This window comes from Bradyrhizobium sp. USDA 4506, assembly GCF_054058795.1.
In genome coordinates this window covers 346,029-403,699 of sequence record NZ_JBSSBM010000002.1, presented here as the reverse complement: position 1 = coordinate 403,699, position 57,671 = coordinate 346,029, and the positions used below count along the sequence as shown (strand labels likewise).

Annotated in this window: 48 protein-coding genes and 2 pseudogenes (2 of these 50 cut by a window edge); 28 read left to right on the top strand and 22 right to left on the bottom strand. The window is 58.7% G+C overall.

The features are described 5' to 3' along the window. Together cysD and noeE are read right to left on the bottom strand one after the other, a co-directional pair. A protein-coding gene (cysD, locus tag ACVIHF_RS04300; RefSeq protein ID WP_456794069.1) for a sulfate adenylyltransferase subunit CysD crosses the window boundary here: on the bottom strand, window positions 1–144 show its 5' end (the start). It extends 756 nt beyond the left edge of the window; the window shows 144 of its 900 coding nt (coding positions 1–144); it begins with the start codon at window positions 142–144; its stop codon lies off the left edge, out of view. A 260-nt stretch (window positions 145–404) separates the two neighbouring features. Beyond that, a complete protein-coding gene (gene noeE, locus ACVIHF_RS04295) occupies window positions 405–1,604 on the bottom strand; it encodes a nodulation protein NoeE (RefSeq protein WP_456791746.1) in 1,200 nt (399 codons plus the stop codon). Window positions 1,605–2,473: 869 nt separating this feature from the next. Here noeE and ACVIHF_RS04290 point away from each other — a divergent pair. Next, window positions 2,474–2,851 (top strand): MarR family winged helix-turn-helix transcriptional regulator, encoded by a 378-nt coding sequence (locus tag ACVIHF_RS04290; RefSeq protein WP_310885081.1) that lies wholly within the window; start codon window positions 2,474–2,476, stop codon window positions 2,849–2,851. Window positions 2,852–3,971: 1,120 nt separating this feature from the next. On the opposite strand, the gene ACVIHF_RS04285 is transcribed toward ACVIHF_RS04290, so the two are convergent. From ACVIHF_RS04285 to ACVIHF_RS04235, 11 genes are all read right to left on the bottom strand, one after another. Beyond that, window positions 3,972–4,157, bottom strand: a complete 186-nt coding sequence (locus ACVIHF_RS04285; protein ID WP_080667195.1) for a hypothetical protein — start codon at window positions 4,155–4,157, stop codon at window positions 3,972–3,974. A gap of 915 nt (window positions 4,158–5,072) precedes the next feature. Continuing rightward, window positions 5,073–5,300: a cbb3-type cytochrome oxidase assembly protein CcoS gene (gene ccoS / locus ACVIHF_RS04280; RefSeq protein ID WP_456791745.1), complete on the bottom strand. Its 228-nt coding sequence runs from the start codon at window positions 5,298–5,300 to the stop codon at window positions 5,073–5,075. Continuing rightward, the gene (locus ACVIHF_RS04275; protein ID WP_456791744.1) at window positions 5,300–7,486 is read right to left on the bottom strand and encodes a heavy metal translocating P-type ATPase; all 2,187 of its coding nucleotides are present in this window, start codon (window positions 7,484–7,486) and stop codon (window positions 5,300–5,302) included. Before ACVIHF_RS04275 ends, ccoS begins: the two co-directional genes overlap by 1 nt. A 12-nt stretch (window positions 7,487–7,498) precedes the next feature. After that, window positions 7,499–7,999: a FixH family protein gene (locus tag ACVIHF_RS04270; protein WP_456791743.1), complete on the bottom strand. Its 501-nt coding sequence runs from the start codon at window positions 7,997–7,999 to the stop codon at window positions 7,499–7,501. 22 nt (window positions 8,000–8,021) lie between these two features. Continuing rightward, window positions 8,022–9,491 (bottom strand): cytochrome c oxidase accessory protein CcoG, encoded by a 1,470-nt coding sequence (gene ccoG / locus ACVIHF_RS04265; RefSeq protein WP_456791742.1) that lies wholly within the window; start codon window positions 9,489–9,491, stop codon window positions 8,022–8,024. A gap of 77 nt (window positions 9,492–9,568) precedes the next feature. Beyond that, the gene (ccoP, locus tag ACVIHF_RS04260) at window positions 9,569–10,441 is read right to left on the bottom strand and encodes a cytochrome-c oxidase, cbb3-type subunit III (RefSeq protein ID WP_456791741.1); all 873 of its coding nucleotides are present in this window, start codon (window positions 10,439–10,441) and stop codon (window positions 9,569–9,571) included. A gap of 6 nt (window positions 10,442–10,447) precedes the next feature. Further along, window positions 10,448–10,612, bottom strand: coding sequence for a cbb3-type cytochrome c oxidase subunit 3 (locus ACVIHF_RS04255; RefSeq protein ID WP_310881340.1), 165 nt, complete (start codon window positions 10,610–10,612; stop codon window positions 10,448–10,450). A gap of 9 nt (window positions 10,613–10,621) precedes the next feature. Continuing rightward, window positions 10,622–11,356, bottom strand: coding sequence for a cytochrome-c oxidase, cbb3-type subunit II (ccoO, locus tag ACVIHF_RS04250; RefSeq protein ID WP_456791740.1), 735 nt, complete (start codon window positions 11,354–11,356; stop codon window positions 10,622–10,624). Between the two features lie 8 nt (window positions 11,357–11,364). After that, window positions 11,365–13,017 (bottom strand): cytochrome-c oxidase, cbb3-type subunit I, encoded by a 1,653-nt coding sequence (gene ccoN / locus ACVIHF_RS04245; RefSeq protein WP_456781501.1) that lies wholly within the window; start codon window positions 13,015–13,017, stop codon window positions 11,365–11,367. 36 nt (window positions 13,018–13,053) lie between these two features. Beyond that, window positions 13,054–13,416: a hypothetical protein gene (locus ACVIHF_RS04240; protein ID WP_310881337.1), complete on the bottom strand. Its 363-nt coding sequence runs from the start codon at window positions 13,414–13,416 to the stop codon at window positions 13,054–13,056. 422 nt (window positions 13,417–13,838) lie between these two features. Further along, a complete protein-coding gene (locus tag ACVIHF_RS04235) occupies window positions 13,839–14,144 on the bottom strand; it encodes a hypothetical protein (RefSeq protein ID WP_456791739.1) in 306 nt (101 codons plus the stop codon). Between the two features lie 927 nt (window positions 14,145–15,071). Here ACVIHF_RS04235 and ACVIHF_RS04230 point away from each other — a divergent pair. From ACVIHF_RS04230 to hemN, 8 genes are all read left to right on the top strand, one after another. Then, window positions 15,072–15,332 (top strand): hypothetical protein, encoded by a 261-nt coding sequence (locus ACVIHF_RS04230; protein ID WP_456781502.1) that lies wholly within the window; start codon window positions 15,072–15,074, stop codon window positions 15,330–15,332. A gap of 111 nt (window positions 15,333–15,443) precedes the next feature. Beyond that, window positions 15,444–16,874, top strand: a complete 1,431-nt coding sequence (locus ACVIHF_RS04225) for a PAS domain S-box protein (protein WP_456791738.1) — start codon at window positions 15,444–15,446, stop codon at window positions 16,872–16,874. Further along, window positions 16,871–17,476, top strand: coding sequence for a response regulator FixJ (fixJ, locus tag ACVIHF_RS04220; RefSeq protein ID WP_456781504.1), 606 nt, complete (start codon window positions 16,871–16,873; stop codon window positions 17,474–17,476). Before ACVIHF_RS04225 ends, fixJ begins: the two co-directional genes overlap by 4 nt. A 65-nt stretch (window positions 17,477–17,541) precedes the next feature. Continuing rightward, on the top strand, window positions 17,542–17,922 hold the full coding sequence (locus tag ACVIHF_RS04215) for a hypothetical protein (RefSeq protein WP_456791737.1): 381 nt from the start codon (window positions 17,542–17,544) through the stop codon (window positions 17,920–17,922). 176 nt (window positions 17,923–18,098) lie between these two features. Next, a complete protein-coding gene (locus ACVIHF_RS04210; RefSeq protein WP_456791736.1) occupies window positions 18,099–18,932 on the top strand; it encodes a universal stress protein in 834 nt (277 codons plus the stop codon). 555 nt (window positions 18,933–19,487) lie between these two features. Next, entirely contained in the window at window positions 19,488–20,081 is a 594-nt protein-coding gene (locus ACVIHF_RS04205; RefSeq protein WP_310881330.1) for a helix-turn-helix domain-containing protein, read from the top strand. Window positions 20,082–20,230: 149 nt separating this feature from the next. Beyond that, window positions 20,231–20,857: a hemerythrin domain-containing protein gene (locus ACVIHF_RS04200; protein WP_456781508.1), complete on the top strand. Its 627-nt coding sequence runs from the start codon at window positions 20,231–20,233 to the stop codon at window positions 20,855–20,857. 599 nt (window positions 20,858–21,456) lie between these two features. Further along, window positions 21,457–22,809: an oxygen-independent coproporphyrinogen III oxidase gene (gene hemN, locus ACVIHF_RS04195; RefSeq protein ID WP_456791735.1), complete on the top strand. Its 1,353-nt coding sequence runs from the start codon at window positions 21,457–21,459 to the stop codon at window positions 22,807–22,809. A gap of 684 nt (window positions 22,810–23,493) precedes the next feature. Here hemN and ACVIHF_RS04190 read toward each other — a convergent pair. Next, a pseudogene (locus tag ACVIHF_RS04190) lies at window positions 23,494–23,667 on the bottom strand (hypothetical protein); the annotation flags it as partial. A gap of 488 nt (window positions 23,668–24,155) precedes the next feature. Between ACVIHF_RS04190 and ACVIHF_RS04185 the strand changes: the two are divergent. The 3 genes from ACVIHF_RS04185 to ACVIHF_RS04175 all read left to right on the top strand — a co-directional run bounded on the left by ACVIHF_RS04185 (window position 24,156) and on the right by ACVIHF_RS04175 (window position 26,771). Then, window positions 24,156–24,302, top strand: a complete 147-nt coding sequence (locus tag ACVIHF_RS04185; protein ID WP_160321790.1) for a hypothetical protein — start codon at window positions 24,156–24,158, stop codon at window positions 24,300–24,302. Between the two features lie 743 nt (window positions 24,303–25,045). After that, entirely contained in the window at window positions 25,046–25,900 is an 855-nt protein-coding gene (locus ACVIHF_RS04180) for a nodulate formation efficiency C protein (protein WP_456791734.1), read from the top strand. A gap of 166 nt (window positions 25,901–26,066) precedes the next feature. Then, window positions 26,067–26,771, top strand: coding sequence for a hypothetical protein (locus tag ACVIHF_RS04175; protein ID WP_456791733.1), 705 nt, complete (start codon window positions 26,067–26,069; stop codon window positions 26,769–26,771). A 34-nt stretch (window positions 26,772–26,805) separates the two neighbouring features. Here the strand turns inward: ACVIHF_RS04175 and ACVIHF_RS04170 are convergent, their stop codons facing one another. Both ACVIHF_RS04170 and ACVIHF_RS04165 read right to left on the bottom strand, forming a co-directional pair. Next, window positions 26,806–28,716: a UvrD-helicase domain-containing protein gene (locus tag ACVIHF_RS04170; protein ID WP_456791732.1), complete on the bottom strand. Its 1,911-nt coding sequence runs from the start codon at window positions 28,714–28,716 to the stop codon at window positions 26,806–26,808. 82 nt (window positions 28,717–28,798) lie between these two features. Continuing rightward, window positions 28,799–31,099, bottom strand: coding sequence for an AAA family ATPase (locus ACVIHF_RS04165; protein ID WP_456791731.1), 2,301 nt, complete (start codon window positions 31,097–31,099; stop codon window positions 28,799–28,801). A gap of 409 nt (window positions 31,100–31,508) precedes the next feature. Between ACVIHF_RS04165 and ACVIHF_RS04160 the strand changes: the two genes are divergently transcribed. The 6 genes from ACVIHF_RS04160 (at window position 31,509) to ACVIHF_RS04135 (ending at window position 37,723) form a co-directional block, all read left to right on the top strand. Next, on the top strand, window positions 31,509–32,627 hold the full coding sequence (locus ACVIHF_RS04160) for a Fic family protein (RefSeq protein ID WP_310885087.1): 1,119 nt from the start codon (window positions 31,509–31,511) through the stop codon (window positions 32,625–32,627). A 6-nt stretch (window positions 32,628–32,633) separates the two neighbouring features. Further along, entirely contained in the window at window positions 32,634–33,362 is a 729-nt protein-coding gene (locus ACVIHF_RS04155) for a restriction endonuclease (protein WP_456791730.1), read from the top strand. A gap of 162 nt (window positions 33,363–33,524) precedes the next feature. Then, entirely contained in the window at window positions 33,525–33,926 is a 402-nt protein-coding gene (locus tag ACVIHF_RS04150) for a hypothetical protein (protein WP_310881321.1), read from the top strand. A gap of 169 nt (window positions 33,927–34,095) precedes the next feature. Then, window positions 34,096–35,307 carry an ABC-three component system protein gene (locus tag ACVIHF_RS04145; protein ID WP_456791729.1) on the top strand — a complete coding sequence of 404 codons (1,212 nt, stop codon included), beginning with the start codon at window positions 34,096–34,098 and terminating at the stop codon, window positions 35,305–35,307. Continuing rightward, window positions 35,304–35,789: a three component ABC system middle component gene (locus ACVIHF_RS04140; RefSeq protein ID WP_456791728.1), complete on the top strand. Its 486-nt coding sequence runs from the start codon at window positions 35,304–35,306 to the stop codon at window positions 35,787–35,789. The genes ACVIHF_RS04145 and ACVIHF_RS04140 overlap by 4 nt, the downstream gene beginning before the upstream one ends. After that, window positions 35,786–37,723 (top strand): DUF3732 domain-containing protein, encoded by a 1,938-nt coding sequence (locus tag ACVIHF_RS04135; protein WP_456791727.1) that lies wholly within the window; start codon window positions 35,786–35,788, stop codon window positions 37,721–37,723. Before ACVIHF_RS04140 ends, ACVIHF_RS04135 begins: the two co-directional genes overlap by 4 nt. A gap of 228 nt (window positions 37,724–37,951) precedes the next feature. Here the strand turns inward: ACVIHF_RS04135 and ACVIHF_RS04130 are convergent, their stop codons facing one another. The 3 genes from ACVIHF_RS04130 to ACVIHF_RS04120 form a co-directional block, all read right to left on the bottom strand. Beyond that, window positions 37,952–38,098 carry a hypothetical protein gene (locus ACVIHF_RS04130; protein WP_310883030.1) on the bottom strand — a complete coding sequence of 49 codons (147 nt, stop codon included), beginning with the start codon at window positions 38,096–38,098 and terminating at the stop codon, window positions 37,952–37,954. A gap of 485 nt (window positions 38,099–38,583) precedes the next feature. Beyond that, window positions 38,584–38,868, bottom strand: a complete 285-nt coding sequence (locus ACVIHF_RS04125; RefSeq protein ID WP_456791726.1) for a GNAT family N-acetyltransferase — start codon at window positions 38,866–38,868, stop codon at window positions 38,584–38,586. Between the two features lie 876 nt (window positions 38,869–39,744). Then, a complete protein-coding gene (locus ACVIHF_RS04120; RefSeq protein WP_456791725.1) occupies window positions 39,745–40,554 on the bottom strand; it encodes a prephenate dehydratase in 810 nt (269 codons plus the stop codon). A gap of 824 nt (window positions 40,555–41,378) precedes the next feature. On the opposite strand from ACVIHF_RS04120, the gene ACVIHF_RS04115 reads away from it, so the two are divergent. Both ACVIHF_RS04115 and ACVIHF_RS04110 read left to right on the top strand, forming a co-directional pair. Then, window positions 41,379–42,104 (top strand): thermonuclease family protein, encoded by a 726-nt coding sequence (locus tag ACVIHF_RS04115; RefSeq protein ID WP_456791724.1) that lies wholly within the window; start codon window positions 41,379–41,381, stop codon window positions 42,102–42,104. 11 nt (window positions 42,105–42,115) lie between these two features. After that, window positions 42,116–42,835 (top strand): carbonic anhydrase, encoded by a 720-nt coding sequence (locus ACVIHF_RS04110; RefSeq protein WP_310883036.1) that lies wholly within the window; start codon window positions 42,116–42,118, stop codon window positions 42,833–42,835. 875 nt (window positions 42,836–43,710) lie between these two features. Here ACVIHF_RS04110 and ACVIHF_RS04105 read toward each other — a convergent pair. Continuing rightward, window positions 43,711–43,932 (bottom strand): annotated as a pseudogene (locus tag ACVIHF_RS04105) (8-amino-7-oxononanoate synthase); the annotation flags it as partial. A 1,484-nt stretch (window positions 43,933–45,416) separates the two neighbouring features. Between ACVIHF_RS04105 and ACVIHF_RS04100 the strand changes: the two are divergent. Both ACVIHF_RS04100 and ACVIHF_RS04095 read left to right on the top strand, forming a co-directional pair. Continuing rightward, window positions 45,417–45,659, top strand: coding sequence for a hypothetical protein (locus tag ACVIHF_RS04100; protein WP_456791723.1), 243 nt, complete (start codon window positions 45,417–45,419; stop codon window positions 45,657–45,659). A 393-nt stretch (window positions 45,660–46,052) separates the two neighbouring features. After that, entirely contained in the window at window positions 46,053–46,268 is a 216-nt protein-coding gene (locus ACVIHF_RS04095) for a hypothetical protein (protein ID WP_456791722.1), read from the top strand. A gap of 218 nt (window positions 46,269–46,486) precedes the next feature. Here ACVIHF_RS04095 and ACVIHF_RS04090 read toward each other — a convergent pair whose 3' ends face one another. Then, the gene (locus ACVIHF_RS04090; protein ID WP_456791721.1) at window positions 46,487–47,068 is read right to left on the bottom strand and encodes a LabA-like NYN domain-containing protein; all 582 of its coding nucleotides are present in this window, start codon (window positions 47,066–47,068) and stop codon (window positions 46,487–46,489) included. Between the two features lie 968 nt (window positions 47,069–48,036). Between ACVIHF_RS04090 and ACVIHF_RS04085 the strand changes: the two genes are divergently transcribed. The 4 genes from ACVIHF_RS04085 to ACVIHF_RS04070 all read left to right on the top strand — a co-directional run bounded on the left by ACVIHF_RS04085 (window position 48,037) and on the right by ACVIHF_RS04070 (window position 53,978). Further along, window positions 48,037–48,342: a hypothetical protein gene (locus ACVIHF_RS04085; protein ID WP_456791720.1), complete on the top strand. Its 306-nt coding sequence runs from the start codon at window positions 48,037–48,039 to the stop codon at window positions 48,340–48,342. Between the two features lie 1,289 nt (window positions 48,343–49,631). Next, window positions 49,632–51,344, top strand: coding sequence for an MFS transporter (locus tag ACVIHF_RS04080; protein ID WP_456791719.1), 1,713 nt, complete (start codon window positions 49,632–49,634; stop codon window positions 51,342–51,344). A gap of 1,226 nt (window positions 51,345–52,570) precedes the next feature. Beyond that, window positions 52,571–53,689: a branched-chain amino acid ABC transporter substrate-binding protein gene (locus ACVIHF_RS04075; RefSeq protein ID WP_310885097.1), complete on the top strand. Its 1,119-nt coding sequence runs from the start codon at window positions 52,571–52,573 to the stop codon at window positions 53,687–53,689. Window positions 53,690–53,741: 52 nt separating this feature from the next. After that, window positions 53,742–53,978: a hypothetical protein gene (locus tag ACVIHF_RS04070; protein WP_456791718.1), complete on the top strand. Its 237-nt coding sequence runs from the start codon at window positions 53,742–53,744 to the stop codon at window positions 53,976–53,978. A 375-nt stretch (window positions 53,979–54,353) separates the two neighbouring features. Here ACVIHF_RS04070 and ACVIHF_RS04065 read toward each other — a convergent pair whose 3' ends face one another. Beyond that, on the bottom strand, window positions 54,354–54,530 hold the full coding sequence (locus ACVIHF_RS04065; RefSeq protein ID WP_310883045.1) for a hypothetical protein: 177 nt from the start codon (window positions 54,528–54,530) through the stop codon (window positions 54,354–54,356). Window positions 54,531–55,309: 779 nt separating this feature from the next. Here ACVIHF_RS04065 and ACVIHF_RS04060 point away from each other — a divergent pair. Together ACVIHF_RS04060 and ACVIHF_RS04055 are read left to right on the top strand one after the other, a co-directional pair. Continuing rightward, the gene (locus tag ACVIHF_RS04060) at window positions 55,310–55,747 is read left to right on the top strand and encodes a Crp/Fnr family transcriptional regulator (protein WP_456791717.1); all 438 of its coding nucleotides are present in this window, start codon (window positions 55,310–55,312) and stop codon (window positions 55,745–55,747) included. Between the two features lie 1,632 nt (window positions 55,748–57,379). After that, on the top strand, window positions 57,380–57,671 hold the 5' portion of the coding sequence (locus ACVIHF_RS04055; RefSeq protein ID WP_456791715.1) for an FAD-dependent oxidoreductase. 1,223 nt of this gene lie beyond the right edge of the window; the window shows 292 of its 1,515 coding nt (coding positions 1–292); its start codon is at window positions 57,380–57,382; its stop codon lies beyond the right edge, outside the window.

Sequence of the window (57,671 nt, the reverse complement as noted above, 5' to 3'; positions counted from 1 at the left end):
GAAGGCCTTGATCGCAATGTGCAGCATCACACTCGAGTCTTTTCCGATCGAATAAAGCATGACCGGCTTTTTGAACTCGGCCACCACGTCACGCATGATTTCGATCGATTCAGCCTCGAGACGGCGCAGATGTTTAGGCAGCATGTGTTCTTTTCGATGCAAGATCTTTGTTCTTCGCCGGTCGACGGCTGCAGCCCCGATAAGAGGTACCGGGGGCGAACAACTGCTCGCCATGACGCGCGGCTCGCCGCAAAGCTTATGTGCAACCTGGATCCGCAGATCGGAGCGCATTCAACCGCTGGTGCGGCCGCCTGCGCCAGTCATCCGGCGCGTAGACAACTCGTTGCGGGCTAACTATTGGCTAAATCAGCCAGCGTGTTTTGATCGCAAGCATCCAGATCACCCTATTGCATATTGAGGGCCCGCTCAAGCCGCTCGACCTCGCCGCGCAAAATCTCGATGGCCGCGTCGCGATTTTGAATGGCATCCAGCACCGCAGCGCGCTCAGCTTCCGAGGCCAACAGCACGTGTTGCAACTGAGCCGCGATGGAGCTGTCGGATGCTGAACGAACGCTCTTGGAAACCTCGGGACCGGTGCCGACTGACTCACCGGTTTGAGATTGGCCGGACAATGCTCCTGCCTTGCTACTGCGCAAATCCCACCAGGATCGGAATATCCGACGATAGAGTTCGGTTAGCTCCCCTCCCCTATCCACCACTCCGGCTTGTCGTGCATGCAGCAGGTCCTGCTCATACCCAAGTTCGATCAAGAGGTCAGCGCCGACCAGATCGGTCACCGTTTGCATCTCGTCAGCGCTCAATTGGGATTGCCACGCTTTGACAGAGCTTTCATCGACCGCGCTTCGCTCCAGGATTTTTCGGTCTCCGAAGCTGCTGGATCGAAGATAATCTGCTTGTTCCATCCCCGCGGACGCGGCGACCGCTGGATCACAGCCAAGCGCCGCCAGCAGGCGCCGGACTTCCTGATCCGGATGCGCCACGAGCAGTTCGTATTGTACCAGCTGCGTCCGCGGCCGAGTGCGGTGCGCGGCGAGCCTGGGAAGGCCCAGAACCAGATCGGCGAGTGACGATATTATGCCATCGGGCAGGCGGAGCATGAGATCAGCGAGAGCAGATACGCTGACCGGATAGGTGTTCTCTGCCCGGAGCGGGATGCCCCACGTCGATTTCAGTGAAGCGGCGATGGCATAGGGATTGCGCATCAGCAGGATGTGTGGCGCTTCTGGATAGACCGCTTCGAGAAAATCCAGCGCCGTCCAATAGCGCGGTGTCTTGTCTATGATGATGCGCTTGCCCGTTGCCGCCAGATACTGGCTGTACGCAGTGTCGGCAAAAGCCCGGCAGGCCAACGTGCGATCTATCCGTCCCAAAAATTCGGACGTAGCAGCCTCAATCAGCGAGGGTCCTGCCGGATGTCGCTGATCGACCCTGCCAAACGCCTCAAGTGCCAGCATCAACCAGGGTTCAGGCGGAGCCACAATGTAGGGATGGTGCTGGAGCAAGTGCGCCAGGAGCGTCGTCCCGGATCGCGGAAGGCCGAGAAGAAAGCAGACCGCAGGCGAACGGTCAAAACCACCACCCATAATTCAGATCCTCATGCCTGAAAAGCGAACTCCGAGCACTCGTTCGGTCGAGCGAATAGCGCCGGCCGTGGGATCACGTGAGGCGGCCGCTTGCGCAGCACGCATCAACCGAGAAGATTTTCGCTTGCAATTGATCTTTGAAAGCCGCTGAGTTCGACGGATTTGACGCGATCTCAGAAGCATTTCGCTGTCCCCGTTGCTCACACAATTAAGACAAAGTCAAAGGCCAGCTCAAGTCTACGAAGATTGGCTGCGGACATGGAAAAGTTGGAAAGAACTATACGGACGTTTACCGGATAAACGCCTTTCGCCGCAGGGCGTTGTTACGACGACGCGATGCCCCTGTGGGCCCTGAAACGTAAATGCGACATGCGCCTCCGTAAGGCTCGGCATGCGCCAGAGAAATTCGGCAGGAGAGCGGACAGGCCGGCGAGTGGGCAGGAAGCAGACCCTAATCGCGGATATCTCACCTGGCAGGCGCATCGATCCGACCGGCGTGCAGAATCGATCCGACGCAAGTTCCCCGTGAATGCCGCCGCTGATGAGCGAGGTCCCCCCGAACAGCTATGGCCCTTGCGCACGCTTCCCCATCCGTCCGGACCGTACCAAGGATTTGATTTGCTTGCTCTTACTGCGTTGTACCGACCTCCAATACGCGCTAAGGGAAGCTGGTGAAGGATGGAACCTGACCTACGATGCCGCCGGATTTGCCCGGTCCAGCTAGCGCGCTTGGCAGTGTCTCTACTGACGGACTGGAGATGATCCGGCCGTTCATGTGGGAGATCAGATCGATCAGTGCGTGTCTCGAAGAGCTTGCGAGGTTCCGAGCCAATGTCCTTGGCATCACTGGGCCACAGTGGATGATCCTGATGGCAGTGGCCTACTTGGGCAAGGAGAACGGTGTCCCCGTCAACTTGGTGTCAAAGTTGATGCACGTCGACCCTTCCTTTGTCACGACCCACTCAAAGCTGCTCGAGAAAAATGGACACCTACGGCGTAAGCACTGCGCAAGCGATGCTCGGGTCGTGCAGATGACCCTGACGGCCAAAACGCGCAAACGTCTATTAACTTTGGCGCCACAACAGCAAGCACTGGATGAACTCGCTTCTGAATTCGGGGCTAGCGGATCAAGCGAGTTCATCACCAAGCTGGCCGCAATCAGGCATCGTCTGGAGAAGGTCCGCCGTCAGAGCGGTTCTGGCCTTCCGAAGACCAAACGCACGACCGTCAGAAATGACGCTCGGTAGCCATGTCGACGCTTCCAGTCTTCGAGTTTTTCCTGAAACAGCGCGGACGAAGATGGCTGTGGTCCGTATATACCGCCGAAGGCACCCGGGTGATGACCGGTTCAGGACGCAGCCGCTCCGCCGCAAGATATCAAGCCAACCGAGCGCTGTTTCTATTGCTGCTGAGCGCACCGTATCGTTCGGAAGCTCGAGCTAACCAGCACGCCCGGCGGCGCACGCTTACGCCCAAATCTTAACCTCCGATCATCGTCGAGGAACGCGTTACTCGCAACGTTGTTCCCATCGGCTGCACTATGAGCCAGTGGCCCAGTGGCCCCATCCGCATTACAGAACTTTCTCTCAGGCCATAACGCGACTTTCTCCACTATGATCAGTCGAGGGGATCCGATCGCAGCAACAACGAGACAGCTGAATCTAGCACTTGGCCACGGTCGCTTGGGCGCAACCACCAAGCGCCTTCAAAAGCCTCAAAGATGCCGGGCGCTGGAGGCTGCTCAACAATCCCGAAGCTCCAGCCAGCACGTGAGTGAAAGGCTCATCTCTCCATCTGCAATCGATCATCGGTCCTGCGAAGCTACGAAGATCTTTGGACGCGCCGCCGATCACGGACACTCGTTCCGCCCTGCGCCGGCGACGCTCCTTGTCCCGGGCAACCGATCATGACGTCGTAATCGATAATCTCTTCTCCGACCAGCCAATTGAGGGCTCAGGGACCTCTTAAAGCTGATCGAGAACCAAGCGGCCAGGCCTCCGGCGGGCACGCCGAGAAGAAGACCATACGTTCGTCGTACCCAGAATGCAGGCTGTACTCACTGGGCTCGCAGGATTCGACATCTCGCACTATAGCGCTTCAACCATGCTACGTTCTCGGTATCAGCGGCAACAATCGCGACGATGAGATCGATGGGAAGTTAGCTGGGCTCGAAGTTGGTCCCGCAAGGGCTGGGCTGAGTCATGGAACCGGAAATCACTGCGCTCAAACAAATAGCCGTGCAGGACCAAGCAGAATTCGAGCCTGCAGACCGTTCGCGGAAATCCGCAAGGCGTGTTGCACACAAACCCAACAACCAATAAGGGCGGCCCGCGAGCCGCCCTACTGTACCAATCACCAGCGCATAAGCTAACGCTGATGTCCCAGCCCGATTCCCAGATGTAAGGCCTTCTGGCGTAGCGCACCGACAGAGCGTTTGGTCATTTTTGATATTTTTATGACCGGGGTCCGAGCCTTTGAATGGACCTTCAGCTCTTTGATATCTGCCTTGGTCCACTCACGCCGCTTAACGCGTTTCTTGGTTGCTTTTTTCACAATGAATGCTCCTTTTGAGAGGAGCGGCTTGTAACATAGTTTTTTCACAGCGACGACCGTAAAAAGAGGCAACATAGAACTCGCCAAAAGATGCAAGCTCGGTCATATGTTCAGAAGACAATAGCTCGGACATTAACGGCGGCTGCCTGTTGTAAATTTCGTGGAGGTTTTCGCGTTGAGAGACCGCCATGAATTTGGCGAATGCAGCCCTCCTAATCGACGCATCGCTGCTCGAAACCAAGCAAGTTATAACAAGTCTCTGAAAACCATGAGCAAGCGAATGGCGATTAGCCTGAGAACTGCGCAGGTTCGTGGTTTATATCAAGCTTAAAGGGAGATATGAACAGCTTTCACTTCTTTTGACGAGGGCGTGAGAGCGACAAACTATTATTTCGTTCGCGGTGACAGCCGCGACGGCCAACAATTTTAGCCTCAATCGCCGTATGTTCGTCCAGATTGGCCTCCTATGTCATGCATGCATATTTGCCGCGGGCGGGACGAAGCTGAAGCTTGATCGTTCAACTCGAAGCCGTTGCTTTCGATAGGTTGCCGCCGCATCGAGCCATGTTAACCCCCGCTATACTGGCGTTAGGTGCAGGGAGCAGCCATGTCCATCGAGCATTCTCGCTGGACCTTGCCGAATAATGCGACATCGCCAGCCCGGTTGATTGCCGATCGAAAATTGCGATGATCGATGAGGTTGCCCTGCCGGGTATCGTGCTCGAAGGCGACGGCTACTGAAGACGCGATACAACGATCGTGGTCCCAGACACCTGCTCGCCATCGGTAGCCGGACAGCCAACCGAGCAGCCGTTGCTGATCATGGCGCGCCTTGCCTCCGTCAACAAGCCGCTCGCTGTCCGACCTTGCGATCGCTTGCCCCCGCAGTAGCGGTGGACCGACTGGACGCGCGAGCTAGTACTCACCTGCACAGCGTTGACGACCGCTTCCGCAAATGCGCTGGTCCATTTGCACTATTTGGACCGGCACCGAGGGCTCGTCGGGCTCATCATCGGTGATTGCGCGCCAGGCCGCCCCATCGAGATCGTCATACTGGCCGCTCTTCAGCGACCACAGAAAGCCCAGCAGGCCGACGAAGCCGAGCGAAAGTGCGAGCGGAACCAGATAGACGAGGACTTCCATCAGGCTGCCTCGCTCCTACGTGCCCGCAGCGCATTAAGCATAACCAGTACCGACGAACCTGACATCGCCGCAGCGGCAATCAGCGGCGTCACCAGGCCGGCGATCGCAATGGGTACGGCCAGGACGTTATAGACGACAGCAAGCCAGAGATTCTGCCGCATCAGCCGCAGCGCCCTGCGCGAGCCTCTGACCGCGGTCATCACCGGCCCGAGACGCTGACCGAGGAAGACCGCATCAGCGACTGCCTGGCTCATATGGGTGGCAGTGACAGGCGACATCGAGGCATACGCCGCGGCGAGCGCGGGTGCGTCGTTCAAGCCGTCGCCGACCATCAACACCTTGTACCCCTGGCCGGTCAGATCCTCGATCCGAGCGACCTTGTCCATCGGCGAGACGTTGGCGCGCCACTTGATAATGCCGAGCGTCTCGGCCGCCCGCCGAACAGCGGGCTCACGATCCCCCGAAACGATCTCCACCATGATACCAAGGCGTGCGAGGCCCGCGACGACCTCGGCCGCGTCTGGCCGTATCCGTTGCCGGATGGCGAAGACATGCCTGGCGTCGCCATGGCTGAACGCGACGACAGAGGCCTCGGGATCACGGCACAGGATCTCGTCTGCGAGGCTGTCGGCACCGCAGAACGAGGGGTGGCCAAGCCGGATCGGCGCCCCTTCATAGCAACCGTGGACGCCCCGCCCGGGCTCCTCTTCGATATCGGCCAGCGGCTCGCTTGCGCCAGCAGCTCGCACGACGGCGGCGGCGATCGGATGGCGGCTCGACAGTGCCAACCGGCCCGCCAATTTGATGACATCGTCGGGAATGGCGGCGAGGTTGGCGACGTCGAGCTCGGGCAGCGTCAGCGTGCCGGTTTTGTCGAAGATCACTCGGTCGACCTCGGCAATACGCTCGATCGCATCCCCGGCATTGAGCAGCACGCCGGAACGGAATAGTGCGCCGGAGGCCACGGTCTGCACCGCAGGGATCGCCAGGCCCAGCGCGCAAGGGCAGGTGATGATCAAGACCGCAATCGCGGTGACGACCGAATCATGGAAGGTTGCGCCGAAGGCCAGCCAACCCAGCATCGTCAGGAAGGCCGTTGTGTGAACGATCGGTGCATAGAGCCGCGACGCGCGCTCGGCGAGGCGCAGATAGCGCGAGCGCGCTTGCAAGGCATGATCAAGGAGCCTGGAAATCTCGGCAAGCAGGGTGCCGTCCGAGGCCGTCGCCGCGCGGACGCGCAGGGTGCCGGATCGGACCAACGTGCCGGCGAACACCGCACTGCCAGGAGCCGCAATCGCCGGCAAGGTCTCGCCGGTAACGAGGCTTTGATCGACCTCGGAGGATCCCTCGATTACGTTGCCGTCGACGGTACAGCACTCGCCGGGTCGCACCAGCACGATATCTCCCGGTTTGATCGCCGCCACCGGAACGGTTCTGATCTCGGTCGGGCTTATGAACTTCGCCGCAGTCTCCGCCTTCAGTGCAGCAAGGTTGCTGGCGAAGGCGCGGGTGCGCCGCCTCATGTTCTGGTCGAGATAGCGGCCTGCGAGCAGGAAGGCGATCAACATGATCGCCGCATCGAAATAAGCGTGCTCGGCATGACCGATGGTCTCGATCACCGAAGTTACCAAGGCGAGCAGGATGCCGATGCTGATCGGCACGTCCATATTGGCTCCGCGCGCCCGGAGCGCAGCAAAAGCGGAAGAGAAGAACGGTTGCGCGCAATAAGCCGCGGCCGGCAGGACGATCAGCGCGGAAAGCCAATGAAAGAAGTCGCGCTGCTCCGGCAGCATGTCCGAGACATTTCCGGACCATACCGGGATCGACAGCATCATCACGTTCATCGCCGCAAAGGCGGCGACGCCCAGCCGCCGCAGCAAGCTCTGCGCCCTCTCCGCCTCCAGCGTCTCCGCATTGTCCCGCTGGAAGGGATATGCCCGATAGCCTAATTCGGCGAGCCGCTTGACAAATAGCGCTGGATCGAGCGCTCCTGCCTTCCACTCTAGCGCCAGCCGGTTTTCGGTGAGGTTCACGCGGGCCGAGGTCACATCCGGAATGCTCGACAGATTGCGCTCGATCTTGCCCATGCAGCCCGCGCAATTGATGCCCTCCACCGCGAGGTCGAGCTGAACGAGGCCCGCGCCTGCCCTCTTCAGAAAGTGAGAAAAATCGATGTCTGCCTGCATGGGTATGTACTCTCAGTTCAGGATGACGCGGTTTTTCGATACAAACATGCGGCGGCCATTGGCATCGCCCTCGATCACGAGATCCCACTGTCCGACAGCGACGCCCGAGGCACTTCCCCGGTAAGTTCCAACACTGGCCTGCGAAACATCAATCGCCCGATCGGCCCGGCGGTCGACCGGGCGCTCGAGCCGGGCCACGAAATTCATTCCGGCGACAGGCGCGCCTGAGCGGTCGCGCACCTCGATCGCAAGCACGGCTTCACCGTCTGGCTGCCGGTGGATATGCCCCTGCACCTGCCAGCTTCGCTCGTTCTGCTGCCGTGCCGCGATGATCTCACGCTCATAGGCGAGGCTCGCGCTATAGGCGCTGTCAACCCCCGCCCCCGGCAAGGTCGTGATGGCAAAGCGCATCATTACCAGATTGGCGCCAATCACGACCGAAAAGAACGTGAGAATGGCGATCAGGACGAAGCGTCCGGTGATGGGCCGCGCGACTGGAATTGATGCGGTCATGGTCAGATCCCGACAGTGATCGTTAGGGGAGGACGAAATGATCCATTGAGGAGGCGACTTCGCCGAGGCCAATGTCGGTGACCCGAAACTTCACCGGCATCGAGCGTTGCGACTTGTCGTCGACCGGCGCTGTCAGCAGCACGCGCAGTTCTGTCGTCGTATCGCGAGCCAAGACGATCATCGGTCGATCGACGGTCACCGAATCGGCGCCGACGACGTGGACGGACGTTTCGGGCGGCCCGTCGACGTCGATCGCGATCACGCGATCGAAGCCGCGCTTGTTGAGCAGGCGCACCGTATAGCCGTTGCGAACCGAACCGTCGCTGAGCCTGACCGCCACGGGATTACGGTCGTGTAGGACGCTGAGATCGAGCAGCGTTCTCGACAACAGCCCATAAAGCATCACGGCGCAGACGAGCGCGATCAAAAGAGCGTAGACGAGCGTGCGGGGCCGTACCGGCTTGAATAGCTCCGACCTGCCGTCCATCCGCCGCCGAATATTGATGTCGTTGTCGTAACCGATCAGGCCGGTTTTGCGCCCGATCTTCCTCATGACGGCATCGCAGGCGTCGATGCATAGCCCGCACTGGATACAGCCCAGTTGGGCGCCGTTGCGGATATCGATCCCGGTCGGGCACACCGCCGCGCATTGATTGCAATCGATGCAGTCTCCGGCCCTTTCGCCGCGCGCGCGCAGATCGAATGATTTCTTCAATGAGCAGCGCTGCTCGCCGCGGTCGTACTTGTAGGTGACATTGAGGGCCCATTCGTCGGTGAGCGCGGCCTGGATGCGCGGCCACGGGCACATATATACGCAAACCTGCTCGCGCATGTAGCCAGCCAGCAGATACGTCGAAGCGGTCAGGGCCCCAATCCAGATATAGGCGATTGCGGGCGCTTGGAACGTCGCCAGATCGCGCACCAAGGTCGGCGCGTCGGCGAAGTAGAGCACCCAGGCGCCGCCGGTCCACCAAGCGATCATCAACCAGATTGCGTGCTTCAGCACGCGCCTTGCCGTGCGCCCCGCTGTCATTGGGCGAGCGGCGGCCTTCAGCCGATCGCGACGGTCGCCCTCGACCCAGCGCTCGAGCGCATAGTACAGGTCGGTCCAGACCGTCTGCGGACAGAGATAGCCACACCAAATCCGCCCGCCCAGCGCGTTCATCAGGAACAGGGCCATCGCGGCAAGCACGAGCAAACCGGTGAAGTAATAGAGTTCTTGCGGCCACAACTCGATGAAGAAGAAGTAGAACCGCCGGTTCGGGAAATCGAGCAACACCGCCTGATCGGGAGCGCCGAGGCCACGTTGCCAACGCACGAAGGGCAGCAGGTAGTAGATGCCGAGACAGACCGCCATCAGCCGCCATTTGATCGTGCGGAAAGTACCGTGGACGCTCTGCGGATAGACCTTGCTTTGGGCTACATAGAGGGGTCCATCCTCGTCGATCCCCGGGCCATCGAGCGAAACGGTCTTGTTCACGGCGGGCTTCATGACCGACCTCACATCGGGCGCGGATGACTCACGTTGATCCGGGTCAACGGCGCCGCAGGTTTTGCGGCCCATCTCGCCTATTGCCCGCCGCCGAGCGAATGCACATAGACGGCAAGTGCCTTGACTGTGACGGGATCTAGCCGCCCGCTCCAAGCCGGCATAATGCCGGCACGGCCATAGCTGATGGTCTCGACCAGCGTGTCCTCGTCCGAGCCGTACAGCCAAATCCGGTCAGTCAGATTCGGCGCGCCGAGTGCCTGATTGCCCTTGGCGTTCTCGCCATGACAGACCGCGCAATTCTCGGCAAAGATCCTTGTGCCGGCAGCAGCATCGAAATTGGCTGCGGTGGTCAGGCCTGACAGCGACCGCACGTAATTCGCTACGGTAACAATCTCTGGTTTCGTGAGCATGCCGTCACGGCCGAAGGCCAGCATTTGTCCCTCATGCGCCTTCGCATGTCCGGAACGTGCGCCGAACTGGATGGTCTGCAGGATCTGGTCGAGCGATCCGCCCCACAACCAGTCATCGTCATTGAGATTAGGATACCCCTTGGCACCCGCACCGCCGCTCCCATGGCATGGCGCGCAATTGTCCGCGAACACCGTCTTGCCGCGCGCGCGGGCCAATCCCAGCAGGGTAGGATCCTTCTCGATCTCGGTAAGAGACGCTTTGTCCAGCACGACCATCTTCTCGCCGCGCAGCTTCTCAAGACCTGCAAGCTCGTCGACGACGGTGGCGCGCGTCGAATAATCAAACACGCCAGTCGTGTAGCTAGAGAAGAGCGGCCAGGCCGGATAAACGACCCAGTAGCCGATTGCCCAAAGGATCGTGGCGTAGAAGCTTAAGATCCACCAGCGCGGCAGCGGCGTGTTGAGCTCCTTTATACCATCCCATTCGTGCCCCGTCGTGGAGCGGCCGGAGATGTGATCGATTTCGTTGTGCTCGGTCATGATCTGTCAGTCCCGGCGCAGCGGCATGCGCGCCGCAGAATCAAAACGCCTCTTGTTGCGGGGCCAGAGCGCGTAAATGACGATGGCTACGAAGATGCCGACGAACAACGGGGTCCAGAGCGTCACGACGAAGCTTGATGCCAGGTTCTCGATGGAAAGAACGGCTTTCATGAGGATCCTTCAGCGCAGGTTGGCTTTTTCGTCGTAGAGCTTGAAATCGATCAGCGTGCCGAGCATCTGCAGGTAGGCGACGAGCGCATCGAGTTCGGTCGGATTACCGGCCCTGCCGTCGAAATTGCGCACAGCCGCCTTCGGATAGCGCTTCTGAAACGACTCGATGTTGGCGCTATCGGGATCGAGCTGCGTCTTCAGGTCGGCGACAGCGTTCTTGATCTGGTCCTCGGTATAAGGGACGCCGATTGCCCGATTGGTGCGCAGATGTGCGACCATGTCGGTCAGGTCGACCTCCGTGTTCGCCAGCGACGGATAGCCCGGCATCACCGATTGCGGCACGATGGCGCGCGGATTGATCAAATGCGTGACGTGCCATTCATCGGAATATTTCCCGCCAACACGTGCCAGGTCCGGGCCGGTCCGCTTCGAGCCCCATTGAAAAGGGTGGTCATACATGCTCTCAGCGGCCAGCGAGTAATGCCCGTAGCGCTCGACCTCGTCGCGCAACGGCCGGATCATCTGCGAGTGACAGAGGTAGCAGCCCTCACGTACGTAGATGTTGCGGCCGGCAAGCTCGAGCGGCGTATAAGGCCGCACACCGTCCACCGCCTCGATCGTGCTCTTGAGGTAAAACAACGGCGTGATCTCGACCAGGCCACCGACCGCTATCACGGCAAGGATGCCGGCGATCAAGATGATCGAGTTCTTCTCAAAGACCTTGTGTCGGTTCCAGAGCGACATGCGATGACCTATTCCGCGACCTGGAGCGCTCTAGCGTCCTGAATTTGATCGGCTTCCTGTGCGTTCACGGTCATCCAGAGGTTGGCGGCCATGATCAGCGCGCCGATCAGGAACAGTGCGCCACCTGCGGCACGGATGATGTAGAAGGGATGCATGGCCTCGACCGACTCGATGAACGAGTACTCGAGGAAACCAAGCGAGGTATAGGCGCGCCACATCAGCCCCTGCAGGATGCCGGACACCCACATCGCGGAGATGTAGAGCACGATTCCGATCGTGGCGATCCAGAAGTGCCAGTTGACGAGCTTGAGGCTATACAGCTGGCGATTCCAAAGCCAGGGAATCAGACAATACAGCGCGCCGAATGATACGAAGCCGACCCAGCCCAGCGCGCCTGAATGCACATGGCCGACCGTCCAGTCCGTGTAATGACTGAGCGAATTGACGACCTTGATCGCCATGGTGGGACCTTCGAACGTCGCCATGCCGTAAAAGGCAACCGAGACCACGAGCATGCGTAGCACCGGGTCGGTGCGCAGCTTGTCCCAGGCGCCCGAAAGCGTCATCAGGCCGTTGATCATGCCGCCCCATGAGGGCATCCACAGCATGATCGAGAACGTCATGCCCAGCGTCTGTGTCCAGTCCGGCAGCGCCGTGTAGTGTAGATGGTGCGGACCGGCCCAGATGTAGAGGAAGATCAGCGCCCAGAAGTGGATGATCGACAGACGGTAAGAATAGACCGGGCGTCCGGCTCTCTTCGGAATGAAGTAGTACATGATCGCCAGGAAACCTGCGGTCAGGAAGAAGCCGACCGCGTTGTGGCCGTACCACCACTGAAACATGGCATCCTGGACGCCGCCCCAGGCAATGTAGGATTTCGAACCGAACACCGAGACCGGCAATGCGGGATTGTTGCCAAGGTGGAGCACTGCAATGGTGACGATAAAGGCGAGATAGAACCAGTTGGCGACGAAGATATGCGGTTCTTTCCGTTTCAGCAATGTCGCCAGGAACACCATGAGATAGGTGATCCAGACGATGGTGAGCCAGAGATCGGCGTACCACTCCGGCTCGGCATATTCCTTCGACTGAGTGACACCGAACAGATAGCCGGTGCCCGCGATCACAATGAAGAAATTATAGCCAACGACCACAAACCATGGCGCAAGATCGCCGGCCAGGCGCGTACGGCATGTCTTCTGCACGACGTAGAACGAGGTCGCGATGAGCACGTTTCCGCCGAACGCAAAGATCACCGCCGATGTGTGCAGCGGGCGAAGCCGGCCGAAGCTCGTCCAGGGCAGGTCAAAATTCAGTGCAGGCCAGGCAAGTTGCGAGGCGATCAGCAGACCGATGGAAAAGCCCGCAATGCCCCAGAACATCGCCAGCACCGAGGCGAATTTGATCGGACCGAGATTGTAGTTCGGTCGGCCATTGATCTGCGCCGGCGGTAATTGCGCCGGCCGTTCATAGTAGCGATTGAGGATGACGCCTGCAGCAGCTAGGCTGGCGGCGGAAGCCAGCAATGCGTGGAAGGTAAACGCAGAATCGTGCCCCATCGCTCCGGCGAAAAAGAAAACGTAGGCAGAAACTGCGAATACCGACATCAGGCCTGCTTCACCCATGGTCGTGGATTTCGAGGCAGGGGATGGGCTTGTCATGGCTTGGCCTTCTTCGAAAGCGGGATGCTTGGGGGATTATTTTCGGAGAGCTGGGCGATTGGATTCATCAATCGCGAAGCGCTGCGGGAGGCCGTCATCGATCCTACGATCGAGCGCGCGCAGGGTGTGTTCGTTGGGGCAGTCTTTCAGCGGATTTCGATACTTCCCTGTTTGGAGGTCGGCGGCGCAACGGGCCTTCGCCTGACATAGGCCGCACACCCGCTGCAGATCGCGCAATACGTCACCATGGCAGGCGGCAAGCGCACCTTCGGAAAAACCAGCAAGCGCAAGGCGCTTGCTCAAGAGTTCGGGAGAGCCCGGACTTTGCGCCAGGGCTCGAAAAGCGGGTGTGGACAGATTAAGCTCACGCGCGATCGCATCGACGTCCTGCGGGCTCAAGTAAGCCAGCTCGGATGTCCGAGACAGGCTCGCTCGTAACCGGCTGAGCAAATTCCTCAACCGCCAAGGACCACCGATATGTGCAGGTTGGCTAACCATGTGTCATATCCCTCGAAGCAGCCATAGCTGCTGGAGGCGGAATTGTTTTTGACCTGCATCAAATAAGATCAACGTGGGAGCAATCGCCCTACCGGCAAGAGGCTTGGCGGAGCGCCGGAGCGAGCCGGCTGAACGAGCGGCCGGCAAGAGTGCCGCAAGGGCCCTTCGTGTCACGCACAACAAGACGCCTGCTGCATTTGGCGGCGACAGTATTCGCGAGCTCCTTCGAATCGACGCTCGAAGCGAAGTTTTACGAGATCGAGCCCGAACTCGCAGAATGACCACGCTATGAGAGTTCGCGGGACCTGCTAGCCGAAATCAGACTAGCCGCCCCATGCCGGCGGCAATGCAGGCGGCGTTCGAAGCTCCATCGCATCGGCGAAGATGGTCCAATCGCGAACACCTTTTTGCTTGCAGAAGTCGGTCTCCGCCTGCTGTGCAGCAGCACTCAGCGATGCGGCGTCGACCTTGAACGCTGCCTGACAGGCACGATGCTCGTGGCCGGTATCGTCGCAAACGGTCTTAATGAAGCGAACGTTAAATGAAGGCATGACTACCCTCCTTCGGTGGGTTTGCTCATCCTTGCCTATTCTGCCATTAGAACCAGGAGAGTATTTGATTTGTCTCAAGCAGCATCCCAAAGCAATTGGCCACTCACCGTGAAAGAGGCTCTTCTGACGAGTGCCGGCGGCCCAGCACTATCGTCGGCAGGACCGGCGCCCCCATGATCGTAAGCAAATGAGGCGAACCGTTCCTATCTCGCTTCTGACGGCCCACCCTGCCGCCGCAATGGCGAAGCCGATGATCAGGCTCGCCGCAGCCAAGGTTTCGATAAGGCCAAGGTTCAGGGCTTCCGCGCCAAAGCCTATGGCTGCGATCAGCGCCGGCAAGGCCACCGACAATGCGAAGCGAGCAATCAATCTAAGATCTCCTTCACGCCGCTCGCATCATTAATGACACCTGTTGTCATGTCCGATGTGCGTGCGGTGCGCTTCAACATTCGCATGATTGCGCGTCCTGCATTTTGATTTCCATCAACCCGGCTGCATCCAGGTTGTCGGAACTGAGGCGCGGCCCTAGCTAGTCACCTGAGCGGAACATGCTTGTCCACCCTGCCCACCCGGGGCGCAGCACGCGCCGTCGGTCGCGCTAGACGCGCACGGCGCGTTTTTGACCTGGATCAATACTTCAGCAGTCGCCGACCGATAGAAACGATCCTCCAGAAGGTCACACACATGGCACACAGAAAGACTTGGCGCCCGATCATCTTTTCGTGCCCAAGTACGGGCGACCGGGTTCAGGGACTGCTGCCGGACGACGCAGCCGAGCCAGGTGCCAATAACCTGCACCCGATAACCTGCGTCGCTTGTGATGGTGTCCACTTCATCGATCCGCGGACCGACTCGATGCCTCCGGGCCGAGCGCAGCTAGCCCGTCCGCCTTACGATTGACGCCGTGAAGGAAACGTCCCACCAATAAAGGATGCTCGATATGACAGGAGACCGCGCGAGCCGTGCGTGATATTTAGCTCAAGCTGTTCGCGCGGCGGACAAGTGATGTGGTTCGGAATGTCTGGAAGGTTGCTTGAATTGTCAGTCGGTGGCGATGAACACCGTCCAGGATCTAACGGCAACGCGACCTGGGAGCGGATCGAGACGGCGCCCTTTGATCGGGACCTGGAGATTGGCGTGATCGAGGGTAATGCGATTCATCGGCTGGTCTTTCCTTGCCGCCGGATCTTCGGCGGCTGGATCAAGGCGAAAAGCGGGGAACACGTTGCTGTGCAGCCCACGCACTGGCGCATTTGGTTCAAGTAGCGCTGGCTATCCTGCACAATCTATCGGCGTTGTTTGACACGCGTCTGCCTCCGGTGGTCTCCCGCGGCCAAACGATGTAGGTCGATTGAATGAGAAGGTCCACCGGCAAATATGTCCGACCACATCTGGTATCGCTATGGCGCTGCCGCGGCAGCCGCTGCGCTCGCCCTCGTGCTCCGCGCGGCGCTAAATCCGTATCTCGAGGACCGCCCATTTACGATCATATACCTTCCGGCGATCGTTTTTGCAGCTTTCGCCGGCGGCCGCGGGCCCGCGAGCCTCGCAACCCTGCTCTGCCTCGTCATCAGCGCGACATTTCTTGGGAAAGGCCTCATCACCGTTTCCGCAAACATGATCGATACTGCCGCATTTGCGGTAATTGGTCCCATGCTTGGCTTCATGGGCGACCGACTGCGGCAGGAATCGGAGCAGGCGCGGTATCGGCAAGCCCATCTGCAGTCGATTCTGGACACCGTGCCGGAAGCCATGATCGTGATTGACGACAAGGGTATCGTTCGCTCATTCAGCGCCGCGGCAGTGCGCTTGTTTGGCTGGTTGCCTGACGAAGTAGTTGGAAGGAATGTATCCAAGTTGATGCCGCAGCCCTACCGGGCCGAGCACGAGCGCTACATTGAACGTTATCTGACCACCGGCGAGCGGCGCATCATCGGCATCGGTCGCATCGTGGTCGGCGAGCGGAGCGATGGCTCGACATTTCCGATGGAGCTTGCCGTCGGCGAGGCCAACGTTCGCGGCGAACGCTTCTTCACCGGCTTCATCCGAGACCTAACCGAACGACGGGCGCAGGAACGGCGGCTGCAAGAGCTGCAGTCTGAGCTCGTTCACGTGTCACGGCTGACCGCCATGGGTGAGATGGCATCGTCCATCGCCCATGAAATCAACCAGCCGCTCTCCGCGATCACAAACTACATGCGCGGCGCAAAAGCTCTGCTGGCGTCGGACAAGCCGAACGCCAATCGCATCGGTGATGCACTGGAACACGCTGTCCAACAGGCTCTGCGCGCTGGCGATATCATCAAGCGGCTGCGGGAATTCGTTGCCAAAGGCGAGACGCAGCATTCTGTGGAAAATCCGCTCACGCTTCTTGAAGAGGCTGTGGCGCTGGCCCTGCTCGGCGCCAAGGAGCAAGGCGTGCGGGTGACGATGCACAGCGACCGCGATCTGCCGTCAATGATCGTAGACAAGATCCAGATCCAGCAAGTCGCGCTAAACCTGATACGCAACGCAATCGAGGCGATGGCCTCCTGTCCGCGCCGCGAATTGACCGTCGGAGTTAGCAAGGTCGATGGCCTCGCCACGTTTACCGTTGCCGACACGGGTTCCGGCATCAGTGCTGACGTCGCCGACCGCCTGTTCCAGCCCTTTGTCACGACGAAGGAGCACGGCATGGGTATTGGACTATCAATCTGCCGGACAATCGTCGAATCCCACGGCGGCCACATCGTCGCGCAAGCGAATCCGGGCGGGGGCACGATCTTCCAGTTTACGCTGCCATTTGCGGACCTCGGTGAAGAAGCATGACCGAGCGGCGCATTGTTGTGATCGACGATGACGCCGCGATGCGGGACTCTCTGGCGTTTCTGCTTGATATTAGTGGTTTCTGGGCAGCAACCTACGAGACCGCGGCCGAGTTTCTCAATGACATTGCGAGCGCTCCGCTCGACTGCGTTGTATCAGACATCCGCATGCCAGGCATGAGTGGCCTCGAACTGGTCCGCAAGCTGAAGGCCGATCGCATCATCTGTCCGGTCGTCCTGATAACCGGTCATGGCGACGTATCGCTGGCAGTTGAAGCGATGAAAGCGGGTGCGGTCGATTTCATCGAGAAGCCGTTTGAGGACGAGGTGCTGTTGCGTGCCATCAACGGTGCTTTGGAAGCGCGGTCGACGAATCTAGCCGATGACGCAGCGAAACTGCAGGCCGAAGCCCGCCTTGCGGATCTCTCGTCGCGCGAGCGTGACGTCCTGCGGGGACTATTAGCAGGCAAGATCAACAAGGTAATCGCCCATGATCTTGGCATCAGCCCCCGGACGGTCGAGGTTTACCGCGCCAACCTCATGGCCAAGACCAATGTACGCAGCATGTCCGAGCTGATGCGGATCGCCATCGCCGCCGGGCTCTAACAGGGTCGCGAGCGCGCGATACAGGGGACGAACAGTGGTTCGAAAAGATCTTGGACGGATCGCCCATGAATGATCTCAATCGCGTAGGCGGAGCGTCCTGGAAATGCGTTGCCCAGCGGAAGGCGAGCCCGGCGAACGGTGCACGCGCACGTCACCTGGCGCCCGCCCCCATCTGCGACGATATCCTCGCATGCCGCTGTTTGATTTTGCAGCAGCCGCTAGAGAAGTTGGAGCATTGGCGTATCGGGCTTAACCGCGGCGACCAGCCGCACATCACCCTCCATTACTGGCTGGCCGTTCCTCTCAGTGCAAACTGTTTCGACGACATGAATATCGAGCAGGCGATGGCAAGGAATGGACGGCATCCGCGATCTCCGGCCACCCCGATCCCCCTGATCTGTGCAACAGAGATCGCTGTGCACGAATCGTGCAGGATTCGCGGTTGACATGACCGATGCAATAGATGCCATGCTGGTTCTACTTGGCATCGGACCTGCGCGAACTGTCCGTGGCCGGTTTGATGCTGCCTAAACAAATCTACGAGCGCTAGAAGCAGATCAATTGCCCGGCTCCAGATTTGTGCTCCGATGGGCAGCAATCCTTTCATGCCCGGAGAACGGCAATGTTCGGGAACATATTGGTCCATCTTCCCACCGAGCTCCCGGTGCGGGCGACGGTGAACGGTTCGATTTCCTTCGCGCAGAGCACCGGCGCGCATCTTGACGTTTTGGCAATCGGTTACGAGAGAACCATTATTCCGCTCGCTGCACTCGGCGGGGCGGCCGTCACTTCGGTCTTTGAAATCGAGCAGGCCCGTGCGTTGGAGAGAGCCGAGGCGGCACTTCATGTCTTTGATCTGCAGGCAAGGGGTGCCGGCATTTCCTATGCGAGCCGCGCGCTCACTGCAGTTCCGGCGGAGGCGCGTCGAAGCATCTGCGCCAGCGCGCGAGTGCACGACATGACTATCGTCACACAGCCCCAGGGCGGCTACGGCAGCTACGACAACATTATTCCCAAGGAGATCCTGTTCCAGGCCGGCAAGCCAGTTCTGTATCTGCCAAGCGTCTTCCACGGCGCTTTTTCGGCCAGACGAATCGGGATTTGCTGGGACGGCGGCCGCTTTGCGGCCCGCGCATTGCACGACGCGATGCCGCTGCTGTGCGAAGCGGAAGCGCTGACCGTCATCGCGATCACTGCTGCGCACAAGGTCCCGGCGGAAAGTTCCGCCGACCATGTGGGACAGTATCTTGCAAGGTCAGGGCTTCCTGCAAAGATCGTGTCGCTCCCAGCGTCCCAATCAGCGCACCGCGCCCTTCTATCGCTTGTGGCGGACGAAAGCCTCGGCCTGCTGGTGACGGGCGGATACGGCCACTCTTGGCTGCGGGAAAGGCTTCTCGGTGGCATCGCGGGAGACCTGCTTCGTGCAAACATTATCCCGGTTTTGATGTCGCATTGAAGCACCAGATGCGGTCTGAACGCCGTCGATCGGCGCAGGCCGAGGCACCGGCCGTCCACCGAAGAAGAGCGCCGTCTGTCCTGGCTTTCGTGCGCCCGCCGTCGCTCCATCGACGAGGCGAGGCGGAAGCCGATCCGCCGCGGTTTTCGAAACATTGCACATACGCTACCGGTCTGGAAGCGCGGGACAATCTGGTCACCGCCCATCCGACGAAGTCCGAGCTTCCCTTCAAGCCGAACGACCGACAAGCCAGCATGCAGCTTGCTAATCCAAACGCGACCTGGTCGGCTTTGAGCCGTATTCGAGCAACCGAAGGTGCGCCGCACTCATTCGAGAATCGTCCTCACGGTCTTACGTATAAATACTTAGTGGGTTCTACTTAGGGGAAACATCCAAATTTTCCAGTTCGTTAGAAGCGGCCAATCTGCGCCCCGCCCCATCGACGTTCTGAAGATCGAGTCCGCCATGTACGCTCAGGCCGCAAGCATTCACGAGATTAGCCATCATTCGAGCAGTGTCTTGTGCAGACAACCTCGTACCCATGGACCGTTTGGTATGGTTGCGACCCCGATGCGGTTCGCTCGCAATGGCGAGATCTATGGCGAGGATGAGGCAGCCGAATACCTATATCAGGTGGTGTCGGGTGCTGCACGAACCTACAAGATTATGGAAGATGGACGTCGACAGATTGGTGCGTTTTATCTGCCCGGTGACATTTTCGGCTTCGAGGCCGGAGACAGCCATATCTCTTCGGCGGAGGCGGTCTGTGAGACGCATCTTTTGATGGTGAAGCGCAGCGCTCTCATTGCTCGCGCCAGCCACGAGAGCGAGCTCACACGGCAACTATGGGACGCGATGGCGCTTGAGCTCCGCCGCTTTCAGGAACATCTGATGCTCCTGATCAGCAGCGCTGAAGAGCGGGTCGTGGCATTCCTGCTCGATATGTCTCGCCGCGCTACGAAGAACGCTGCGATCGAACTGCCCATGTCACGTCAGGATGTGGCAGATTACCTTGGCTTGACCATCGAAACGGTCTCGCGCACCCTCACTCAACTCGAGCAGAATGGCGTGATCGCCCTGCCGTCCTTGCGCAGAATCGAGCTACGTAACGACAAATTGCCCAGCCGCGTTGCGCAGAACTTTGGCTAAGCTCAAGCATCGCTGTGAAATGCGCGACTTCTTTGCACCGAACAGCGCCGACAAATCCAGCGCGTCAAGGACATCGAACCTTTGCTTGGGCGACTCTCGCACGGGTGACAGGATCGCTAGCTTACATTGTTCCTCCGTGGAGCACCGCCATGATTATCGATCTTCTGCTTCGAGAGCATCGCAATATTGATCTGCTTCTGGTCGCCCTCCAACGTGAATTGGAGGTTTTTGAGCATGGGGACCGTCCAGACTATGAGGTAATTCGCGCGATTATCAGCTACTTCGAAGTTTACCCGGAGGTGTACCATCATCCTCAGGAAGACCAGATTTTCTCCAAGCTCAGAACTCGCGATCCGGACGCGGCTGCTATCGTCGGCGATCTCGCGCACGAACACCGCGAAGTCATCGACCGTCTGCACCAATTTGCTCGAGCTATCGATGGTATCCTCGCGGATCGTGAACTTCTTCGGGAAGACGTCGGCAACATCGTGCGCGACTTTATATTGCGGGAGCGGCGCCACATGATGTGGGAAGAACGAGATTTCTTCCCCGCCGCCATCAAGGCTCTATCGGCTGAGGATTGGACCGAAATCGCGTCCGCCCGTACTGATGACGGGGATCCGCTATTCAGCGAGGCAGCGGAAGCGACTTCCGATGCACTAAGAGCGCATATTCTAGAATTGGAGCAAGAAGCTGAAGCCGAACGGAGCTCGGTTGCGTTTTCGTCCGCAATGGCCGGCAAGCCGCCAGATGGCGCCAAAGCCGATGGACCGTAATTGATCGCTGGCGTTTGACGAGGGAAAGTGGACGTCATAGATCCTATTGAAATGAAGGAGATTCTTCCTGGCGCGCATGCGCTGCGCAGAGCCAGGACGAAATCCGTAATTGCTTTCCTTCAGTCCGCCGGTCGCAATCGGCATGCCGAACCCGCAGGTTCCATGACCTGAGCGTCGGCAAGGCAAGCGGCGGTGTTGCTCGGCTTTCCCCGACTGATATCGCGCCAAACGGCCCCCCCTACATCCACCGACCGATCGGGATAGACAGTTGCGGCCGCTGCGCGAACCCTCCGGGCCTGGCACAGGGCAACGCAGGACCTGACCTTCGACATCTACACCGATTGCGGTTTGGTTCGCCTCACTCAATCGGTGACTGGATTGGATCACCAACGATCTACGGACGCCCATGCGTATAGGATGCTGCTCATTGCGAGCGGGCGAGCGCTTCATCGCGTTTCGAAGTGCAATGCATGCGCTGCGGGTATGCCCTACCAATTTCGGCTTGAAGGCCACGATGGCCCGGCGCGGATATTTGAGCCAGCGCAAAGCTTATCCGCGGCGTGTCCGGTAATCGGCCGAAGAGAAAGAAAGGCATCCGAATGCGACCGGACTTGGCAAAATCCTACGGGCAGCACCGGCTGCCCCGCTACACCAGCTATCCGACGGCGCCCCATTTCTCAATGTTGGTTTGCGAATCCGACTACCAAACGTGGCTCAAGTCGTTGGGCGCCCAGCAATCCGCCTCGATCTACGTGCACGTGCCGTTCTGTCGAAGCATGTGCTGGTACTGTGGCTGCCACACATCTGTCACGAAACGCCAGGAACCGATCGCGATTTATGCAGCGGGACTGCGGACTGAAGCTTACCTCGTTGCAGAAACCGTTGGTCGACGGCAACCGATTTCTCATATCCACTTCGGGGGCGGCACCCCGACGATCATGACGCCTGAAACGTTTGCTGATCTGATCAGTTCGTTGCGCTATTGCTTCGCTGTCCTGCCCGATGCCGAGATCGCCGTCGAGATCGATCCACGCATGTTGAGCGAGCCGATGGCCGAGGCGCTGGGTTATTGCGGGGTCAGCCGGGCGAGCCTTGGTATCCAGAGCTTCGATCCTGTTGTTCAGCAGGGCATCAATCGTCTGCAGAGCTTCGGACAGACCGCGACTTCGGTCGACCGGTTACGCCGCGCCGGCGTCGAGCGGATCAATTTCGACCTCCTCTATGGCCTGCCCCTGCAGACGGTCGCCTCGTGCCTGGACACCGTCGCCAAATGCCTCGACCTTCATCCGAATCGGTTTTCGGTCTTTGGCTACGCGCACATTCCTTCGTTCAAGAAGCATCAACGCAAGATCGATGCGTCAGCCATGCCCGACAGCGTCACGCGCCACCACCAATCCGAAACCATCGCCAAGACTTTGGTTGATGCGGGATACGTACGCGTCGGCATCGATCACTTCGCCCTGCCGGACGACAATCTAGTCCTAGCGAGGCGGGAAGGCAGGTTAAGGCGCAACTTCCAGGGCTATACCGACGATAGCGCGGACGCCCTCATTGGTCTGGGCGCCAGCGCGATCGGCCGTATGCAACAGGGGTTCGTCGCGAACGCTGTCTCGACAAAGCAGTACCTCGCTCGCATGGCCGAGGATCGGCTCGCCACCGCGAAGGGATATTTGCTGACCGATGACGATCGTTTCCATGGCGAGATCATCGAGCGGATCATGTGCGACCTGGCTGTCGATCTTTCCGAGACATCGCGTCGTTACGGCCGGGATCCGAGGTCGGCTGTCGTCGATCGTCACCGGCTCGACAGCCTTATCGCCGATGGCGTCGTGGCGATTGAGGATGGTCAGCTTTCCGTAGCCGCTGGCGCAGAGTTCCTGGCCCGGAGCGTCGCATCGGCTTTCGACGCTCACCTTCCTCGGTCCAAAGCTATACATAGTCAGGCGGTCTAACGACTGAGCAGAACCGAGCGTTTCAGATGGGAGTTCGACACCCGACTGGCTTTGGATAACGACCAATTGCGGCGCTGAAGAGCGCGCCGGTTGGCATCCCGTTCGCTCCCCCGCGTCGAGCCGCGCATCTCAAACAGAGCTTGGAACCGACACTCGGCTGTCGAGTGGAATCCATGAGTGCTGGAAGCAGGGTCAAAATCAACAGCAAGGTCACGACTATAAGACTTTGCTGTCGGCATTTTCGTATAGTCGCGTCGATCGAGCACATCTTTTCCCGGCAGGAAAGCGCACCAGCTTGCGCTTGGTGCCCGTCCATGCCACGACCTCCCCGCCCACGCTGCTGGACTCGGCAACACGTAGCGGAAGTACGCATCAGCGGCAAACCTTCGTGTCGATTTCTTATCCCACGCTATATCGGCCGCATACCACGGCACAATTGAGCTACGTTGAGCTTGTGCTTTAACTGCGGTCAGATTCTCGGCGGATGTCCTCGCCGTGATCGAGCCATCGGCTGTCCTCCCTCTGCCGATGGAAGCCGGCGCGATGCATAGCAGCGTCGCTCCTCCCGGACACACTCCGCCCGGCCGCTCAAGGCGGCCGGGCCTTTTTTTATTCTCCAAGGCGCCTTACGACGCAAACGCCTACAAGCGATCGCCTTCTCGACGAGAGACACCAGGTCCAGGATCAACGGTCGACGGGAGCGGATGCAACGCGCGGTTCGCGGGCAGCAGCGACCATGTTGACCAGCGCCGGGCGAACCTCCTCCCATTTGCGCGTCTTCAGGTCGCAGTCCGGATTGCCCCAGAGTTGCGAACTCCGCAGCTGCTTCCGAGCGAACGCCATGAGTTCCGGGTGCTCGAGCCGGGCCATGAAATTCATTCCGGCGACAGGCGCGCCTGAGCGGTCGCGCACCTCGATCGCAAGAACAACTCCTTGAGGCGGTGCAAAAGAGGCTAACGCATCGGCGGCCAGTTCCTTCATCTCGGCCAATCATAGATATTGGCATGACCATCTAAGGAGGCGCGTTGGCGTCGAGCCGCGCGTCGACTCTTGGAAGAGACGAAGCAAGCCTGCGCGATAAAGGTCACGGCGCCGGGCAGGACGCTCTTCATGCAATCTGGCTATCGAACGGTTCATTGAGCACGCTTCGATGCGTCTGCCTTATCCACCAACAACCAAGGATAAGTGTTGAATAGGCGCACGAGATACGCGCTAAGCCCAGCAGCATACTCAGCGAGCACATTTTTTTAGGACCAGCCAGTCCTGGTAGGCGTCACGCGGATGTTTTTGGCGATACTGCCCAAAGCAAGCATATTGAATCACCACAACGAAAAGAGAAGCCCGCAATGAAAATGGCTGTTTGGAGTGCTCTCGGCGTCTTTGCTGCTGCTGTCTTTACGGTCGGCCTGTTCGGCTGGATCGCAAGACCATTTATGAATCAGGCCGTCAGGCAGATGCTCTCGAAAGTGTTGAGCGGTTCAAGCCGAAGCTAGCAAGACCTCGGGCTTCCGCTCTTGCCAGTCGGCACGACTGTCGGGGAAGCCCAGCTCCCTCCATTATTGGCTTGCGACGACGAACAGATAGACGACGGGCCAAAAACGCGCCATCGCGCGAGCGGCGAATGCCACCGTATCTCGCCCCGTCTGCTCGGCTCGAAGCCTTCCTTAGCGTCGATTCCAAATCGCTTGCCGCTGAAGAGCGGCTTCGCTTCGTTGTTGGCCGCAAAGTGCCAAGCACAACCCGGCTGAGGCGCCTTCGACCTTCGCAGCAGCGGCAACGGCCCCGAACCACACGGTTCGATGGCGGCAAACCTGCTTCCAATTGTCGTCAGGAATCTGTCGCAGGCATTCGCCCGTGCTGTCGAAGATCCAGCGCGTGACAGGAATCAATCACGGAAGTCGCGATGAATAGGGTTGAATGGTAACATTAAAACGTGCGCAAGTCGGGAAGTCGACAAAGACGGCACAAATCTCGTACGAATTGCCGGCTATTGCCTGGCACGAAGAATGCAAGTCATCGGCATGTCCAGGCTTCTCCTCCTGGGCAGGTCCAGCATTGCAAATTGAGGCTTTGGCTGACCACTGAAGTTAGCGGCGCGTGACATCGAGGGACGGCGCCTGCTCACGCGGGACATCAGCAGGCGCCCGCGTCACGTTGCCGCTAACTTCTTGCGATCGCGCATAGCACGTTCAGGATGTCCCGGTTTAGAATTTGACGTGTGGATGAGCCGGCAGCAATGACCAAAATGTCTAGAAGGCGCATGCTTTGGTTCTGTATCGGTCGGCCGCTGATCTGCCTGGCCGGGTTGGCGGCGACGAGCAACGATGTACGCGCCAACGAGAACGCGCTTGTCGAAAGGGTCAAGTCGACATGGCGAGCGCAAGATGGTGAGACTATAGAACAAATCATCTCCCAAGTCTCGAAGGTGGCTCACTTCGTCCCTCGATCGTGGGGAGTCGCTGAAGGAGTTGACCGAACGGAGTATGTTTACTTTTCGTGGACCAGGCACCCGGACAATAAATCAGACGAACGGTACGCTATCACTTGGAAGATCGCGACCGACGGGACGATTAGACTTGCGTCGACATATGCAAAGCCGATTGAATTGGGCTGGCGCGCGCTGGCGCTCTCGTTGATCGCCAGTGAAGTCACAGATGGCGAAAGGAACCCAAATCTTCGCTTTCTGCATGATCCGGCCAACTTCAACTTCGTGACGACCGCGCAAGGCAAGCTCGGCAATCTTCTGCGGCACGGTCGCTGCCATATCATTGAACCGGTTGCAGTGGATTACGTGTCGAAACCGAATGACAAGCCGACTGAAAAGGGTGATCTGTGGCGCGTTCTGCTTTTGGTGAACTGCAGGATCCCAGGGCCCCATTATTTTACCCACAATGGCGTCATCACTTTCGAGAAGAGCGAGGGACAAGATTGGGAGCCTCGATCTTTTTTTGCCAAGCGTATCGCCGCCTTTCCTCCAGGCTCTTGGTTCGATCGCATAGAGCCAAGTGAACGGGAAGCAATAGAGAGGGCGCGAAAGGCCTCGGCCAATGATCCCATAGAGCGAGATCGCAGCTCAGCTCCTTCACGCTGAGTGCCCCGGACTAGCAGCAGGCGCGTTCGGAAGCGGCCCATTCCGCGAGAAATCGATGCGATGACTGTCAAACGCCATCCGGAAGAGTGCAGAAACGAGAGCCGTTCGGCTCCTCGTATGCAAAGGTATCGAGCAAGGCATATTCGACCAACGTCGTATCCGGGACATGCGGCAGTGGTTTTTCGACCTTAAGTCCGCCACCCGCTTCACGATATCGATGCCGCTAGAGGCTACTTCATGGGCGCGTGTGCTCCAGCGCCATCCCCACTATCGGCGCTGGCAGTTCCATCGATCCCAAGCGGAAATGCCGGCCTTTGACTGGAAGGGCGCCGCGAAAAGTCAATTCACAGAAGAGAACCTACATCTGTTTGATCTGCTCAAGGGTATACCATTCGACGACGCGACGTGGCGACAGGCAAGCGACCTCGCCCGGAAAAACCACGGGCGCGAGGTGTTCAACACCACCGTACTCCAACCCTACTACGAGGCCGCGATGTCGCTTTGCGTCTTCATCGCCGCCAACGGTGGCATCGAATTTGGCAAGGGTCGGCCGGAATATTTTAGAGCGAAGGGCGCGCCGATTGCGTTGCTTGCCTTATGCGCGCTGGTGCTGTTCGTCTCAGACTGGGATATGAACGCCGCGATCACAGCCTTCGCTAAGCTGTTGTCCGCGCCGGCACCCAGCAACCTCGCGCTTGGCAACGTCATTAGACTTAACCCATTTCATGAGTACGGCGCGTGGCGCCTTGTTATCGCTTCCGTGGAGGTGGCCGCCAAAAGCCAGAACGAGTTGGATTATGGTGGACGGCTCGCGGCGATTGAAGCCGCGCTGCGTGAGCAGCATCGCGTGTGGAAGAAGGGGCAATCTTAGGGTCGAGCCGGGCCCTCGCAGCGGACTTAAGCAGCTAGGCGATCAGTTCTATCTCATCGGCCCCGAACCAGTCCTGCCTGATCATCGCGTCGCGCGCGAGCGTCGGATCCGCAGCGTAATAAACAACGGCGAGGCTCTGCTCGGCGCGGCTACAGGTCACATAAAACAGGCGCCTCGTCCGATCGATGGCAGTCTCCTTTCCGGCCGCTTCATTCTCAAGATCTGTCTTACTCTTCGCCTTCGCCCCGAAAAGCTTGTCATAGGCGAACATAAAGCCGCGCGCTTCTTCGTCGCTGACGACAACCATTACCCTTGGAAACTCCAGCCCCTTAACCCCCTGGTGCGTGTCGAACTGCGATACGCCGCGAACATAGCGGTCATACTTCTCAATCTGGTCGAAGGGCGCCTCCAGCGCCAACCGCCAACCACCCAACTCGCTTTTGGCATCGACTTCCTCTTCCCGGTCGGCGGTGTCACCGGCTGACGCGTCAACATCACCTTCCGAGACAACGGCATCGGCAGCGGAAAACGGGACCAACACCTCGGGGATCGTGAAGAGGTTAGTTTCGGCGACATAGCGCAGGACTGTGCGTGCCGTCGGCTTCTCATCGGCGTTCACCAGGGTCAACAGGCCATCGCAGGCTACCTTAACCTTACCGAGAATCTCAGCCTGCTTCTCGCCGGCAGCTTCAAGCGCTTTGCGTTCGAGGAGTGGCGACGTGCGCCGAACGACTGCGGCGACGGCAAATCGATCTCCCGCGCGCAAGGCTACGACCAGCGGCACTATCTCGCGGGTGAAGAGGCCGATGCCCGCGCCTGTCCCTTGCAAAAAGCTCGTGCGGATACGCTCGACCGCGTAGAGCGGCTCGAAGAACTGTTCGAAGCCAAAGCGGCGCGCGGACATCAGGTGCTCCAGCGCTAGCGTTTTGATCGCTTCGGCTCCCTCCGCCCAACTCGGGTCGCCCGTGATCTCCGCCATTCTTGCAGCTACGGCGCCCTCCGCCGCGCTCTTGTCGGCTATCGACTGCGAGATGACGAACAGCCGAACAACGCCCTCGTCAGCATCGCTGCGCGGCTGCTGTTCCTCTCCATCCTCATCTCGCCTGATTTTGTTGATGAGCGTGACGACCCGCGTGGGGCAACGATGGTTCATCCGCTTTCTCGGCTTGGCCCAGGCCTCTGGAATCGCCTCGGCCAAACGCTCCTTACCGTCCGCGTAGATACGCTGCATCGTGTCGCCGAAAAGTCCCAGGCAAAATGCTTCGCGATATCCCGCCTCGACATCGAGCAGCGCGTCCATGAGCCTCCGGCTTGTATCCTGGCTCTCGTCTATAAGCAGGATTGGGAATCGGGTCACCAAGAGCCGGCGCAAACCAGGCTTTGCGCTGAGAAAATCGACGGTCATGGCGATGACCTCTGCGTGGCTAAGAGAGTCCCGCGTACGGTTATCGCCGGTGGGGCTGTAAACGAAACGCGAAATTCCGGAGAGGTTCGCGCGCCGACGCCGCTTGCTTTCTATCGAGCGGGCGCGATCCGACGCGGCTTTGCTGTTTGCCCGCCCCTTCGCCTGCGCTTCTTCCAGTTCGGCAATATCCTCAAGGAGCCTGGTCGACAGCCACCCCCGGATATCTCCGTCATAGCCGGCAATCAGCGACCACGCGAATGCGTGAATGGTCGACACCTCCACGCGAGGATCGAACTCGAGCCGCTGTTTGATCTCGTCGCAGGCGGCATTGGTGTAGGTGATCACCCCGATCTTCTGACCGGATAGCGACAGCCGCCGGCCCTGCTCCTTACATACCGTTCGGATAGCTTCGACGAGCGACCGCGTCTTGCCCGATCCGGCGCCAGCGTAGAGAAAGAAGCTCCTGGGCTTCTCAATGTTCAGGCAGGCGAGTATCGCTTCATCTGCTTCGGAATCAAATTTGTCGTCAACCACGCTCATGCGTTGGCCTCTTCGATTTCGGCGACGACATCCTCTTCGACCGGGAGGCTAACCTCGACCTCCACCTGGGGCGGCGCCTCCTTCACCTGAGGCAGAACCTCGACCTGCTTTTTCTTGAGCTGTGCGAGCAGCCACTCAAGCCCCTCGGCGATGTAGCGCGGCACGATGATCGTGTCAAATTCTCGACCTCCATTACGTCAAGCGCAAACTCGGCCTTCTTGCCGTTCTTGAGGGCGAGGTACATTCGCTCGCCGATCGCGGCCGCCCCACCGCCATTCGTGATCGCATCGCGAAACTTGCGGACCAGTCCGGTGCCATCCAGTTCGGAGAAAAAGCTGAGATTCTCGAACGCTAGCGCATCCTCAAACGTATACGGATATGCGACCTCCGGCCCCACGATACCCGGCGACGTGACACCCAACGGTGTCTGATACGCGGCCCGCACAGCGAATAGCGGGTCCCCGTCCTCGTGCAGCATCTTCTTCCCGCCATCAGCTCGCATGAGCTCATCTACATCGTCGAGCTTCGGCACCCATGTCTTCAGCGTCGCGTTATTAGTTTTCTGGCCAGCGCCCTTCGCGGGTTGGACGGAGGCGCCGCCCGTTCCATCCAGCGTATCCAAGTCAGTGACGATCAGGGTCAGCAAACCCAGGTGATCGATCAAGGGTTTGAGACGATGCGCGTGGCTTCCCCCGATCTCAAGCAAGGTGATGTAGCACTGGTTGAGCTCGTCGTAGTGCGCTCGGATGAAATTCGGGACGAGCATCCGTTCCGCCGGCCCCTCCACCAAAATGGCCGCGTCGGCGAAGAACAGATCGGCATGCTGGGCCCGAAGATATCGGGTCACGAAACGCTCGGTCTCGCTACCCGGACCAAAAACCTCCGACAGATTGACGACGCTGGAGACTGGCACTTTCGCCGCCATTCCCGCAGGCAGCCGCCGGAAATAGCGCAAGCACGAGAAGGGCGTCTCATGCGCGACGTGACTCGAGTGGGTGCTCACCACCAATTGAGTGCGCAGCTTTTGGCTGTCTCCGAGGTCCTCGTGCGCACGCAACACCGCATAAGCTTTCTTGATGAAAACTTGCTGGACTTGCGCGTGCAAATGCGCTTCCGGTTCTTCGACCAAGACGAGATGGAGAGGTTCGGTCGTAGTCACCGTCATACCGGTTGACGCCTTCCCGACACGCATCCAGGCGTCGCGAAAGCTCATCAATCGGAATATCATCGAGATCAGGTTTTGATAGCCGAGGCCGTTATTTGCCTCGGGCAGGCGCAACACAGGCGTCGTCGCGCCGTCCTCGGCAATGACATCCACCTCGAAGCTGATCGCCGCATTGTGGTTGAGACCGTCGATAGCTTTCAAGCGTGTCGAAACACGCGGGCGCGGATCGGTCACGCCAGGGTATCCCATCCCCTCGACCTCGGTGAACGCTGCCTTGAAGCTCTCGGTCAGCCGCTTATCGAATGCGTCTTGCGCGGCTTCAATCGCTTGCAACGCGCCGAGGTCCTTCGGATCAGGGCCCTTCGTCGGATCGAGGTGTTTTCCGTAGTAGCTTCTTAGCTGGTCGGACAGTCGGCTGCCGGCTGCCGCCGCAGGAGCATCGTCATCCTCTGGAGCCTGCTGCTCCTCACCGAATCCCCGTTGTGCCGGTATGTCGTGAACGCGGATCAGCCCGCTCAACGGATCACCGTCGATCGGCCGAGATCCGACCGGCAGAGCCTGCGGCCGAGCCAGCGACTTGGCGGGCGCGACGAGTTGACCCGGATCCAACGAATAGGCCCGTACGATGAAATGCGCCGACAGACGCTTGCTAAGAAAATCGACCAGATTCTCCGGCCAGATCGTCAGCTTGGGCGGTGTAGCCGACGGATCAGTGCCAGGATTCTCCGCAGCAGCGGCCGCAATCGCTGCTGTCCTCATCGTCTCGGCGTCGCTCACGGCGCCCACGTACTCCTTGTATAGGAGCGCAAGGTCCTTTGGCTCATAGCGCAGCCGAACGCCAAGCCTTCCCCCCGCCCAGTCCAAGGTCGGGATAAGATCACGGACATGGTGCATCTCGCCCGTCTCGACATGCAGCCATAGGTCCAGGGTAGGCAACGAACCGACCCACGGATCAACCGCTAAGTCGACGACCTCCTCCGCATTGCGCGCAGCTATCCAGCTTTCGCCCAACGCAATAATCGTAGGCCAATGGCATAGAGTGAAATCGTGCATCTCGAATGGGCAGCGGCGCGGCGATAGGAATCGGCGTAGCGCAAGCATGGCTGATGTCTTGCCGCTGTTATTCGCTCCGACGAACAATGTGGTTGTGGTCGAAAGGTCAACGCGCGTTGATAATAGCTTTCTGAAATTGGCGATTTCCAAGAATTCAATATGCACTGCCAGCGACCTTCCCCACTCCGATCTGCGGTAACATCATCCGCACGTTGTTTTCGACGATATATTTTTGCTTCATTGATAGCGGCAGTCGTTGACCCGAATCTCTCGTGCTGCCCCCATAGATTAAGCAAGATGACTTGCAGCCCGCCAGCGTTGGCCGGCCGGGCAAATGTCGTTCTCGTTCTCAGCACCTCCACCAAGAAATTCTGATGGCCTGATCGAAGCTTGACGTCACGTCGTCAAGCACGATGCACTTCGGCAATCCGCCATAGAGGGACGCGGCCGCAATCCCACTCCTACCGGGGAAGCTTGCGGTGAATAGCCCGCCTATTCGCCGCACAAAGTGCGGTGAATAACCTTGTGTCTGCGGCGAATGTAAGCCATAATCACCGCAGGAGATGCGGTGATTATGGCTACGTACTACCATCAGCGGCCGGAATGGCCGAATTTCATCTGGGATTCCAAGGCGCTAACGCAGGAACTCGCCTTCGTGCGCCATCGCCAAGGGCGCTTGATTGGACGCATGGAGGGCCTCGGCTTTCCGCTCCGTGATGAGGCCATGCTCCAGACCCTCACCCAAGACGTGCTCAAGTCGAGCGAGATCGAGGGTGAAATCCTCGACGCCGATCAGGTCAGGTCCTCAATCGCCCGCCGCCTCGGCATGGACATCGGGGCGCTAACGCCGGCCGACCGCGATGTCGAAGGTGTCGTGGAAATGATGCTCGACGCCACGCAGAATTTCGACAAGCCGCTCACGGCTGAACGCCTGTTCGGATGGCATGCAGCACTGTTTCCAACCGGCTACAGCGGCATGCATAAAATCACCGTGGGAGCGTGGCGTAGCGATAAATCGGGACCCATGCAGGTCGTCTCGGGTCGCGTCGGCAAGGAGCGCGTGCATTATGAGGCCCCAGAAGCGACTCGCCTTGAACAAGAAATGAAAGCGTTTCTTGAATGGTACAACGCGGATAGCGACATCGACCCAGTACTCAAAGCTGCGCTTGCGCATCTTTGGTTCGTCACCATCCATCCTTTCGACGACGGTAACGGCCGTATCGCGCGCGCGATAGCCGACATGTCGCTCGCCCGATCAGAGAAAAGTTCGCAGCGCTTCTACAGCATGTCTTCGCAAATCCGAAAAGAGCGGAACGCGTATTACGACACGCTGGAGGCGACGCAGAAGCAGGATAACGGCGATGTCACGCCTTGGGTGCAATGGTTTCTCGGCTGCCTCGACCGTGCCTTCGGTGGCGCCGAGGAGACGCTCGCGACGGTGTTGAAGAAGGCGAAATTCTGGGAGGCGCATTCGTTCGGCGACTTCAACGAACGCCAGCGGGACATGATCAATCGCCTGTTCGACGGCTTCTATGGCAAACTGAATACGTCGAAATGGGCGAAGATCGAGAAATGTTCTGCCGACACGGCCTTGCGTGACATCACCGATCTGGTCGAACGCGGTGTTCTGAAAAAGGATGCCGGCGGCGGTCGCAGCACGACCTATTCGCTCGCCGCGACGAGCGACACATGAGGCGCCATGGCCGATGAGAACCTCAAGGAATGGGTGTTGCCCGCTTCAATTCCCTTCTCGGAATTGAAGGGGAAGGACCTTGAGGAGTGCCTATATTGGCTTATGGACGCGATGGGTGCCAAAGATCTTGAGTGGCGCACAGGCGGCAGCAGCGGCGGCGCCGCCGACGGCGGCCGAGACCTTGAGGCCCATTTCTACACGCCGGCGGCCGCCGACGACAGTATCGAGCCGCAGGTGTGGTGGATTGAATGCAAGGGCAGAACCGGCACAGTTGATGCCAACGAGGTTAAGAACGCCGTTGTCAACGCTCAGGCGAAAGACAAGCTCGATTGCATCGTCGTCGCGACGATTACCCGATTCTCCAATCCCACGATCGATTGGGTGAAGGAGTGGCAAAAGAAGTACCCTCGCCCGGTCGTCAGGTTGTGGGACGGCGCTCATCTGGAACGGCTGTTGAGTCGGCATCCGGAAGTCGTTCTGCGCCTGTTCTCCCAGGCGCTCAGCCTTCAAGGCCGGTTTCAAGCCATGGAGTCGCGCTTCTGGAACAAGATCGAATTTGTCACCGAGCGCACCCTCTCCGATCTCTGGAAAAACCGCGACGACATCGAACCTTGGCAATGGGCGTATTCGCGGCGACGGTCAATGAATTTGCCAATGGCGACATTACCCGCCGGCCGTGGGGAGCAATTCTTGTTGCACGCTCTCTTCTTGAGGTCCCGCAAATCGGGCTCGTGAACGTCTCTTACTTGTTGATGCGAGGCTCGAAGGCCGGCGTCTGTCAAACGCCGATGACTAGGGCTCTCGCATATCTCATTCTATGCGCGATCGATGTTTTGCCTGCCGAAAAAGGTAGCCCGGCTAATCGATGACTCGATCTACCGCGGCAGGAAGGAAGAAATGCCAGAACACGTGCGCGAATTCCTTCTGATGCCGATCGCCGATCAACTGCTTTCGGAGACGCAGGATATTTGCAGCTCTGACTGTAGAAGACTGATGGCGCTGGACCGTCAAACCCTGACAGAAGACAAGGATGAGGTTGAAAGCTATTGGCTGCGGCTGGATTCCACGAAAGTTGAAGACGAGACCGATGAAGCATCCAAACGCCACCTGCGCCTCGAACGGCTCGACGCGCCCTGCGTTGTCGGATTTCCGGTCGACAAGAATAATGGATGTCCGCTGTTCGCACTCCAGCCGACGACAAATAATGTTGAAGAACTTCTTGCGATCATCAAACGGGTTGCAGCTTTCCGAAAGGCTCAGGCCGCGCAAAAACGCGCAGATACAGCTACCAAGCAATGATTACGATCGATGACCTCATCGTTGCCAGCTACGCGACGATGGACATTTAGGCCCTGATTAGCCGGCTGATTGTGGTGGAAGGTATGCAAGCTGGGCCTGCGCAACCATGGAATCACAAGTATAACTTGCTTACACAGCCGACTGCAGTTTCACATCCAAGAGGCCGAAATTGGACAGTACGAATGCTCACAGCGCCGACGCCTCAGCACTGGGGTTTCTCTATCAGGCCCAGTACGCTCTCCTGAGGCTTTGGAACGAAACGAGCTTCGAAGCGGTGATCTATCTTGAGACGCTTGATGACGTCGTTCTCGAGGCTAACGGCCAAACGATCCTCGAGCAGCTCAAGCATTCGCTTTCGACGAAGCCGGACGCGATTACCGTGGCGAGCGTCAACGTGTGGAAGACATTCAAGGCCTGGATCGACGTGCTCCCGGACCTGGACCTGTCCAAGACGTCGCTACATCTCGTCACTGTGGCAGACATATCCCCGACATCTCCACTCAAAGTCCTTCTCGACGAGACTGAAAATCGAGACAAGCTTCTGATCGCTCTCCAAGAAGAAGCACAACGCGTCATTCAGGAAAGGGCGGATGCGGAAGCGAAAGGGATCAAGCCGCTTCCCCATGCAAAGCGGGCTCCGGGTTGCGAAGCATTTCTCAAACTTTCCGGTGACCTGCAGGCCGAAATGCTGTCCAGGGTTCGATTGAAGCCCGGCCAACAGAACATCCGGCACATCGAGGACGAACTCGCGAAAAGGCTGACGTCCGTGCTCGCGAAGGATCAGCCCCATGTGGCGGCGCTCATGGTGGAATGGTGGAATCGTCAGATCCTTTATGCGCACTGTGGGAAGCGCGACAAGGCTATCCATCGCTTCGAACTCGTGAAGCGACATATGGAGATCGTCGCCGACATCGAACACGACAACCTCGTGGACTACTTTGCCGCGGAACTTCCCCCAGACACCTATCGGTCGCATCCGATGGTCGAGCATCAAATTAGCCTAGTAGGCGGCACCGAGGCGTGGCTTCAGCGGGCTGTCACTAACGAATGGCGCGCTCGTCAATCGCGGTCGCGGTGGTCCACCGAAAACCCGACCTGGCAGGAGAGGATCTCCAAGTACGACAACCGCCTGGCCGAGGAGTGGTCCTACAAGCATGCTGACATGTGCGAAGAATGCGGCGGACAATCCGACGAAGTGAAAAAGACTAAGGGACGCGAACTACTAAGGTGGAGCTTCTACGAGGCACCGGAAAAGATCGAATACCTCACGTCGAGCGTCACGGCGCCAAGTTATGTCAGAGGCACTTATCATGTCCTTTCGATCGACGGTCGAGTGGGTTGGCATCCTGATTATTTCGCGCTTCTAGGTTTCAAGAAATGAACATTGCCTATGATCTCTTCGCGGAGACAAACCCTGCCTTTGGCACGTTCATTCTCGTCGGCTTCTGTCGGAAATACGACGCAGCTTCGGGAAGGTCGCCAGAGCTCGCCCTTGCGTACCTTGCCCTGCCCCTCGCACTGTCCGACGATCTGGAAACGTCCTTCGAGGAGACGGCCGCTACCACCGGCCTCTTGTCATGGCTCAACCGCTATCCCGATGTTCGTCTGGATCTGGGCGCCCGGCTCGACGCCTCGAAGGACATCGTCTCCGCCGCGGTACGGTTCGGACTTGGCGCAAGAGCGCTGTCGCTTGGCGCGGATGGGACGATCGGCCTCGGCGTCAGGCGACCGTCGGCAGCAGCGGTTGCCAATCTCCCCGAGAATCCGAAGCGTGCGGTCAAGCGGGCAGAACGCCTCGGCACCTGGATGGGTAAGGCGGGATCGGCGGGAACAATTTTTTCAGCATTCGGAGTGACGCCGTGAACCGTTGGAACGTTCGTGAAATTGCATTCTACGGCAACGGTGGCAGACGCAGGACTCTCGAATTCGACACCGACAAGGTCAACGTGATCACGGGAGCATCAGGAACGGGCAAGTCCGCGATCATCGACGCAATCGACTATTGCCTTGGTTCAAGCGACTGCAAGCTACCCTTCTTCGTGCGCAATCACGCCGAGGCAGTCGCCGTACACTGGACACAGGGGGACAGCGACCTCATTGTCGGCAGAAAGATTCCGAAGGCCGGAAGCGGCACCAATCAGATGTATGTACGGTCAGGCCGGAACCTCAAGCTTCCGGATACGTCCGAAGCACTCGAGGGACCGACCAACCGCGACACCGCGCGCGCGCTGATCGAAAAGACGTTCGGCATTCAAGACACGGACAACCCAGCCGTCGCCGCCAAGGCCGAGAAGGGCCGCGCGACCATCCGTGACATACCGCCCTATCTCTTCCTGTCAGGAGACGTCATCATTAGCAGGGAGACCTTGCTGCACGATCTTGACCGTCCAGAAAAGGCACGGGACATCAAGGCAACGATCCCCTATTTCCTCGGCGCTGTCGATCAGGCGAGCGTTCTTGCCGCCCGGACGCTCCGGCAGCTCGAAGCCGCGCTGGCGAAGATCGAACGGGAGGCCAGTGCGCAGGAGCGGAGCCAGAGTCTTTTGACGCAGCGCTCGATGGCGCTGCTGACCCAGGCGCAAGGTGTCGGCCTAGTCGCCGAACTGCCCTCGCCCGATGCATCCGACAAACTCCTCCTCGACCAGCTCGCCGGCATCGCGAGTAGCGGAGTCGCCTCAACCGACACGAGGGACTCCGAGGCTCGCGCGGTAATGGAAGATGAGCGGCGCGGGCTTGTTTCCGAATTGCAGACGCTGAGAGCGAAGCGGCAGATGATCAAGCAGACCATCCGCGAGGCGACGGGCTACGAAACGGCGGTGTCCGGGCAGTCTCACAAGCTGAGGCTGGTTGAGCACCTCAAGCTCGACGACGGACGATGTCCCGTGTGCGATGCACAGAACAGCGTGGGCCAGGCGATGGCCGAGCAGATCCGTAATTCTTTGAGCATTGTTGCAAATGAAGTTCTTGCGGTCGATGGGATGCGCCCTCGTCTCGACGATCATTCCGGACACATCGAGAATTTGATTGGATCCAAATACAGCCGCCTGAAGGAGGTCGAGGCTCAGCTCGCCGGGCTCGTCCGGGTGGAGGAAGAGTCGGTGAAGACCGGGTCGCTCCTTCAGGAAAGGGCTAGGGTCGTAGGTCGCATCGATCAGTTCCTTGAGACAACGGCAAAAGACTTCCAGACGGCTTCGACGGATACGACGTCGCTTGTATCCAGGATCGAGCACCTCAGGGATCAGGTCGATCCGCAGGCGCGCAGGGAGCGTCTTCGCGACGCGGAAAACATGGTCAGCGCCTTCGCGACCGAAATGCTTGTTGACCTTCCGACAGAAGTGCCGGCGACGGGCTCTCGCGTCGTGTTCTCGTCCGCCCCGAACCTTTCGTTGGTCGAGCCGTCTCGTCGAGCGGTCCTCGCGATGGCCGAAATCGGCTCCGACCAGAATTACCTGGCGATCCATCTCGCCCTCGCCTTTTCGCTCCAGAAGCTTTTCGAGACTATCAAGGCGCCCGTGCCCGGCCTTCTGGTCATCGACCAGATCAGCCGCCCCTACTATCCCAAGGGTGGCGACGAAAAGCGGCTGCGAGAGATGGAAAAGGACGACGATCAGGTGGCGATGCAGCAGATCGTGCGGTTTCTGTTCGACGAGACTGCACGCCAAGCGGGGCTTCAGGTCATCCTCATCGAACACGCCTACATTGAGGAAGATCCGGAATACGTCGCGGCCGTGAAGGGCCGATGGACGAAGGCGTCGGGAGTGAAGCTCATTCCGTCTGACTGGCCTCTTCGGAACTAGTCGGTTCGACTCGGACGATATGAGGACCCAGCAGTCACAACTTCGGTGCGGGGTCTCCAAGGACATCTGACCAGGCACCTCGCTGCGGATCAACACCTTGCGGAAGATCCGCCTGAATCGCTTGCCGAAACGCGGCGAACCTAATCTCCGATCGCTCTCAATCGGCGCCGATCGCGATGATAATCTGAGAGATGTGGGCTTCTTGCACGACCAGCGGTAAGAACGGAATCAGGTGTCCCCCAGCGCGCGAACGAACACACCGTGCGCATGGCAATGGTCCACGCAGGTACGCGTGTTGGCTCCGGGCGCGGCGGCTCCCGCCTCGACGTCGATGGCGCCGAGCAGACCGTTCAGGACGAGGTTTACATCAATCATTCATCGTCCTAGTCCGAACTCCAAGCTCGACCTGCGATCAACTCTTGCTGTTTGTGCAATACGCTGGATCGCACAAGTTCTTCACTTTTCATCCCGCCTGAGGTCGGTCGAGAATGGCAGATGGTTTCTGCGTCCCAAACGACCAGGACCTCCCCGGGTTCATTGAGCTTGATCTTCTCGCCTACGGCCGCATTGAGGACTTGTTCGGTCTGCTCTGCGGTACGCCAAAATGATATGTCCAGCCGCCAGTAGCAGCTGAAATGACCTGCACAACCTTATCCATCTATTCCCTTCGGCCGGGCCTGCCCCGGATCGAGATATCGCCAGAATTCACCCCAAGGACGATGCGATCTGCTTGCCTGCATAAGAGAAGAAGACCTACAGCTTTAGCTTACGTGACGTGCGCGCATACTAAGCGTTGCGATATGCATCGGCCGTATATGATTTTAATGTCCCCCCAGCTAAGTAACCGGGACAAGGCGCACTCAGCCCATAAAGATCTTTTCCAGTTCCGTCGGGCAGTCTGGTCTTTCGATGTAGCCGTAACGCTTGTACCAAGCGACGAGTTGCTCTTTAGGATATCCCCGCTCCAATGGCGACGGAGATAGGGTGATCTTCTCGTAGCCGAGGCCTGCAGCCAACCCTTCAACTTCTCTCAGTAGGCACGAACCGATCCCCCTCCGGCGATGCTCCGACCCTACGAAGATTTCGTAGAGAACGAGATAGTCGACACCGGGAATTTGGTCGAGTGCGAGGAAGGCAACTTCCACCCCATCTTACAAATGCAACGTAGTGATGCGTGTGGCGCGCCTTGCAACTTTGCAACATGCGCGCCTGAAGCTCTGCATCATTGCACCGCTCGTCCGCACCGAGGTCCAAAAGACGGATCATTGCCGCTCACCCCAAGCTATCCGCGGCACGATGAAGGCCTGAGGCATCAACATCGCAATTTGCAAGGCCCAAGTCCCGACGGACCAGTTCCCCGCGCCACTGCAAGAAATTTGCGGAACAAGCATCGCCGGCACCGTGACGCCAGTACCGTCTGAGAATGTGTAACTGAACTGCCCGTTGCGCCATGAAGAACCGCCCCACCCTCGGGTTCATAATGTCGGTTGAAGGTTAGCTCCGCCACTGACGGGGCGGAACCGACCGGAGGCCGTCAGCGGCGGCCGGCTTGATGAGGCTGCTCTTTCGCTTAGCGCGGAGCCGATAGCTGTCGCCGCGGATCGTCAGTTCGTGGCTGTGGTGAGTCGCTCGGGGATCGCGGTGGCGACCACCCGGTCGGCGAACACGGCGCCCATCCCTCATTCGGCAACGCTGCTGGTTCGAGGTGATTGGCATGGCGCCGGTTTCATAGCGACCGCTAGAACGGATGCGCCGGCGTCGGGCTCCAGCGGCAAGTAGCCGAGTTTATCGACGGCCCGCAGCTTTGGCTTCGCCCGCGCAAGCAGTTCTCGTCCACGCGTCGCTCGCCATGCGCCTTGGTCAGGCCATCCGCGTTACCTAATTAGGGAGCAATTCCTCGCGACGCCGTGAAGGGCAGTCTTCCTGGGCGCGATATCCCTCATATGAGTGGCTCAAGATATCTGGGCGAGCGAGCGACCGACCAGTTCCGAAACGCCTCGGATCGTGCCAAGTAGAAGCCATCAGTACCGGCGCGGATATGACCCCAGCACGCGAATGTCAGGGCGCTTGCGAAGCAGCCCGGCAAGACTATTCATCATCTCATGTCCCGCGACTTCAATCAGATATCTATGCCGATCGAGGCCCGTTTTTGCCGGTCGCTCGTAAATCGTCAGGATCTGGACTCCGGCGCCGGCGAAAGAAGCAAGCAAGGAAGCAAGATCCGCATCCCTTACGGTCGCCAGCAACGACGTCTTGTCGTTCTCAGTCGGCGAAGGGCTATCCCTGCCCAGGACCCACCAGCGCGTGACATTGTGCGGACCTTCTTCGATCCCATCCACGATCGAAGCCAGCCCATATATTGCCGCGGCAAATTTGGGGCTAATGGAAGCCTTGACCAAGGCTTCGCTGTTGGCCACGGTTTGCGCCGCGGCGCCGCCGCTCGCCGTCGCGGTACGACGAACCTGCGGCAGCCAGTAATCTAACCAGAGCTTGGCCTCTTCAAAGGCAACCGGATGCCCGAGAACCTCTTTGACATCCTCCAGACGCGCTCCATGACGAGCAAGAAGGCTATAGCAAAGCATTTTGGGATATTCGGCAACGATCCTTACGTTTGCCAGGTCCAGAACCGGATCTAGAAACGGGGTGGCTCCCACAAGGGACGTCGTAATGGGCAGGCAGGCCCGGTCAATTGTTTCGCTCCGATATGCCGCGATCAATTCGTCTTGGGACATGGGAACCAGGTCCGACGGACCGAACAGCTCAAGGCAAGCATGATGTGTCCATGATCCGGCCGGTCCAAGATATCCAATCTGGCCCGCTGTCGCTGTCAAGGTAAGTCCATCCAGTGAGAGACTCGCGGCCGCGAGCAACGTTGACGGCCCACCCGTATTGCTCGGCGTAGCGCGGCGGGAAGATACGTACCATCGCGAAGTGCGATCTTCATCTTGAAGCGCATGTTGCGTCAACCGACGTCAGTTAGACAACCTCTTGCTTGGCAACATGGCTTGAATGAATGAGGTTTGAATGCGAGCCGTAACGTACTCGTCGCAAGCTAGGAAAGCCAGTCCTATCGTCCTATCCAACCCTCTCAGATTGCATTCCCAGTTGCATGGTTTCTCTCACCAATGAATGCAATCCTACGAATGCCGATCTGTGCACTTTCGCAGAGCCATCTATGTACCGCAATTCGGCAACACCATAAGCCACCCGCTCGCTCATTCATTACCGGTCGTTTCCCGATGCGGCACATCGAGCGAATCTACGCCGATATCTTGCGTTGCAAGATGGTGCCCCGAACGCGCTGTAAGTCGGGTTCATTTGCTTTGATGGCTTTCTCTTGAGCACCTCGGTTGGTTCTTCGACTGATCAGGCTGGCGAGTTCAACGCTCCGCTGATGATTTTGAGCGCGGTGCGCGGTGGCGCGCCTGCTGAGAGACGTCGAGGCCGCCAAAACGCATACCGCAACATTCGCACCGCATAAAATTGCTTGAACCTCACGTTGCGTCAGGGCGTAGGTTGGAAATCGACCAGAGCGGTCACTAACCAAACAAAGAATGATGCAACACAGACCAATTAACCGACATGAAGTCCAACATGGCAATGCCGGGTTGTACGTGTTTCTGATCGGATGGATCAAGAGCGAAAGGCTGCCGGGATGAAACGCCGCGCAATGATCGCTGCATTTCTCGCTGTCATCTCATCTCCGGCTTGCGCGGCGAAACTCAGCGGCCCTCCGCGGATCGTCGACGGCAATACGATCGAGATCGAGCAAACTAAAATTCGGCTCTCGGGCATCGACGCGCCAGAAACGGATCAGATTTGCCTCGACACCCACGGCCAGAAATGGGCTTGCGGCATAGCTGCTCGCGATGAGCTTATCAAGCATTCGAACGGACAAACGTGGGATTGTCATACCACCGGGCGAGATGAGTACGGCAGGTCACTCGGGAGCTGCTTCATTGCAGGCGAGGACGTGAACGCGTGGATGGTACGTTCGGGCTGGGCACTATCATGGGGCCGAAATATCCATATCTACGCCGTCTATGAGGTTGTGGCGAGCCATGCTTATGCGGGCCTATGGTCGGGGGCGTTCATCACGCCCTGGGACTGGCGTCACCGCAACAAGGGAACGATTATCATTGGCGCGAGCTCGGTACCGACCGATGCCCAGGAGCTCCTGCTCGGATCCGCTTTGCTATCGGACCCGCCCTCACCCGAGTGCCTGATAAAAGGCACGGTGGGCGGCAACGGCGAGCGCATCTATCACGTGCCCGGGCAATTCGGTTACGGACAAATCGACATGACGAAGCAGCAGGGTGAACGCTGGCTCTGCAGCGAGGCGGAGGCTGAAGCCACGGGATGGCGTAAAGCCGCGCGATGAGGTGGACACACATGCATGCAGACCGTTCGATCACGCCTTCCCGCCGCTCGCTACTGCTGTTCGCCGTCTCGGTGGTTGGCATGGGGCTTGTCGACAACATTGCTAATGCGACGGAAGCAAAGCGACCGCCCAAGCCGGACAACCTGCTTTCGCCAGATGCTGCGCTGAAGCGGCTAACGGAAGGTAATGACCGCTATGTCCAGGGGTTATCACGAGCCAACGATCTCAAGCGCGAGCGTCAGGTTTTAGTCGATGGACAAAATCCATACGCGGCGGTTCTGAGCTGCGCCGATTCTCGCGTAGCGCCTGAGCTTGCCTTCGACAGCGGACTTGGTGACCTGTTTGTCTGCCGCCTCGCCGGCAATTTTGCCAACGGTGACACGGTCGCCAGTATGGAATATGCGGTCGCCGTGCTAAACACACCGTTGATCTTGGTACTCGGTCACGATCGTTGTGGTGCCATAGACGCCACGATCAAGTCGCTCAACGACGACAAGCCGGCGCCGGGGCATATTCCATCCCTCGTCGCTGCGCTCGCGCCTGCAGTACGGGAATCGCGCCAGCAAACCGGTGATGCATTCGCCAATGCGACCCGGCAAAACGTAATCGATAACGTCGATAAACTTAAATCGGCGGGCCCGGTTCTGAACGCGGCAGTCGAGCAGAACAGACTAAAGGTGGTTGGAGGTCTGTACCGGCTCGACACCGGCAAGGTCGATCTGCTCAACTGACCCTAGCACCTTCGCAATCGTTTAAACGACTAACGCGGCTCCGGTGATTGCCGCGAATTCGCTTGCGTCCGTCGGCTGCAGTAAATGCACTGGACGTGATCGCTCCACAATTGACATACAGCTTCGGGATACCTTTTTATGCGCGGGCTCTTTATCCTCCTCCTACTCTACGTACTTATGTTGGCAACGCGCGGCCAGTACCAACATAATTTCCTGCCGCGACCGACTGTGTCCATGCCTGCCGTCAATACCCTGGCTAACACAGTTGACTGAAGCCGCAGAAATGCGCTGCGATGGATGTTGGGATCTAAGCACGGTCTCGGCGACACCGGACAAATTTCAGCAAATTATCCTCGCCGGATCTCCGTTATGGCATCGATACCGATCGTCCCGTTGAGGGTCCCCGGCTCAGCTGGGGCTGAAGATTACATACAGCAGAATTACGATCACGATGGCTGCCCAGCCGGCCGATGTGAGGAACACGGTTGCTCGAGACGGCATCGGACGATCTCTCCTGCATCAGCCAATGAAGCGACCGCCAGTCTCGGAAACGGCGCATCGCTGGATCAATCTTAAGAGCATACTTTGGATCCGCAATAAACCGGAACTTATCTCGCGCGCAACAGTTGCGATCAACGGCTGGAACGCCGGATTTCTGCGCCTTCGCGTACATGCCTCAAGCCCGGCACTCAAGGATCGATGGACGTCTTGAGAATGTTATTCAAATAGCGCTGACGGCTCTGCATAGGTGAGTATTGTCAATTTGATTCCGAAGCGCTCGATTCAAAGGGCACCACTGCGTGCGTCGGCGCGTACCTTTGAAGACCAACTTGCCGATTCTAATATCAGCCTCATGATCATCTTGCGCGGCCTCATTACACGTCGCCCCAAGTCTCTTCGACTAACGCATCGATCATGTCGGATACATCATCTTGCACGACATTAAGTGTCAGCGAGATCCGCAACCGTGCCGTTCCCACAGGCACTGTTGGCGGCCGTATCCCACGGATGTCGAAGCCCCGCGCCTGAAGTGCAGAGGCGAGCCGCATCGCGCGGGCATTGTCGCCCACAACATAAGGAATGATTTGCGAGTTCGAAGAGCTCGCGCGACCGCACACGACTCCGATTCGAGAGCTTCGTGCTCCTCACAATTGCCGCGCAGGAGCCGTGACCCACCAGCTCCGATCGGCGTACCGGCATCGAGCGCGGTGAATATAGCTTTCTTCATACGAGGCGCATTCGCCAGCGCCAGATAATCGTTCGACGCAAAATCGATCCCTGTGCGCGGCTTCAGGCCGCGCAACCGATCGTCTTCTTTCAAGGCTTCTAGAGCCGCGACATAAGCATTAAGCGGCGGGTGCATTGATCAAATATCCTGCCGCCCGCAGCCGGGCGCGACCGATCGAGTCTTCGTGGCACAGTTCTCAGCTTGTGCCATGTCATCGACGGGCGACGGATTTACATGCAGATCGAAGCGCGCTGGCCGAAGACGCACGGCGTCTGCAGTCCATCGGTTATGAACTAACGCCAGCCGAACAAGTCTCTTGTTCGGCTGAATCTTATTCTGCCGGTCGCGATCAAGCGCACCAGGATCGCTCAGCGACGCCACCAATCGCACGCCCTTGACTTCGTTCCATAACGTGAATGAGCAACAAGCAAGACGAGCACACCGACGCGATTCTCGACCAGCTTGCCCACGCCGGTGATGCCGACGCTGCTCACCTTGATGCCAGCGTCACGCGAAGACAGCTGCGCCTCCCCCAATTGTCCGGACCTAAAAGGCCCTCCCGAACGCCCGCCGAAAGGGCGAACCAAATCGCGGTGCGGGCCATTCCGCCCTCGCGTAGTTATATTGGCAGATTGCGCTTCCCCACGCGCGCGAAAACTTCGTACAAAGCGAACGAACTCGCGTTCGATCAGCGAGCGTGATCTAATCGTATCATAAGCGCCCGCTCCGTACACGAGCGATTGCGACACCGATACCAATTCTGGCGCACAAAACCGCCGACCTTCCTGGCGCGTGAGCCCACACAATCGTTCGGTGATTAACTTGTTCAAGGCATGTTCGAGAATTGAACCGGTCGAGCCTCTCACTGCGATGCGCTGTCTTGTGAATCGCTGGCAGTTTTCTCGCTGGACTAGCGCAGCAAGCCATTATCGTACGTTTCCTAAAGATCTGCATTGTATGCGATCGAACCGGCAGTCGCCGCCGGATTGATACACGGGCCTGTAGTCTCTCACCGGCGTCAACTCGAGACTGACCTCTGGCAGAGCTTGTTTTTGCCCCGTTCCCCCAATTTGAAATTTGCCGATCACAGCTGGGAAGGGCGGCCGGCGTGCATCGTCCTCAAAAAGGACGCAAGAATCGTACGAAACGGACAAACCCGCGCGCTATCATCGCTGACCTGCCCAGAATGGACCACAAGAGCACGTTCCGAAGGCTCTGTGCCATGATCGCCAAACGCAATGGTCGAGCCCTTCCGCAATGGCGGGCTCAAACAGCAACAATTGCTAGTGATGTCGTTGGGCGGTACAATGGGCTCTTTCCCAGGGACCGTCCCGGACATAGGGGACCGGCGACATGTACGGGTACGTCACGCGTGCCAACATCGATCGCTATCTCAATGTGCTCTACAGCACTGATCTCACCAGCCATGAACGACAAACGGTCACGAGGTTGTTGCTCGGCGAGTTTGACAAGCTCCGTCATGATCCCGCGCAGCTAGAGTTTGTCGAAAAGCGAGCCGCGAACGGCCGCGAAAGGGTGAACCACGCCAGGCGCCTACGCGAGTCCTATGCGCTCGGCACAATAGAGCGCGAATAGTCGGATAGGTTGTTAGTAGACGTCGAAAGTCTTCAAAGCCTGCTGGATGCTTTTATAGTGGCGTGCACGAGTTCTCGCGGCATCTAAGACGGCGACTTGATCGTAGAATGCCGGCTAGGTGCGGCACGAGGTCGACTTGATCTTGGCCACATCCCTGCCTGCCATCCGCTTCTAACTCATAGCTCAAGTATGGATCTCCATGGGTGGAGATCCAATTTGCCACTGCGCCTTTATGTCGTGAACCGCTATCCCTGGAGTGAAATCCATCAAGAGACGGGACTCCAAGGCCGGTTTCAAGCGCTTTTGGGATAAAATTGCATTCAAACATCGCGCTCAGTGAAGACAATGACCCGATGAAAGCGTCTCGTTGGCGAACTGGACCAGGAGCAGGACATGGCCAGTCATTTCTATCGACTGCTTTACCGATTCCGCATGCGCGCATATGCCGAAGCGCTTTTTCGGCGTAGCGGGCACGAGAAGCAGGAAACACTTTGGCTGCAGTGCAGCCTGATGCGGCTTGGGAGCGAACTACGGCAAGCCGACCACTGGTCCAGCACAGCTGGTCAGCCCGTGCGGGATGCGGCCGAAGCCATCGTCAGTCCCGTCTGAGGACGCGGGAAGGCGTGCTGCCGAGAACAGCGCGTTACAGCCAGTCAGCAATCCCCGCAGGTGCCGGCCTTTCCGAGAGGATGGCATCGGCGTCTACAACAGCATGAACAGGCGCGAGAACCACCGACAGGAGGACGTCATCAAGAGATGCTCCTCGCATGGAGCCCGCGGGTCGCCGGGCATTACGGCCACTTGCCGTCACCGCAGCACCGTATGCGCTATTCCGCGCTAGCCGACTCCTGGTTGCCGGCATCTGTCGCGGTGCCGAACTGTTCGGTCGGATCGCGCCCCAGCTTCGGCTTCAGCTGCGCTAGTTCGATAAAATCATCTGCCTGCCGCCGGAGCTCGTCTGCGATTATCGGCGGCTGGACCGCAATGGTGGACACGACGGTGACATTGACGCCGCGGCGCTGCACGGCTTTGATCAACGAACGGAAGTCGCCGTCACCAGAGAAAAGGATCATCTGATCGATATGGTCCGCGAGTTCCATGGCATCGACCGCGAGCTCGATGTTCATGTTACCTTTCACCTTACGCCTACCGCTGGCGTCAAGAAATTCCTTGGTTGCCTTGGTGACGACGGTATAGCCGTTATAGTCCAGCCAATCGATGAGCGGCCGGATCGATGAATACTCCTGATCCTCGGCAATCGTCGTGTAATAGAACGCCCGCAGCAGCGAGCCCCGCCTCCGATACTCATCAAGCAGGCGCCTGTAGTCGATCTCGAAACCAAGCGCCTTGGAGGTAGCGTGGAGGTTGGGACCGTCAATAAAGAGGGCGAGCTTTTCGAATTGGGACATCACTGCTCCAGCTTCCAAAATGGATGCGCGGGGCCGCGCAGGTTATCCACTAGCCGCTTGCGAGGCAGAGCTGGAGGGTTGGCAGCCAAGGGGTCCCTTCCAATGACACGGGGCGTGATTTATGTCGAGCTCATAGCGAAGCGAGACCCGACTCAATGGAGTAGACGTGCTCGACATGCCTGTTCGGCGCATGCAGAGCTATACCTCTTTTCGGGGTGGCCGGCTCAAGGAGTCGCGCTATCGCCGGAAGGTCCTGCAAATAACGTCGCGCCAGAATCGCATTTTTGACCAAGAGCAGCTCCTTGGGGCGCTGCAAAAGAGGCCAGGGCCTCGGCTGCGTGTTGATCGCCCGCTTGTGAGCTACACTTTTGGAGCAGTCCAGGCATCGACGACGGCGGCCACGTGGTCTGCCATGGCCTCTCTCCTGGCGTGCGTTTTTTTGTGCCCGCCCCCACGGAGACGAGCGTGGAGCCTGCTCTCCTCCCCTGAAGCGATAAGCCACGCTGTGTCATAGACTCACAAGAGTTCAGGTCTTCCGCGCGTCTTACGACGTCGCGTAAGACAAATTCAGATAGCCACACAGCCAGCTCTTGGAGGCGCGCGTCTCTTGCTTTGCAACAGCCTGCGCGCAGTAGGGGTGCGCCTACGAGCAAGGAAAGTCCTAGACACCACACCGCTTGAACTTGGTATGCAGGATGTTGGGATGTGGGATGAGCGTCCGCAGAATGTTCTAAGATCACCGCAAGCAGATCGTTGCGGCTGGTCCACGTGTTCTATGTCGCCCCAAGTGAGACGGGTAATTCCGCGAAATGGCCCGAAATTAACTAAACGATGACCACACGAAACAGACTGTTATGACGACCGCGCCGTTCGCATTGTTGACGCGATATGACCGGTCTGGTGGAGGCGAATGGCGCGGGGAATCACCGAATCGTTCCGTCGCGAAAAGATCAACCCAGGAGACATGGATGAAGTTAGTGAAGACCTCTGTGATCGCATGCGCCCTTGCGACCTTGCTTGTGAGCCCTGTGCTCGCCCAAGGCCTCTCAGCCGACACCAAGGGTCACAACGGCGCACAGAGCGTACAGGGCGGCATGAGCGAAGATGAGGATGCGTCCCCTGAACCCCGCGCTGCGGGCGATAAAATGGGCACGAAGTCGACGAAGTCGACCAAGGATACCAAGGGTGCAGCTGGCACCACCGGTACTACCCACAAGGGGACGGTTGGCGGCGCCGCAACCAGCGGTGCGCCGACAAGCGGCAAGCGTCAATAACGCGTAAGCCCTCTCGTCCGCAAACCTCCGGTCGCGCGCTGCGACCGGAGGTTATGTGCGGCGCAGACAGGCGACCGCCATGCGGCGCCGGCGCGATCATCGTTCGCGAATCTTATGAGGGCGGTGACAAGATCCGTCCAGCGATCCGGCGGTGAAATGGCCTACGTGCTCGTCGGCGCTCTGATGAAATTGGGCCGGTCGTGCGGCGCGCCCGTCCGGGCCCCAGAACAATCGTCGATCAGATCAAGCGATGGTCGGCAAATAAGAGAAGCTCTGCAGAAGACGACAAACGTTGGATCGCGGGACGCGGCACCAACCATATGTTGCAGCCCGAATATCCTGCTACATGCACGTGCACGATGGCCCATTCGGTACATAATGTCTGCGCCGATAACGCACCCTCTCATGCATCGCAGGGCAACGCTGTCTCCCAGACATCGGCCACGCTGCGGAGGGCTTTTTTGTGCCCATTCCCTGCCCTTGGATAGATCGACGAACGCTTTCGCCGAGGCCTCGGGTCATGTCACGCTGGGCGACAGTTTTAGCGCAATCGGCGGCCTATCCCGACACTCCACACAAACAGGCTGAAGAGGAGACACCCGTGCGTTCGAGCAGACATCATTGAACCGAAAGCGCTTGAGCTGGCTGCGGCAACAATCCACGAGTCTGCCTTGCAGCGCGTAACCACTCCCATCCCAACGGCCGTAGCGGCGCTGCGGTTGGAAACCTTGCCCCGCATACGGGCTCAGAGGCTCGATCCAGAACCAGATACTCTCGCCGACGTTCTCCAAGATCCATTCTGACACGCAACCACTTGGCACAATAATCTCCGTCAATCACTGCTCAGCTATGAGGCATTGAGAAGTTCGAGATGGAGTTTCGGTCGTTCAGCTTATCGCGACGCAAAACCGTTTCGCGTTTGGAGATCACGCCCGATTGTCCGATTCGTACAAAGTTTGATGCTGCCGGTGAGCACGATCTATCAGCAAGACCATGCAGGCAGCGTGCTGGAGCGAATAGGTTAAGGCAGCCTTTAAGTCATCCGATCTCTGGCATCTACTGAGCCACAGTCAGAAGCGATCTTACTGCGATAGGCGATTGCGGATATCACGCCGGTCTGCGGCGCGGCTATGAGGCGTAAGGCGGCAAAAGCAGGAGATCACTGTCGATCAAGCGCGATCGAAGCATCTCATTTCACCGCCATGCCAGGATCTGAACGCGATATCGCGCCAGGAACATCCTTGTGATCCCTACCAAGATCAAATCATGGTAGATCGTCATGAGCTGATATGACCGATTCACCCAAAGCCCAGACGCGTAGTGCCGACGGCATCACGGCGCCGCTGCGGCACGCGACCTTCAGGCGCATCTGGCTTGCGAGCCTCCTGTCTAATGTCGGGAGCTTGATTCAAGGCGTCGGTGCAGCCTGGGCGATGACGCAGATGACGTCATCGGCTGACAAGGTGGCGTTGGTGCAGACCGCGCTGTTGCTGCCAGTAATGCTGATTTCGATACCAGCGGGCGCAATCGCTGATATGTACGATCGCCGCATCGTGGCACTGGTTTCGCTTGGCATCGCGCTCGGCGGCGCAACCGGCCTGACGGTGGCCGTCTGGCTTGGATTGGCCACACCGAACGTCTTGCTCGTACTCTGCTTTGTGGTCGGCAGCGGCATGGCACTTATGGGACCGGCGTGGCAATCATCCGTAAGCGAACAAGTGCCGTTGGAAGCACAGCTGCCTGCGGCCATCGCGCTGAACGGCATCAGCTACAATATTGCGCGGAGCGTAGGTCCGGCCATCGGCGGAGTCGTGGTGGCAACCGCAGGTGCAGTGGCCGCATTCGCGCTCAACACGTTGCTCTATCTGCCGCTGATCGTCGCGTTGTTCCTTTGGAAGCGCGTCAGCGCCCCCTCACGCCTGCCGCCTGAAAGATTGAGCCGCGCAATGGTGTCTGGCGTGCGCTACATCAGCAATTCGCCATCGATCAAGGTCGTATTGCTTCGTACCCTTGTAACCGGCGTCGGAGGCGGCGCGATTACTGCGCTGATGCCTCTGGTAGTGCGGGACGTGTTGCATGGCGACGCCCAGACCTACGGCATCATGCTCGGCGCCTTCGGCCTGGGTGCCGTGGTCGGCGCGCTGAACATCGCCGAGATCCGCAAACGAATGAGCGGCGAAGCCGCGATCCGCGCCTGCGCGTTGTCGATGGGCGCGGCGATGGCCGCGGTCGCACTCAGCCGCCAACCGGTGTTGACCGCGGCGGCACTGGTCCTGGCTGGAGCCGTGTGGATGATGACATGGGCGGTGTTCAACATCGGGGTGCAGCTGTCGGCGCCGCGCTGGGTGACCGGACGCTCGCTTGCAGCCTATCAAGCGGCGAGCTCAGGCGGGATCGCCGTCGGCAGCTGGGGTTGGGGCCATCTGACCGACGCGGCCGGCGTTGAAACCGCGTTGCTGGTGTCGGCCGCCCTGATGCTCGCCTCACCACTCATCGGCCGTTGGCTACCCATGCCCCGTGTCGGCGCGCGCGGCGAAGAGCCTGAGCTGCTCGCCGATCCCGAAGTACGGCTCGCCTTGACCGGACGCAGCGGGCCGCTCGTCGTCGAAATCGAATACCGAATTGCACAAGAGAATGCCCGAGCGTTTCACAACGTCATGCAAGACGTGCAACTGTCCCGCCAGCGCAACGGCGCCTATGGCTGGTCGATCGCGCGCGACATCGCCGATCCCGAACTCTGGACCGAGCGTTATCACTTTCCGACGTGGTTCGATTATTTGCGCTGGCGCAACCGCCCGACCCAGTCGGAACGAGCCCTGGAACGGCAGGCCATTCACTTTCATATCGGCCCTGCGCCGGTACGTGTCCGCCGCATGCTGGAGAGGCCATTCGGCTCGGTACGCTGGAAGGACGACACGCGCGAGGGCGCGAGGGTGGAAATGCGGCCCGAGATGGCAAACGCGGCAAACGCACGTAGCCGCCCCCTTAGGCCGATCAAGTAACCCGGTTTGCTGAAGCCCGGAGCCTTGGCGGACGGATGTGCTCGAATGCAGAAGGTCTGTTTCGGGCATAGTTCAAAGTGCGAGCAGCCCGCCAGCGAATCCGATCTCATGACCAAGGCCAGCCTCGCCGGCCGCGTCACTTGAGCACTTATGCACTTCTGACAGGCTTCGAACTCCATCCGCTCTTGTTATGCCGCGCTTCAACGAGTTACGACGCAATAACGCTGCAAAGATGCACCATCACGTAGAGAAAGCAGGAATAGTGCAATCAGAAGCGCCAAAAATTCAGCTTAGCGAACTGCCACTCTGTGTCTCCTTATAGGTGCAATCGAGGGCGATTCATGAGCAATCATAACCTGGTCTCCGGTAGTCTCCTCGCGCTGACCGCAACCAGCGTCGCGCTCCTCTGCTCGAGCCTGCTCCTCTTTGCCCTCATTTGAAACGGGCGCCGGTTGCCTTGTCGCGTCATGAAGGCTGACCCCGCCATCAAGTATCCGGAGTTCTACGAACTCTAAGGACCGACAAGGATTCTGACCTAGTCGCGGCTCGGCTGACGCCGAGAGCATCGCGATTCCCTCGGGCCAGCAGCCAGGACAGCGAAAACAGCTCTGCGCTCGCTTATGGCTGCCTCCGTCGATGTCGGTGAGACATGTTGATTGTTTTCAAATGGGGGACAATGTGAAGGATCGCCTCATCTCTCTCCCGTCCGGACCGCCCGCCTGTCGCGTACGCATTCCTGACACGGCGGGCTCTGTACGTTGCGGACCGAGCTATTACTTTCCTGGCTGCATGATTCCGCTAGTGTTCGTTCAACGTAGCCCCGCGCGTTGAACGAGCCGGCGGGCGATATGAGATGGGCAACGCGTTGCGAGAATGAGACGGGACGAACGTTTGTACGTAACGTTGCTCGTTGATATAGCTCTACCCTTGCGTATGACGCCCCGGCTCATCACTCTACTGGAACGGCATCGGAAAATGTCCTTGTACTACTTTCGGGCGATGAGGTGCCTGCCGATAGTTCCTCGAACCTTTATATGGTTCGGCGTGACGGACTGCTTCTCCACCGGCTCAGGGTGGCTGCTGCTCCATCATGGCAGTGCACTCGAAGGGGTTCGATGCGCGACCGTGACTTTATCTCCGGCTGCTTTTTAGGCGCTGGCCGTCGCCGGGCTCGCTTTACTTTGCTCGACTTACTCGCCGCTGCATTCACCTTTTGAGGACCATCCATGACATCACTCAAGCTGATCGGCTTTGCGTTTGGAGCACTGATTGCGCTGTCCACCGAGGCATTGGCAGAGGACATCACCATCGCCGTCGCTGGGCCGATAACTGGGGGCGAGTCCGCCTTCGGGCGGCAGATGAAGAACGGCGCCGAGATGGCGATGGAGCAGATCAACGCTTCCGGCGGCGTACTTGGCAAGAGGCTCGCCCTCGACATTGAGGACGATGCCTGCGATCCCAAGCAGGCGCGATCGGTCGCGGAGAAAATCGCTGCCGCCAAGATCCCATTCGTTGCCGGGCACTTTTGCTCTTCGTCGTCGATCCCGGCTTCGGAAGCCTATGCGGACGGCAACGTACTGCAGATCACGCCCGCCTCGACCAACCCTCTGTTCACCGAGCGCAAACTATGGAACGTGGCGCGCGTCTGCGGCCGCGACGACCAGCAGGGCCAGGTTGCTGCCGATTATATCGCCAAGCATTTCAAGGGCAAGAACATCGGCATTCTCAACGACAAGACCACCTATGGCAAGGGGCTTGCCGACGAAACGAAGAGGGCCCTCAACAAGGCCGGCGTCATCGAGAAGATTTACGAGTCCTATAACAAGGGCGACAAGGATTTCAATGCGATTGTCTCGCGCCTGAAGCGTGACAATATCGACCTCGTCTATCTCGGCGGCTATCACCAGGAAGCAGGTCTCATCCTGCGCCAGATGCGTGATCAGGGCCTGAAGACCGTACTGATGTCGGGTGACGCCTTGGCTGACAAGGAATTTGCCTCGATCACCGGCGCAGCTGGAGCGGGCACGCTCTTCACTTTCGGGCCAGACCCGCGGAAGAAGCCGGCGGCGACTGCCATCGTCAGCAAGTTCAGAGCCAGGAATATCGATCCCGAAGGGTACACCCTCTACACCTACGCTGCGGTGCAGGTCTGGACCCAGGCCGCTATCAAAGCCGGCACCACGGATCCGAGGAAGGTGATGGACGTTATCAAGGCGGGCTCCTGGGACACGGTGATTGGCAAACTGGAATACGATGCCAAGGGTGACATCAAGCAACTCGACTATGTCGTTTACAGGTGGGACGACAAGGGCGGCTATAGCGAGACCAACCCGAGCGCGTTTTGACGCATCCCAGGCCGACGCATCAAAGCTGGCGTGTCTCCCGGAGCGACGATCAATGCCGATCGATCGATTACTCCAGGGCAGCAAGCTACGGCCGGAAGAAATTAAATGTCTGAGGTTGGCCTATGCACGGACACTGCATTCGCTTTGCTTGGTTGATCGTGACGACCCTATCGCCGAAATCGTCGCAAAGAAGGTTATCGAGATCGGCGCAAGCGGGGTTAGCGATCCAGCAGAGATATCAAAGCTCGCTGTGGAGCAGCTTGGTATCCGTGGATCACCATCGACATAAAGCGAGCACCGCATGCAAACGCTGATCGTTGACCTTTACCCGATCGATGCACGGTCCGCTCTCCAGGTTCAACGCCTTCCACCAGGTTGGAGGCAATGGAGCTTGTTAGACCTGCCCTGACGCAGATCTATGAGCGGTCGACAAAATGAATCGACTGATCGAGAGCCTGCAGACCCAGATTTTTCCGTGCGATACGTATCACTCATGTCCATCGATCCACGAAGCGGCTCGACCGGAAATTACGCGGCCCCGCCCCATGAAGAACAAGGGCGGGGCCGCTCCCCTCCCCCGGGGGACGCCGCGCTGCGGATCATAATGGCTATTGTCTAATGTCCATCATCTGCGGATTGACCATTCGGTATACGGCCGAGCGCGTCAGTCGGATTGCGGCTTTCGGCCCTCTGCATTCTGGGTGACATTGCGCAAGACGAGTTCAGAAAGCTGCACGACGAGCTGTTTGAGACGGGCGATCTCCTGTCTGCAGCGCACCAGCTCACGCTCTTCATCTGTCGTTGTCGACAGTTCATAGCGGCTCCCAACCGCATGATTCATTTGACCCTCTATCCGACCAAATAACCGCGAACGACAGTTCAAGCACACCCTATTGCCCCGTAATTGTACGGGCGCATCGGCCTTTCTACGCCACTAAACACTGTACGCAGCGATCCAACTATCTCGCCGAGCGGATCAATGTGTTATCCGTGCTACAGATCGGTCCGTTTCGTACATACATAAACTCGCTGGCATGACGCGCCAGGACGTCGAGCTTTGTCCTCTTGGTGCCGAAACGAATAATCACTTCGGATTTCGATTGCCAGCCTGACTTGCACGTCACGCTGACGATGGAGCGCACCACCCCCGAAACCCATCCAGGCTGACGACGCGATCGCCGTTCCTGCTGAGAAGGTCTGCCGATCGCGTTTCAGGGGCTTCAGATCCGGACGCCCATTCGACGGCGTCCTTTCCACCCTCACTCATGATCGACCGCAAATTAGATGCATACTTGCGTAGCCCGATGAGCCGCCCGGCTCCGGAATTGCTTTTCTTGGATGCCGCCGAGACGCGATGCGCAAGGCGTCGTATCGAGCCGAGGTCGGCTACGCGCTCGTTAGCCTTGACGCTCGGTTGGAGGGTACCGCAGCCCGGCGGTCCACGCGATCGCGCGCTACGCTTCGTCGTTCTGCAGAAGTAAGCGGCTTATCGTCGAGTTTTACGGGATAGCCAGAAGGTCGTCGTCCGGTACGTTTGTCGCTATCCCGCATCCCCCAGGACATCGCGTAGAGCTCGAATAGGAGAGAAGAGACGTTGAACATCAAGGGGAACCGTGCAGAATGGATCGCGATCTCTGCAGGATCGGCACGAGCATCATTGCACTTATGCCCCACTCCTACCTCAGGGATATCCTCGCAAAGTCCGCTGCGCTCACCCATGCGTTTTGGCGCGAGACGTTGATTCACACAGCGATCTATCGCGAATTGATCGAAAATCTTGGCTCCCGGGAAGCGCTGCCCCGGCTTGCTCATCTTCTTTGCGAGATCGCCGCGCGGCTTGATCTCGTCGGGCTTTTGGACAATGGTCGCTTCCATGTTCCATTCACGCAGCAAGACATCGCCGATGCATGCGGACTTTCGAAGGTGCACGTGAATCGGACAATCCAGGAGCTTAGGCGCAGGAAGCTAACTGAATGGAACGGACATGCTGTTGACCTTCTTCAGCGAGATCGGCTCGAGTCGCTTGCAGAATTCCGCCCCTCCTACCTGATGCGCTGAATTGCTTCGGCCGTTGCTGCCTGCACAGCTTTGTCTAAACATCTCAGGCGGCGTTCGCCATTCGACAGGCAAGACCGAGCGCCGGTTGAATTGGCTTTGAGGCGAATGCATTGCTCGTGGGCGAAGTCCAGGGCAACTCGCCCGCCCGGCCAGCGCCCCCGCCGCGATCTTGCCGCAGCGCACGGGTGTCGTCGATCGGATTTCGAGGAGCGCCCAGCAAGCTCCAGAAAATCCGTCGTCCTCAATCGCTGAGGAGCTCGCGGCCACAGAAGAGTGATTTCCGTGTTGCCCGCACAGCTCAGGCGTTTGGCTGTGATGTGCCCGCCGAATGAGCCGCGCCCCGCAACTCCCCGGCAAGGATGCTCAGATCAGGCACCAAACCTGTCGCGCCCGGACCAATCTGTCCGGTGTTGGTAAAATGATCATCGCGCATTTGAGATCGTCGACGCCGACCGTGTCATTCGGCTGGCTAACAAGACGCTCAAATGGTGCGCTGAAGGTTCTCGGCCGGCAATCAGAAAACACGTCAGCTTCTGGAAAGGCCAACAGGCATGAGCTCACATGGAAAACATGCGCGCAACGACGCCTGGATCGCGGTGCGGTGCACGAACTTCAAAAAAAGCGAATGCAACACGTACGTCCCCCCCTCTCGGACCACTTAGCTGCTTATGAAAGTCGGTCAGCTTGAAATTGTATGCGGGTCAGCTCAAAGAGCTTGAATCGCACGCGGCGTCACGTTGTACCATCTCAGAGCAGCTAACGAGGATACCCGAGCTGCCATGATGAGACGATGACGCCGATGCGGTCGGTATGTGTACAGCAGAGAACAGTGCCACTGTTCCAATCATCGTCTATGAGATTACGCAAAGGAGCACAATCGACACCAGATTTGTCTGACATTGATCCTTTCGCTGTTTGAATTTGCGGTAAAAGCCTTGCCGCAAATACCGCCGACAGTCCTCCCTCTGTCGACGGAAGTTGGCGCGATGCTTAGCAGCCTCGCTCCCCCAGACTGACTCACGCCCGGCCATCGATCAGGCCGGGCCTTTTTTTGTCGTCCATGAAGGGCGCAGCTTAAGTCGCTCTAGCCAGCATCTGATGATTGCGTAGGGTTGTGAAAGAATTGAATTTCTGGTGGGTCCATCAGACTGGCTGAGTCTCTCGCGATCAAACCGCGTACAATTCGTACAATGATAAACTAGAGTAGTGACCGATCGACGCACTCTAGCGAGTGCGGTCTCAAAATACTCCCCGCATGACGTCTCGAAGCGGAACTTGCGAGCGCCTTCTCGATCACGAAAGTATATGTTTGGTATCCGCATCGGAAGCACAGGTGGGTGAATTTGCTGTGAGACCTCTTAAATCTATCAAGAATTGCATTCCGGAAAAGCCGCTTGCTCATATTCATGCCGTTGATGGCCTTGAAGGGCTTGAATCGCACGCGGCGTCACATTGTACGATCTCACGGCGATGATCCTTGGCAAACGAGCGAAGCCAAACCGGATAATCCGGGGCGATCGCATGGATCAGCCGCGCGTTCAACTCGCGATGAGACTTGTTTGATGGCACCTCCTCTCTAATGAATACGGCGCGATTGCGCATCGGCGATATTTCTTGCCAGAAGATAGGAAAATGACGGCCGATATTGTTGATGTATGCGTAATCGGGAGTGGCGCCAGCGGCTGGACGGTCGCTCACGAGATCGCGCAACGCGGATTGCGAGTACTCCTTCTTGAGGAAGGTCGAACACTTCCTCCCGGCGCTTCGCTGGCGAGCGTCCAAAATGGCATGGATAGCGCCTTGGTACAGTCTGCGGCAGGGACGTTGACGCCGTTCGGGCGTCCGTGGACCGTCTGCGCGCTCGGCGGCGGAATGACTTTATATGCCGGAATAGCCTTCCGCTGTCGCGCCATCGATTTTGACG

Excerpts from the sequence above, each read along its gene's own strand:
- ACVIHF_RS04150 (WP_310881321.1), top strand. The coding sequence starts at position 33,525 with ATGCCAGAACACGTGCGCGAATTCCTTCTGATGCCGATCGCCGATCAA.
- ACVIHF_RS04230 (WP_456781502.1), top strand. The coding sequence starts at position 15,072 with ATGTGGTTCGGAATGTCTGGAAGGTTGCTTGAATTGTCAGTCGGTGGC.
- ACVIHF_RS04060 (WP_456791717.1), top strand. The coding sequence starts at position 55,310 with ATGGATCGCGATCTCTGCAGGATCGGCACGAGCATCATTGCACTTATG.
- noeE (WP_456791746.1), bottom strand. The coding sequence starts at position 1,604 with ATGGGTGGTGGTTTTGACCGTTCGCCTGCGGTCTGCTTTCTTCTCGGC.
- ccoO (WP_456791740.1), bottom strand. The coding sequence starts at position 11,356 with ATGTCGCTCTGGAACCGACACAAGGTCTTTGAGAAGAACTCGATCATC.
- ccoG (WP_456791742.1), bottom strand. The coding sequence starts at position 9,491 with ATGAAGCCCGCCGTGAACAAGACCGTTTCGCTCGATGGCCCGGGGATC.
- ACVIHF_RS04100 (WP_456791723.1), top strand. The coding sequence starts at position 45,417 with ATGTACGGGTACGTCACGCGTGCCAACATCGATCGCTATCTCAATGTG.
- ACVIHF_RS04205 (WP_310881330.1), top strand. The coding sequence starts at position 19,488 with ATGGTTGCGACCCCGATGCGGTTCGCTCGCAATGGCGAGATCTATGGC.
- ACVIHF_RS04200 (WP_456781508.1), top strand. The coding sequence starts at position 20,231 with ATGATTATCGATCTTCTGCTTCGAGAGCATCGCAATATTGATCTGCTT.
- ACVIHF_RS04080 (WP_456791719.1), top strand. The coding sequence starts at position 49,632 with ATGACCGATTCACCCAAAGCCCAGACGCGTAGTGCCGACGGCATCACG.
- ACVIHF_RS04210 (WP_456791736.1), top strand. The coding sequence starts at position 18,099 with ATGTTCGGGAACATATTGGTCCATCTTCCCACCGAGCTCCCGGTGCGG.
- ccoS (WP_456791745.1), bottom strand. The coding sequence starts at position 5,300 with ATGGAAGTCCTCGTCTATCTGGTTCCGCTCGCACTTTCGCTCGGCTTC.
- ACVIHF_RS04110 (WP_310883036.1), top strand. The coding sequence starts at position 42,116 with ATGCATGCAGACCGTTCGATCACGCCTTCCCGCCGCTCGCTACTGCTG.
- ACVIHF_RS04255 (WP_310881340.1), bottom strand. The coding sequence starts at position 10,612 with ATGAAAGCCGTTCTTTCCATCGAGAACCTGGCATCAAGCTTCGTCGTG.
- ACVIHF_RS04215 (WP_456791737.1), top strand. The coding sequence starts at position 17,542 with ATGAATGATCTCAATCGCGTAGGCGGAGCGTCCTGGAAATGCGTTGCC.
- ACVIHF_RS04225 (WP_456791738.1), top strand. The coding sequence starts at position 15,444 with ATGTCCGACCACATCTGGTATCGCTATGGCGCTGCCGCGGCAGCCGCT.
- ACVIHF_RS04170 (WP_456791732.1), bottom strand. The coding sequence starts at position 28,716 with ATGAGCGTGGTTGACGACAAATTTGATTCCGAAGCAGATGAAGCGATA.
- ACVIHF_RS04155 (WP_456791730.1), top strand. The coding sequence starts at position 32,634 with ATGGCCGATGAGAACCTCAAGGAATGGGTGTTGCCCGCTTCAATTCCC.
- hemN (WP_456791735.1), top strand. The coding sequence starts at position 21,457 with ATGCGACCGGACTTGGCAAAATCCTACGGGCAGCACCGGCTGCCCCGC.
- ACVIHF_RS04065 (WP_310883045.1), bottom strand. The coding sequence starts at position 54,530 with ATGAATCATGCGGTTGGGAGCCGCTATGAACTGTCGACAACGACAGAT.
- ACVIHF_RS04075 (WP_310885097.1), top strand. The coding sequence starts at position 52,571 with ATGACATCACTCAAGCTGATCGGCTTTGCGTTTGGAGCACTGATTGCG.
- ACVIHF_RS04070 (WP_456791718.1), top strand. The coding sequence starts at position 53,742 with ATGCCGATCGATCGATTACTCCAGGGCAGCAAGCTACGGCCGGAAGAA.
- ACVIHF_RS04290 (WP_310885081.1), top strand. The coding sequence starts at position 2,474 with ATGGCAGTGGCCTACTTGGGCAAGGAGAACGGTGTCCCCGTCAACTTG.
- ACVIHF_RS04180 (WP_456791734.1), top strand. The coding sequence starts at position 25,046 with ATGACCAAAATGTCTAGAAGGCGCATGCTTTGGTTCTGTATCGGTCGG.
- ACVIHF_RS04185 (WP_160321790.1), top strand. The coding sequence starts at position 24,156 with ATGAAAATGGCTGTTTGGAGTGCTCTCGGCGTCTTTGCTGCTGCTGTC.
- ACVIHF_RS04140 (WP_456791728.1), top strand. The coding sequence starts at position 35,304 with ATGAACATTGCCTATGATCTCTTCGCGGAGACAAACCCTGCCTTTGGC.
- ACVIHF_RS04130 (WP_310883030.1), bottom strand. The coding sequence starts at position 38,098 with ATGATTGATGTAAACCTCGTCCTGAACGGTCTGCTCGGCGCCATCGAC.
- fixJ (WP_456781504.1), top strand. The coding sequence starts at position 16,871 with ATGACCGAGCGGCGCATTGTTGTGATCGACGATGACGCCGCGATGCGG.
- ccoP (WP_456791741.1), bottom strand. The coding sequence starts at position 10,441 with ATGACCGAGCACAACGAAATCGATCACATCTCCGGCCGCTCCACGACG.
- ACVIHF_RS04095 (WP_456791722.1), top strand. The coding sequence starts at position 46,053 with ATGGCCAGTCATTTCTATCGACTGCTTTACCGATTCCGCATGCGCGCA.
- ACVIHF_RS04115 (WP_456791724.1), top strand. The coding sequence starts at position 41,379 with ATGAAACGCCGCGCAATGATCGCTGCATTTCTCGCTGTCATCTCATCT.
- ACVIHF_RS04090 (WP_456791721.1), bottom strand. The coding sequence starts at position 47,068 with ATGTCCCAATTCGAAAAGCTCGCCCTCTTTATTGACGGTCCCAACCTC.
- ACVIHF_RS04160 (WP_310885087.1), top strand. The coding sequence starts at position 31,509 with ATGGCTACGTACTACCATCAGCGGCCGGAATGGCCGAATTTCATCTGG.
- ACVIHF_RS04270 (WP_456791743.1), bottom strand. The coding sequence starts at position 7,999 with ATGACCGCATCAATTCCAGTCGCGCGGCCCATCACCGGACGCTTCGTC.
- ACVIHF_RS04085 (WP_456791720.1), top strand. The coding sequence starts at position 48,037 with ATGAAGTTAGTGAAGACCTCTGTGATCGCATGCGCCCTTGCGACCTTG.
- ccoN (WP_456781501.1), bottom strand. The coding sequence starts at position 13,017 with ATGACAAGCCCATCCCCTGCCTCGAAATCCACGACCATGGGTGAAGCA.
- ACVIHF_RS04275 (WP_456791744.1), bottom strand. The coding sequence starts at position 7,486 with ATGCAGGCAGACATCGATTTTTCTCACTTTCTGAAGAGGGCAGGCGCG.
- ACVIHF_RS04175 (WP_456791733.1), top strand. The coding sequence starts at position 26,067 with ATGCGGCAGTGGTTTTTCGACCTTAAGTCCGCCACCCGCTTCACGATA.